This window comes from Brachybacterium sp. J144 (assembly GCF_036321705.1).
In the GTDB taxonomy this organism is placed as follows: Bacteria; Actinomycetota; Actinomycetes; order Actinomycetales; family Dermabacteraceae; genus Brachybacterium.
The window spans coordinates 1-56204 of sequence record NZ_JAZDCG010000017.1 but is presented as its reverse complement, the minus strand read 5'-3'; the positions used below and the strand labels follow the sequence as shown (position 1 = coordinate 56204).

At 73.3% G+C, this 56204-nt stretch carries 51 protein-coding genes (1 of these 51 running past the window's edge); 16 read left to right on the top strand and 35 right to left on the bottom strand.

Annotated features, from left to right (window positions below):
- The 4 genes from V1260_RS07210 to V1260_RS07195 form a co-directional block, all read right to left on the bottom strand.
- Positions 1-140 carry the 5' end (the start) of a Gfo/Idh/MocA family protein gene (locus V1260_RS07210; RefSeq protein ID WP_329746136.1) on the bottom strand. The gene continues 1219 nt to the left of window position 1, outside the view, so the window shows 140 of its 1359 coding nt (coding positions 1-140); its start codon is at positions 138-140; its stop codon lies off the left edge, out of view.
- Between the two features lie 196 nt (positions 141-336).
- The gene (locus V1260_RS07205; protein WP_329746135.1) at positions 337-1251 is read right to left on the bottom strand and encodes a carbohydrate ABC transporter permease; all 915 of its coding nucleotides are present in this window, start codon (positions 1249-1251) and stop codon (positions 337-339) included.
- A complete protein-coding gene (locus tag V1260_RS07200; RefSeq protein ID WP_329746134.1) occupies positions 1244-2182 on the bottom strand; it encodes a carbohydrate ABC transporter permease in 939 nt (312 codons plus the stop codon). The genes V1260_RS07205 and V1260_RS07200 overlap by 8 nt, the downstream gene beginning before the upstream one ends.
- A gap of 157 nt (positions 2183-2339) precedes the next feature.
- On the bottom strand, positions 2340-3656 hold the full coding sequence (locus V1260_RS07195; RefSeq protein ID WP_329746133.1) for an ABC transporter substrate-binding protein: 1317 nt from the start codon (positions 3654-3656) through the stop codon (positions 2340-2342).
- Positions 3657-4250: 594 nt separating this feature from the next.
- On the opposite strand from V1260_RS07195, the gene V1260_RS07190 reads away from it, so the two are divergent.
- Both V1260_RS07190 and V1260_RS07185 read left to right on the top strand, forming a co-directional pair.
- Entirely contained in the window at positions 4251-5036 is a 786-nt protein-coding gene (locus V1260_RS07190; protein ID WP_329746132.1) for a DedA family protein, read from the top strand.
- Complete coding sequence (locus V1260_RS07185) at positions 5033-6043, top strand: Sir2 family NAD-dependent protein deacetylase (protein WP_329746131.1); 1011 nt, start codon at positions 5033-5035, stop codon at positions 6041-6043. The genes V1260_RS07190 and V1260_RS07185 overlap by 4 nt, the downstream gene beginning before the upstream one ends.
- Before the next feature lie 4 nt (positions 6044-6047).
- Here the strand turns inward: V1260_RS07185 and V1260_RS07180 are convergent, their stop codons facing one another.
- Positions 6048-6971 (bottom strand): hypothetical protein, encoded by a 924-nt coding sequence (locus tag V1260_RS07180; protein WP_329746130.1) that lies wholly within the window; start codon positions 6969-6971, stop codon positions 6048-6050.
- 95 nt (positions 6972-7066) lie between these two features.
- On the opposite strand from V1260_RS07180, the gene V1260_RS07175 reads away from it, so the two are divergent.
- The 4 genes from V1260_RS07175 (at position 7067) to V1260_RS07160 (ending at position 11791) form a co-directional block, all read left to right on the top strand.
- Positions 7067-7831, top strand: coding sequence for a LamB/YcsF family protein (locus V1260_RS07175; RefSeq protein WP_329746129.1), 765 nt, complete (start codon positions 7067-7069; stop codon positions 7829-7831).
- Complete coding sequence (locus V1260_RS07170) at positions 7828-9828, top strand: carboxyltransferase domain-containing protein (protein WP_329746128.1); 2001 nt, start codon at positions 7828-7830, stop codon at positions 9826-9828. The genes V1260_RS07175 and V1260_RS07170 overlap by 4 nt, the downstream gene beginning before the upstream one ends.
- Before the next feature lie 13 nt (positions 9829-9841).
- Positions 9842-10324, top strand: a complete 483-nt coding sequence (locus V1260_RS07165; protein ID WP_329746127.1) for an NUDIX domain-containing protein — start codon at positions 9842-9844, stop codon at positions 10322-10324.
- 111 nt (positions 10325-10435) lie between these two features.
- On the top strand, positions 10436-11791 hold the full coding sequence (locus tag V1260_RS07160) for an MFS transporter (RefSeq protein WP_329746126.1): 1356 nt from the start codon (positions 10436-10438) through the stop codon (positions 11789-11791).
- Between the two features lie 201 nt (positions 11792-11992).
- Here V1260_RS07160 and V1260_RS07155 read toward each other — a convergent pair whose 3' ends face one another.
- The 6 genes from V1260_RS07155 to V1260_RS07130 all read right to left on the bottom strand — a co-directional run bounded on the left by V1260_RS07155 (position 11993) and on the right by V1260_RS07130 (position 19313).
- Positions 11993-12460, bottom strand: a complete 468-nt coding sequence (locus V1260_RS07155; protein ID WP_329746125.1) for a ribose-5-phosphate isomerase — start codon at positions 12458-12460, stop codon at positions 11993-11995.
- 359 nt (positions 12461-12819) lie between these two features.
- On the bottom strand, positions 12820-14556 hold the full coding sequence (locus tag V1260_RS07150) for a dihydroxyacetone kinase family protein (RefSeq protein WP_329746124.1): 1737 nt from the start codon (positions 14554-14556) through the stop codon (positions 12820-12822).
- Between the two features lie 75 nt (positions 14557-14631).
- Complete coding sequence (locus V1260_RS07145) at positions 14632-15411, bottom strand: SDR family oxidoreductase (protein ID WP_329746123.1); 780 nt, start codon at positions 15409-15411, stop codon at positions 14632-14634.
- Between the two features lie 40 nt (positions 15412-15451).
- Entirely contained in the window at positions 15452-16807 is a 1356-nt protein-coding gene (locus V1260_RS07140) for an RbtT/DalT/CsbX family MFS transporter (protein ID WP_329746122.1), read from the bottom strand.
- A 161-nt stretch (positions 16808-16968) separates the two neighbouring features.
- Positions 16969-18087 (bottom strand): zinc-binding dehydrogenase, encoded by a 1119-nt coding sequence (locus tag V1260_RS07135; RefSeq protein ID WP_329746121.1) that lies wholly within the window; start codon positions 18085-18087, stop codon positions 16969-16971.
- A 293-nt stretch (positions 18088-18380) separates the two neighbouring features.
- Positions 18381-19313: a sugar-binding transcriptional regulator gene (locus V1260_RS07130; RefSeq protein WP_329746120.1), complete on the bottom strand. Its 933-nt coding sequence runs from the start codon at positions 19311-19313 to the stop codon at positions 18381-18383.
- 253 nt (positions 19314-19566) lie between these two features.
- Between V1260_RS07130 and V1260_RS07125 the strand changes: the two genes are divergently transcribed.
- Both V1260_RS07125 and V1260_RS07120 read left to right on the top strand, forming a co-directional pair.
- On the top strand, positions 19567-21063 hold the full coding sequence (locus V1260_RS07125) for an FGGY-family carbohydrate kinase (RefSeq protein WP_329746119.1): 1497 nt from the start codon (positions 19567-19569) through the stop codon (positions 21061-21063).
- A gap of 386 nt (positions 21064-21449) precedes the next feature.
- Positions 21450-22301, top strand: coding sequence for an SMP-30/gluconolactonase/LRE family protein (locus V1260_RS07120; RefSeq protein ID WP_329746118.1), 852 nt, complete (start codon positions 21450-21452; stop codon positions 22299-22301).
- Between the two features lie 41 nt (positions 22302-22342).
- Here V1260_RS07120 and putP read toward each other — a convergent pair whose 3' ends face one another.
- From putP to V1260_RS07100, 4 genes are all read right to left on the bottom strand, one after another.
- Complete coding sequence (gene putP / locus V1260_RS07115) at positions 22343-23881, bottom strand: sodium/proline symporter PutP (protein ID WP_329746117.1); 1539 nt, start codon at positions 23879-23881, stop codon at positions 22343-22345.
- 349 nt (positions 23882-24230) lie between these two features.
- Complete coding sequence (gene glpK, locus V1260_RS07110; RefSeq protein WP_329746116.1) at positions 24231-25775, bottom strand: glycerol kinase GlpK; 1545 nt, start codon at positions 25773-25775, stop codon at positions 24231-24233.
- 86 nt (positions 25776-25861) lie between these two features.
- The gene (locus V1260_RS07105) at positions 25862-26581 is read right to left on the bottom strand and encodes an MIP/aquaporin family protein (RefSeq protein ID WP_329746115.1); all 720 of its coding nucleotides are present in this window, start codon (positions 26579-26581) and stop codon (positions 25862-25864) included.
- A gap of 177 nt (positions 26582-26758) precedes the next feature.
- Entirely contained in the window at positions 26759-28501 is a 1743-nt protein-coding gene (locus tag V1260_RS07100; protein ID WP_329746114.1) for a glycerol-3-phosphate dehydrogenase/oxidase, read from the bottom strand.
- Between the two features lie 143 nt (positions 28502-28644).
- On the opposite strand from V1260_RS07100, the gene V1260_RS07095 reads away from it, so the two are divergent.
- Positions 28645-29604: a sugar-binding transcriptional regulator gene (locus V1260_RS07095; RefSeq protein ID WP_329746113.1), complete on the top strand. Its 960-nt coding sequence runs from the start codon at positions 28645-28647 to the stop codon at positions 29602-29604.
- Between the two features lie 123 nt (positions 29605-29727).
- Here V1260_RS07095 and V1260_RS07090 read toward each other — a convergent pair whose 3' ends face one another.
- From V1260_RS07090 to V1260_RS07055, 8 genes are all read right to left on the bottom strand, one after another.
- Positions 29728-30810: a hypothetical protein gene (locus V1260_RS07090; RefSeq protein ID WP_329746112.1), complete on the bottom strand. Its 1083-nt coding sequence runs from the start codon at positions 30808-30810 to the stop codon at positions 29728-29730.
- A 265-nt stretch (positions 30811-31075) separates the two neighbouring features.
- The gene (gene fdhD / locus V1260_RS07085; protein WP_329746111.1) at positions 31076-31948 is read right to left on the bottom strand and encodes a formate dehydrogenase accessory sulfurtransferase FdhD; all 873 of its coding nucleotides are present in this window, start codon (positions 31946-31948) and stop codon (positions 31076-31078) included.
- A gap of 71 nt (positions 31949-32019) precedes the next feature.
- Positions 32020-32508 carry a polyketide cyclase gene (locus V1260_RS07080; protein ID WP_329746110.1) on the bottom strand — a complete coding sequence of 163 codons (489 nt, stop codon included), beginning with the start codon at positions 32506-32508 and terminating at the stop codon, positions 32020-32022.
- 213 nt (positions 32509-32721) lie between these two features.
- On the bottom strand, positions 32722-33561 hold the full coding sequence (locus V1260_RS07075) for an SDR family oxidoreductase (protein ID WP_329746109.1): 840 nt from the start codon (positions 33559-33561) through the stop codon (positions 32722-32724).
- Positions 33561-34523 carry an ABC transporter substrate-binding protein gene (locus V1260_RS07070; protein ID WP_329746108.1) on the bottom strand — a complete coding sequence of 321 codons (963 nt, stop codon included), beginning with the start codon at positions 34521-34523 and terminating at the stop codon, positions 33561-33563. Before V1260_RS07070 ends, V1260_RS07075 begins: the two co-directional genes overlap by 1 nt.
- 140 nt (positions 34524-34663) lie before the next feature.
- Positions 34664-35329: an ABC transporter permease gene (locus tag V1260_RS07065; RefSeq protein WP_329746107.1), complete on the bottom strand. Its 666-nt coding sequence runs from the start codon at positions 35327-35329 to the stop codon at positions 34664-34666.
- The gene (locus V1260_RS07060) at positions 35326-35994 is read right to left on the bottom strand and encodes an ABC transporter permease (protein WP_329746106.1); all 669 of its coding nucleotides are present in this window, start codon (positions 35992-35994) and stop codon (positions 35326-35328) included. The genes V1260_RS07065 and V1260_RS07060 overlap by 4 nt, the downstream gene beginning before the upstream one ends.
- On the bottom strand, positions 35991-36884 hold the full coding sequence (locus tag V1260_RS07055; RefSeq protein WP_329746105.1) for an ABC transporter ATP-binding protein: 894 nt from the start codon (positions 36882-36884) through the stop codon (positions 35991-35993). Before V1260_RS07055 ends, V1260_RS07060 begins: the two co-directional genes overlap by 4 nt.
- Before the next feature lie 212 nt (positions 36885-37096).
- Between V1260_RS07055 and V1260_RS07050 the strand changes: the two genes are divergently transcribed.
- Both V1260_RS07050 and V1260_RS07045 read left to right on the top strand, forming a co-directional pair.
- Positions 37097-37669, top strand: a complete 573-nt coding sequence (locus V1260_RS07050; RefSeq protein ID WP_329746104.1) for a PadR family transcriptional regulator — start codon at positions 37097-37099, stop codon at positions 37667-37669.
- Positions 37666-38754, top strand: coding sequence for a zinc-binding alcohol dehydrogenase family protein (locus V1260_RS07045; protein ID WP_329746103.1), 1089 nt, complete (start codon positions 37666-37668; stop codon positions 38752-38754). Before V1260_RS07050 ends, V1260_RS07045 begins: the two co-directional genes overlap by 4 nt.
- Positions 38755-38928: 174 nt before the next feature.
- Here the strand turns inward: V1260_RS07045 and V1260_RS07040 are convergent, their stop codons facing one another.
- The 6 genes from V1260_RS07040 to V1260_RS07015 all read right to left on the bottom strand — a co-directional run bounded on the left by V1260_RS07040 (position 38929) and on the right by V1260_RS07015 (position 44419).
- Positions 38929-39747: a class II glutamine amidotransferase gene (locus V1260_RS07040; RefSeq protein WP_329746102.1), complete on the bottom strand. Its 819-nt coding sequence runs from the start codon at positions 39745-39747 to the stop codon at positions 38929-38931.
- Positions 39748-39768: 21 nt separating this feature from the next.
- A complete protein-coding gene (locus V1260_RS07035) occupies positions 39769-40596 on the bottom strand; it encodes an amino acid ABC transporter permease (RefSeq protein ID WP_329746101.1) in 828 nt (275 codons plus the stop codon).
- On the bottom strand, positions 40593-41294 hold the full coding sequence (locus V1260_RS07030; protein ID WP_329746100.1) for an amino acid ABC transporter permease: 702 nt from the start codon (positions 41292-41294) through the stop codon (positions 40593-40595). Before V1260_RS07030 ends, V1260_RS07035 begins: the two co-directional genes overlap by 4 nt.
- A 69-nt stretch (positions 41295-41363) precedes the next feature.
- On the bottom strand, positions 41364-42362 hold the full coding sequence (locus V1260_RS07025) for a glutamate ABC transporter substrate-binding protein (protein ID WP_329746099.1): 999 nt from the start codon (positions 42360-42362) through the stop codon (positions 41364-41366).
- A gap of 111 nt (positions 42363-42473) precedes the next feature.
- A complete protein-coding gene (locus V1260_RS07020) occupies positions 42474-43271 on the bottom strand; it encodes an amino acid ABC transporter ATP-binding protein (protein ID WP_329746098.1) in 798 nt (265 codons plus the stop codon).
- Between the two features lie 347 nt (positions 43272-43618).
- Positions 43619-44419 (bottom strand): hydroxymethylpyrimidine/phosphomethylpyrimidine kinase, encoded by an 801-nt coding sequence (locus V1260_RS07015; protein ID WP_329746097.1) that lies wholly within the window; start codon positions 44417-44419, stop codon positions 43619-43621.
- A 215-nt stretch (positions 44420-44634) separates the two neighbouring features.
- Between V1260_RS07015 and V1260_RS07010 the strand changes: the two genes are divergently transcribed.
- Both V1260_RS07010 and V1260_RS07005 read left to right on the top strand, forming a co-directional pair.
- Positions 44635-45297: a GtrA family protein gene (locus V1260_RS07010; protein ID WP_329746096.1), complete on the top strand. Its 663-nt coding sequence runs from the start codon at positions 44635-44637 to the stop codon at positions 45295-45297.
- 69 nt (positions 45298-45366) lie between these two features.
- Complete coding sequence (locus V1260_RS07005; RefSeq protein WP_329746095.1) at positions 45367-46590, top strand: aminotransferase class I/II-fold pyridoxal phosphate-dependent enzyme; 1224 nt, start codon at positions 45367-45369, stop codon at positions 46588-46590.
- 46 nt (positions 46591-46636) lie between these two features.
- Here V1260_RS07005 and V1260_RS07000 read toward each other — a convergent pair whose 3' ends face one another.
- The 5 genes from V1260_RS07000 to V1260_RS06980 form a co-directional block, all read right to left on the bottom strand.
- Entirely contained in the window at positions 46637-47590 is a 954-nt protein-coding gene (locus V1260_RS07000) for a hypothetical protein (protein ID WP_329746094.1), read from the bottom strand.
- 180 nt (positions 47591-47770) lie between these two features.
- Positions 47771-49993, bottom strand: a complete 2223-nt coding sequence (locus V1260_RS06995) for a 3-hydroxyacyl-CoA dehydrogenase NAD-binding domain-containing protein (protein WP_329746093.1) — start codon at positions 49991-49993, stop codon at positions 47771-47773.
- Between the two features lie 141 nt (positions 49994-50134).
- Positions 50135-51166 carry a hypothetical protein gene (locus V1260_RS06990; RefSeq protein ID WP_329746092.1) on the bottom strand — a complete coding sequence of 344 codons (1032 nt, stop codon included), beginning with the start codon at positions 51164-51166 and terminating at the stop codon, positions 50135-50137.
- A 54-nt stretch (positions 51167-51220) separates the two neighbouring features.
- Positions 51221-52177, bottom strand: a complete 957-nt coding sequence (locus V1260_RS06985; RefSeq protein WP_329746091.1) for a hypothetical protein — start codon at positions 52175-52177, stop codon at positions 51221-51223.
- 272 nt (positions 52178-52449) lie between these two features.
- Entirely contained in the window at positions 52450-53379 is a 930-nt protein-coding gene (locus tag V1260_RS06980) for a hypothetical protein (RefSeq protein WP_329746090.1), read from the bottom strand.
- 286 nt (positions 53380-53665) lie between these two features.
- Here V1260_RS06980 and V1260_RS06975 point away from each other — a divergent pair, with 286 nt between their 5' ends.
- The gene (locus V1260_RS06975) at positions 53666-54148 is read left to right on the top strand and encodes an SRPBCC family protein (protein WP_329746089.1); all 483 of its coding nucleotides are present in this window, start codon (positions 53666-53668) and stop codon (positions 54146-54148) included.
- Positions 54149-54238: 90 nt separating this feature from the next.
- Here the strand turns inward: V1260_RS06975 and V1260_RS06970 are convergent, their stop codons facing one another.
- On the bottom strand, positions 54239-54898 hold the full coding sequence (locus V1260_RS06970) for a hypothetical protein (RefSeq protein WP_329746088.1): 660 nt from the start codon (positions 54896-54898) through the stop codon (positions 54239-54241).
- A 166-nt stretch (positions 54899-55064) separates the two neighbouring features.
- Here V1260_RS06970 and V1260_RS06965 point away from each other — a divergent pair, with 166 nt between their 5' ends.
- Both V1260_RS06965 and V1260_RS06960 read left to right on the top strand, forming a co-directional pair.
- On the top strand, positions 55065-55778 hold the full coding sequence (locus V1260_RS06965; RefSeq protein WP_329746087.1) for a GNAT family N-acetyltransferase: 714 nt from the start codon (positions 55065-55067) through the stop codon (positions 55776-55778).
- A gap of 167 nt (positions 55779-55945) precedes the next feature.
- Positions 55946-56113, top strand: coding sequence for a hypothetical protein (locus V1260_RS06960; RefSeq protein ID WP_329746086.1), 168 nt, complete (start codon positions 55946-55948; stop codon positions 56111-56113).
- Positions 56114-56204: the final 91 nt, after the last annotated feature.

Below are 56204 nucleotides of genomic sequence, written 5' to 3'. Positions count from 1 at the left end.
TCGCGATGGAACTCCCGACGGGCGGGGTTCACGTCGATCAGGGCGACGAGCTCGGCGACGTCGGCGTGGGGGCCGGCGATCGCGTCGAGGTACATCTGGGCCCGGTGGCCGGATCCGATCAGGGCGTAGCGGGTGCGCATGTCTCTCCTGGGTAGAGCGGTGTGGTGGCTGGGTGGCGGTGGGGGCGGGCGTGGGCGAGGGCGGCGGACGTGGCGCGGTGGGGCGCCTTCGCTCAGAACCCCCGCAGACTGGGGGGAATAGCCGCCGAATTCCCCCAAGTCTGTGGAGGTTCTGCCCGGAACGGGCGGGGCCGACGCGCGGCCCCGCCCGTCGGGATTACTTGATGCCGGTCGTCGCGAAGCCCTTGATCAGGAAGCGCTGACCGAAGAGGAACACGAAGAACAGCGGGATCAGGGACACCACCGACATCGCGAACATGGCGCCCCAGTCCGAGGACCCCTGCGTGTCGAGATAGGCGCGCAGGGCGAGCGGCACCGTGAAGTTGTCTGGCGTGGTCAGGTAGATCAGCGAGCCGAAGAAGTCGTTCCACGTCCACATGAAGGTGAAGATCGTGGTGGTCGCCAGCGCCGGCAGCATGAGCGGGAGGATCACGCGGAAGAAGATCCGGAAATGGCCGCAGCCGTCGATGCGTGCCGCCTCGTCGAGCTCCTTCGGGATGCCGCGGATGAACTGCACCATCAGGAAGATGAAGAACGCGTCCGTGGCCAGGAACTTCGGCAGGATCAGGGGCAGCATCGTGTTCACCCAGCCGGTCTGGGAGAACATAATGTACTGCGGCACGATCACGACGTGGATCGGCAGCATCAGCGTCATCAGCATGACCGCGAAGGCCACGTTCCGACCCCAGAACCGCAGCCGCGCGAACGCGTAGGCAGTCACGGTGCAGGCGAACAGATTGCCGATCACACAGCCGACGACCAGGATCGTCGAGTTCATCAGGTAATGCGAGAAGTCGAACGACTGCGCCGTCCAGCCCCGCACGTAGTTGTCGATGTCGAAGCTGACCGGGAACAGCGAGGGATTGCGGAAGATCTCGTCGTTCGGGCGGAGCGAGGACACGACCATCCACAGCAGCGGATAGATCATCGCCAGGCTCGCCACGATCATGAAGACGTGCTTCAGCGCGCGGCGCAGGAGATGCCGGTTGTGATGGCGCAGGGGGACGTCGCTCGCGGACGTCGTCGCGGGGCGGCCGGAGACATCCGGCGAGGTCACGGAGAGGTCAGTCATCGTAATGCACCCAGAACTTGGAGACGAAGAAGTTGATCGCGGTGAAGATCGCGACGATCACCAGCAGCAGCCAGGCCATCGCCGAGGCATAGCCCATGTCGAACTGCGTGAAGCCCTTCTGGTACAGGTACAGCGTGTAGAACATCGTCGAATCCGACGGGCCGCCGGTCCCTCCCGAGACCACGAACGCCTGCGTGAAGGTCTGGAACGCGTTGATCACCTGCAGCACCAGGTTGAAGAAGATGATCGGGGTCAGCAGCGGGATCGTGATCCGGAAGAACTGCGCCACCTTCGAGGCGCCGTCCACGCTCGCCGCCTCGTAGTACATCTGCGGGATCTGCCGCAGACCCGCGAGGAAGATGATCATCGGCGAGCCGAAGGTCCACACGTGCAGCAGGATGATCGTCCACAGCGCCGTATCCGGGTTCGAGACCCAGCCCGGCAGGTTCGTGAAGCCGAGCGCCCCCAGGAACTGATTGACCAGCCCGTTCGCGCCGAACATCTGCCGCCACAGGATCGAGATCGCGACCGATCCGCCGAGCAGCGAGGGCAGGTAGAACACCGAGCGGTAGAAGGACAGACCCTTCATGCCCTGGTTCAGCAGCACCGCGAGCAGCAGCGCCGCGATCAGCTGCAGCGGCGTCCCCACCAGCACATAGGTGAAGGTCACCACGAGCGAGTTGCGCAGCCGCGAGTCGCCCGCCATGTCGATGTAGTTCTCCAGACCCACCCACTCGGGGGCCGCGAGCATCGAGTAGTCCGTGAACGACAGGTACAGCGAGGCGACCATCGGGATGATGGTGATGCCCAGCAGACCCAGCAGCCACGGCGTCATGAACACCAGGCCGGCCCTGTTGTCCGGATGCTTCTCGCGGGGCCCGCCGCGCTTCGTGCGCGACAGGATCTGGCTGAGCTCTCCGACAGCGCTCATCCGTCGTCTCCCTTCGGTGGTGCCGGCCCGGTGCGGGGCCGACGGGGGGGGGCCCCCCTCCCACACCTTTTTGTGGGTTCTTCCTGGTTGGGGTCCTAATGGGCACCCCCCCCCTCCCCCCCCCCGGGACCGGCTGCGGTTCTCGTGCGGACGATGGTCAGGACAGCGCCGAGTTCAGCTCGTCGAGCACGCGCTGCCCGGCGTCGGCGGTGGAGATGTTGCCGAACAGCATGTCCTCCCCGGCACGGGTCAGGATCGACTCGAACTCGCCGCCGCCCTGCGGGGTGATCTCCGGCGGGGCGCCGAGCTCGGACTCGATGGCGTTGAGGTAGTCGACGGCCTTGGTGTTGGACGCGTCGAGGTCCGGGACGATCGCCTCCCGCACGGTGAGGTTGCCGGGCACGCCGCGCTCGACGGAGAGGATCTTCCCGGCCTCGGGGGTGTTCACGAGGAAGTCCACGAAGGCGACGGCGGCCTCGGGGTTCGCGGTCTTCGCGGAGACGGCCCAGTACATCGAGGCCTTATACCAGAGCTGCGCCTCGGCGGCGGAGCCGGCGACCGACGGCGGGCGCAGCACGACGAGCGATCCGTCGTGCATCGCGTCGTGGGCGACGACCTGGTTGGACCAGGCGACGGTCATGGCGATCTTGCCGGTGCCGAAGAGCGACTGGTCCATCGACTGGGAGGAGTCCTCGACGGAGACGCTCGCGTTCGGGCCCGCGCCGGAGTCCTGGATGCGCTTGGCCCACTCGAACCACTCGGTGGCGGTGGCGGCGTCGAAGCCGGCCGCGCCGTCCTTGTACTGGTCCTGGCCGGCCTGGCGCACCCACAGCTGGAAGAGGCCCTGGACGGTGCCCATCTGGGTCATGCCGTAGGTGCCGTCGGGGGTGGCCTCGGAGATCTGCGTGGCGAGCTCGATGAGGTCGTCCCAGGTCCAGGTGGTGTCGTCGGGGATCTCGACGCCGGCCTCCTCGAAGACCGCGGGGTTGGCGAGGACGGTGAAGGCGTTCAGGCCGGCGTTGATGGCGGCGAGGCCCACGTCGGGCAGCTCGCCCACCTCGACCGAGCCCTCGACGAACTCGGAGGTGTCCAGCCCGGCGGCGGCGAGGTCGAGCAGCGCGCCGCGCTGGCCGTACTCGGCGAGGTACTTCTCGTCCATCTGCACGATGTCGGGGAAGTCGCCGCCGGCGGTCTGGGTGGCGAGCTTGTCCCAGTAGCCGGACCACTCGCCGGGCTCGAGGGAGATGGTGACGTCGGGGGCGACCTCCTTGTAGGCCTCCACGACGTTCTCGGTGTTCTCGTTGCGGGTGGGGTTGCCCCACCAGGCCAGGCGCAGGCTGCCCGCGTCGGCGGAGCCGCCGTCGCTGCCGCCGCCTCCGCTGCCGCCGCCGGTGGCGTTGGGCCCGCAGGCGGCGAGGCCGACGAGGCCGGGGACGGTGATGCCCAGGGCGAGGGCGGAACGTCGAGTGAACATCAGATCTCCTTTGATCCAGCGGGGCGGCCGGGTGGCCGAGGTGTTCAGGGCGGGACGGTGGGGCGGGTGCTGCGCGTCGGGTGGCGGTGCCGGGGCGGAGGAGCGATCCGTCAGTGGATCGACCGGCCCGGTCGTCCCCGCCGGCGATGAAAGGTTTCATCTCGACGACCCTCGCCCGCCACCTCGGATGCGGGGGTGGGGGAGGGTCGTCCGTCGGGGAGCGTGACGCGACGTCCCCAAAGGAAAGCGCTTGTCCCGTCTCTTGTCAACACCGTGATCGGCAACACAGCAATCGTTGCATGATCGTTGCCGCGGCCGGTCCGCGGCGGGGCGGCGCGGCGCTCCCGGGGACCTTCCAGGCCCCGTCCCGGCCCGCTCCACGCCCCGTTCACCCTCCCGTCACGCCCGGCCCGTAGCCTCGCCGCCACGGGACCGGCCATCACCCACGCGGTCGCCGCGCTACACCACGTACCTCGCCCCGCCGCGTCCCGACCCGCGCCGCCAGCCCCGCTGACCCACTCGCGCCGCCAGCCCCAGCCCGCCACCCCGCCAGCCCGCCAGCCCGCCAGCCCGCCAGCCCCGGAGAGGAGACCCATGGACGTCACCGCCTGGGCGATCTCCCTGATGGAGCTCCTCGGCGGGCCGGGCATCGCGCTGGTGATCGCGGCCGAGGCCCTGTTCCCGCCGATCCCGGGCGAGATCCTGCTGCCCTTCGCCGGGGTGAGCGCCGCCGCGAACGGCCAGCACGTGCTGGTCCCGATCGCCTGGACCACGCTGGGCTCGGTGCTCGGCGGGCTCGGCGTGTACGCCGTCGGCCGGGCCCTGGGGCTCGCGCGCACCCTCGCGCTGGTGCGCCGCCTGCCCCTCCTCGAGGAGAAGGACGTGCACGTCGCGATGCGCTTCTTCGATCGCTGGGGCTTCCCGGCGGTGGCGATCGCCCGCTTCGTGCCGATGGTGCGCACCTTCATCTCGATCCCCGCGGGCATCGAACGGATGCCGGTCTGGCTCTTCGCGGCGGCGACCGGGCTCGGCTCCGCGCTCTGGAACGCCCTGTTCGTGATCGCCGGCTTCGCCTTCGGGGAGGCCGGCGGCACCGCGCTCGAGGCGTTCGTGCGGATCTACTCCTCGATCGTCGCCGGCATCGGGCTGGTCGCGGCGATCTGGTTCCTGATCCGGCGGGTACGCAGTCGCCGACGGAGGCCGACGGGGGAAGCGACGGAGCCGGAGGCGGGCCCAGAAGCGGAGACGGACGAGGTCCCGCACGCCGCGGACGTCGTCGCCGACGCCCGCCCCGACCCGTCTCCGACGGATCCCGACCCGTCGGATCCCGATCCGTCGCCCCCGGATCCCGGGCCGTCGCGGCCTACGCTGGAGCGATGATCCCCGAGGACCCCGCCCCCGTCGGCCCCGCGGCAGACTTCGTCCGCTGGTTCTCGACCGCCGCCCCGCCGGCCACCCGCCCCTCCCCCGCCCCGCGGGGCGCCCCGCGCGTGCCCGCCTGGGGCCCGCTCGACGGCGCCGCCTACGGTGCCCGCAGCAGCGTGGCGGAACTCGACGCGGGCCTCGCACTGCTCGCGGGACGACCCGTCGCGGTGCTGACCGGTGCGGGCATGTCCACCGGCTCGGGGCTCCCGGACTACCGCGGTCGGAACGCCGTGCCCCGCTCCCCCATGACGCTGCAGGAGTTCCGGGCGCACGACCTCTCGCGGCGCCGCTACTGGGCCCGCTCCACCGTCGGCTGGGAGCAGTTCCTGCGCGCCCGGCCGGGCGCCGCCCACCGGCTGCTCGCGGCGCTGGGCCCCGCCGCCTTCCCCGTAACAGCGGTGATCACGCAGAACGTCGACGGTCTGCACGCCGCGGCCGGTTCCGATCCCGTGATCGACCTGCACGGACGCCTCGACCGGGTGCGCTGTCTGCACTGCGGGGCGCTCTCGGCGCGCGCTGCCCTGCACGCGCGACTGCTCGCCCTGAACCCCGAGCTGGCCGCGCGTCTGCCGCAGCTCGCGGCCGATGCCGCCCAGGCCCCCGACGGCGACGCCGAGGTGGACCGCACCAGTTCCTTCCGCTATCCGCCGTGCCCGCTCTGCGGCGGGATCCTCAAGCCCGACGTGGTCTTCTTCGGCGAGTCCGCCCGGCCGGAGACGGTCGGCGCCGCCTTCGCGGCGCTCGCGGCCGCCGAGGTGCTGCTGGTGCTGGGCTCCTCGCTCACGGTGCAGTCGGGGCTGCGCTTCGTGCGCGCCGCCCGACGCGACGGCCGCGACGTGGTGATCGTCAACGACGGGCCGACGCGCGGGGACGCCGAGGCGACGCTTCGCCTGCACGGCCGGCTCGAGGAGGTGCTCGGGCACTGGGCGGAGCGTGTCGGGGTCGCAGCCGACGCGCGCTGAGCGATCAGCGGTCGTCCGCGGGGCCGCCGCCCACGAGCACCGCGGCGAGGGCGCGCAGATCGACGGCGTCGACGCGGCGGAACTCGAGGTGCGGATCGTCCGCGGCCGGGTCGAGCACCTCCATGACCAGCACTTCCTGACCGGTCGCGTAGAGGCTCGCCTGGTGCACGGCGTCCTCGGCCGCCGCGGCCACGGTCACGAGCGTCATGGCGCGGGTCGCGGCGAGCGCGGCCGCGAGCGGCGAGCTGTCGAGCGCCGAGATCCGCAGCACCACCGGGTCGCCCGTCGGCCCGGCGACGCCCTCGGGGTCCCACAGCCGCAGCAGACGGTCGGGCACCTGCTCGGTGCGGAGGATCGTGAAGCGGTGCATCCCCTCGGCCGTGACCTCCTCCTCGAGGACCCCGCCCGCATGGGCGTAGTGGTGGACGCGGTCCACCTCGACCCCGGCGGTGGTCTCGCGTGTGCGCTCGGCGGTGGTGAAGCGTGGGGCGGTGCGGCGCAGCACGAGGCAGGCGGCGAGCTGCGGCTCGGCCTGCCAGAGCACCCGCCCGGTGGCGTCCTCCCGGACCCGGCGCACGCGGCCGTCGGCGAGCAGCCCGCGCAGCGCGGACCCGGCGAGCAGGGTGCGCTGCTCGGAGTGCTCGCGGATCCAGGGGGTCGCGGTGTGCTGGCGACGGGCGTGGCCCTCGAGGGCCACGAGCTGCTCGTCGGTGAGCACGAGGACCGGCTCGGGCCGATCGTCGGTGCTGGTCAGCAGCTCCTCGGCGGCGAGCACGTCCTCGCGGGCGAAGGGCAGCGGGGCCTCGGGATCGCTCGCCTCGCCGAGCCCGGCCGGGAGGTCGGGAACCCGGCCGGGGATGATCGCGAGCGGCGGCTCGGCAGGGGCGGATCGGCTCGGGGCGGGCGGGTCGGCGGGGCGCGGCTCCATCCCGCGACACTATCGGCCCGGCGCGCGGGGACTGACAATGGTCGGGGAGGTCCGACGGCCTCCGGAACCACCCGCCGCCCAAGGAGCCGCCCCGCATGACCGCCGCCGTGCTCGACCTCAATGCCGATCTCGCCGAGGGCTTCGGCGCCTGGTCGATGGGCGATGACGCTGCGCTGCTCGAGGTCGTGACCACCGCGAACGTTGCCTGCGGTGGGCACGCCGGGGATCCGTCGACCATGCGCGCCGCCTGTCGGGCGGCGGTCGCGCACGGGGTCGCGCTCACGGCGCACGTCGCCTACCCGGATCTGCAGGGCTTCGGCCGACGCTTCCTCGACATCGCCCCCGACGAGCTCACCGATCTGGTGATCGCGCAGGTCGGGGCGCTCTCCGCGATCGCCCGCGCGGAGGGCACGAGCGTGCGCGGGGTGAAGCCCCACGGCGCCCTCTACAACGCCCTCGCCCATCACCCGGCGCAGGCCGCGGCGGTGGTGCGGGCCCTCGTCGAGCTCGGCGGCGAGCTGCCGCTGGTCGCCGCGCCGGGAGCGGTCGTCGCCGGGCTCGCCGAGGAGGCGGGGGTGGCCGTGGTGCTCGAGGGCTTCGCCGACCGCGCCTACCTCCCCGATGGCACGCTCGTGCCCCGGACGCAGCCGGGCGCGGTGCTCGCCGACGAGGACGCGGTGCTCGCGCAGGCGCTCTCGATCGCCGCGGAGCGACGGGTGCGGGCGGCCGACGGCTCCCTCCTCGACCTGCCCGTGCGCACCCTCTGCCTTCACGGGGACACCCCGGGGGCGGTGGCGCTCGCCCGCGCGGTGCGGGATCGGCTCACCGCGGCCGGCGTACGGCTCGAGGCAGCGCTGTGAAGTCGAGCCCCGAGGGGACGCTCGAGACCCGGTACCTGCCCGCCCCGCTGCGGGTGCACCGGGCCGGGGAGGCGGCGCTGCTGGCCGAGTACCCGGACACGGCCGCGGTGCTCGCCGCGGTCGCCGCCTGCCGTCGCCTCGACCCGCCCCTTCTCCGGGACCTCGTCCCCGCCGAGCGGACCGTGCTGCTGACCGGCGACGCCGCCCGGGACCTGCCCGCCCTCGAGGCGCTGCTGCGACACCTGCCCGTCGCCCGGCCCGACGAGACCGCGGGCGACGTGGTCGAGATCGGTGCGGTGTACGACGGCGAGGACCTGCCGGAGGTGGCGGAGCTGCTCGGCCTCAGCCCCGAGGCCTTGGTCGACGCGCACTCCGCGACCGAGTGGGTGGCGGCGTTCGGCGGCTTCGCGCCGGGATTCGCCTATCTGCTGCCGACGGCCGACCGGCAGTCGACGGCCGACGTGGGGCCGACGGCCGACCACCAGCAGATGGCCGACGCCGCGCGGCCGGACCCCGTCGGCCCGCCGTGGGAGGTGCCGCGCCGTACCGAGCCGCGCACCGCCGTACCCGCGGGCGCGATCGGCCTGGCCTCCCGCTACTGCGGCATCTACCCGCGCTCCTCTCCCGGCGGCTGGCAGCTGATCGGCCGCACCGAGACCGTGCTCTTCGACGCGGGCCGCACCCCGCCCGCACTGCTCGCGCCGGGCACCCGGGTGCGCTTCGTGCCACTGCGGAGCCGGCTGCTCGCGGGCGGCGCCCTGGCCGGCGGGGTGCTCGTCGGCGGCGTGCTCGGATCGGCCGGCGAGCGCGCGGTCTCCGGGGCGACCGGGGTCGGCGAGCAGGTCGCCGAGACCGTCGTCGAGACCGTCCATGCCGCCGGGGCGGTCGCCGATCAGCTCACCGACTCGCTCATCCGCTCCCGCGCCGGACAGGCACTGGCCCGAGCGCGCCAGGAGGCGTCGGCCGTGCCCGCGCGGATCCGGCACCGCACGCCGGGGACCGGAGCGTCGGGGACGGGCCGCTCCGGTCAACGACCCGCCGCCGTACCTCGCCCCCTGCTGCAGGTGCTCGACGCCGGACCCCTCACCCTGCTGCAGGACCTCGGCCGACCCCATCGCGCCGCCATCGGCGTCAGCCCTTCCGGCGCCTTCGACCGGGCGGCCCTCGCCGGCGCCAACCTCGCCGTCGGCAATCCCCCGCAGGCGGCAGCGCTGGAGATGCTCGTCGGCCCGCTGCGGCTGCGCGCCCTCGCCCCCGTCACCCTCGCGATCTCCGGGGCCGCCGCCCCGCTGGTGCTCGCCCACCGTCGGCAGGCGGTACGCGGCGAGTCGCTCGCGGCCGCCGATTCCCGCGAGCGCGCCGTGGCCCTCGAGGAGGGGGACGAGATCGAGATCGGCCCGGTGCTCTCCGGGCTGCGAGTCACGGTCGCGGTGCGCGGCGGGCTCGGCGGGGTGCGACGGGCCGACGGCGCCGTGACCGGCGCGGTGCTCGGCTCGCTCGCCGCCGACACCCTCTCCGGCCTCGGCCCCGGGGCCCTCGACCCCGGCGACGTGCTCCTGATCGGCACGGACCACGGTCTCGACGCGGTGCCGCGCGGCGCGACGGCGTCGGCCGAGGTGGCCACCGGGGCGGGCGAGACGGCGGGCGAGGCGCTCACCATCCCGCTGCGGCTCGGACCGCGTGACCGTCTGCTGGGTGCCGAGGCGGTGCGCGCGCTGCTCGAGAACCCCTGGCGGGTGCGGGCGGACTCCAACCGCGTCGGGGTGCGCCTCGACGGGACGCCGCTCCCCCTGCCGGAGGGGATCGGCGCGCTCCCGAGCGAGGCGATGATGCTCGGCGCGGTGCAGGTCCCGCCGTCGGGCCTGCCGGTCGTGTTCGGACCCGACCACCCCACCACCGGCGGCTACCCCGTGATCGGGGTCGCGGACCGGCGCGGGCTGGACGTGCTCGCGCAGGCGGTCCCCGGAACGCCTCTGCGGTTCACCGCCCTGCGGTGACACGATGGGCGCCATGGCCCGCCTCCTGCCCGACCCCGCCTACTTCGCCTCCCTCCCCAAGGTCATCACCTCCGGCGCCGTGATCCTGCGCGACGAGCACGACCGGGTGGTCATCGAGAAACCGAACTACCGCGACCACTGGCTGCTGCCCGGAGGAGGTGTCGACCCCGGCGAGGACGCCCGCGAGTGCGCCCGCCGCGAGGTGCGCGAGGAACTGGGGCTCGAGATCGAGGTGGGTCGCCTGCTCTCGGCCGACTGGATGCCATCGAGCGCCGTCCGCTCCGCCCCGATGGGCGTGCACTTCCTGTTCGACGGCGGGGTGGTCCCCGCGGCGCAGCTCGAGGCGGACATCGTGCCGCAGGCCGCCGAGCTCGACGGCTGGATGCTCGCCGAGGAGTCCGAGCTGCACCTGCTGAGCCCCTGGGGCGCGGCGCGGGCCCGGCGCGGTCTCGCCGTGCTGCGCGGCGAGGCGGTCGCGGACCTGACGGCGCACTGAGCGGGCGGTCGCGCGTTGGCCCGAGATTCCCCCGCGGGGGCGGGAGTGCGCCATGATGTGCCGGTCCCTCCCCCGAGATCGACCTCCTGACGCGTCCCCCTGGAGCTGCGCATGACCACCGCCCCCACCTCCCGTCGGCCCCTGACCCGCTCCGAGCGGCTGGACCGGCTGCCCTTCACCCGCAAGCACGGGAAGATGCTCGGCGCGTCCGGCATCGGCTGGGCGCTCGACGCGATGGACGTGGGGCTGGTCAGCTTCGTCATCGCCGCGCTCACCGTGCACTGGGAGATCGGCAAGGGCGAGAGCTCCCTGATCGCCTCGGCCGGGTTCGCAGGCATGGCGATCGGGGCCACGCTCGGCGGGCTGCTCGCCGACCGGATCGGCCGACGCTCCGTCTTCGCCCTCACCCTCCTGGTGTACGGCCTGGCCACGGGCGCCTCCGCCCTCGCCGGCGGGATCGCGGTGCTGATCGTGCTGCGCTTCGTGGTGGGGCTCGGGCTCGGCGCCGAGCTGCCCGTCGCCTCGACGCTGATGAGCGAGTTCGCGCCGAAGCGGATCCGCGGTCGCGTGATCGTGTGGCTCGAGGCGTTCTGGGCGCTGGGCTGGATCCTCGCCGCCGTGATCGGCACCTTCGTCGCCGCGTCCGGGCCGAGCGGCTGGCGGTGGGCGCTCGCGATCGGCATGGTCCCCGCGCTCTATTCGCTCGTGGTGCGGCTCGGCATGCCGGAGTCCGTGCGCTTCCTCGAGAAGCAGGGCCGCGTCGAGGAGGCCGAGCGGGTGGTCCGCGAGTTCGAGGCCTCCGCGGGGGTCGAGCCGGGCGGGGCGGTGGCGGGGGCCGACGGTCCCAGCGGAGCGGTCGGCGGCACCGCGGCGGAGCCCGTCGGCGGGATCTGGTCCCGTGCCCTGCGGGCGCGGACCGCCGGGCTGTGGGTGGTGTGGTTCTGCATCAACCTGTCGTACTACGGGGCGTTCATCTGGATCCCGACGCTGCTGGTCGAGCGCGGATTCGACCTCACGAAGTCGTTCACCTTCACGCTCATCATCACGATCGCCCAGATCCCCGGGTACGCGGCCGCGGCATGGCTGATCGAGAAGCTCGGCCGACGCTGGACCCTCACGATCTTCCTCGCCGGCTCGGCGCTCTCCGCCATCGCCTACGGCCTCGCCGACTCCGAGCCGATGATCATCGCCGCCGGCTGCGCACTGAGCTTCTTCAACCTCGGCGCGTGGGGCGCCCTGTATGCGATCGGCCCGGAGCTGTACCCGACCTCGGTGCGCGGCACCGGCACGGGCGCCGCGGCGGGCTTCGGCCGCATCGCCTCGCTGATCGCGCCGTTCATGGTGCCGGTGCTGATCGTCGGCGGCGGCCAGCTGCTCGCCTTCGCCGTGTTCGCCGCCGCCTTCGCCCTCGCCGCCGCCGCGGCCTTCACCCTCCCGGAGCAACGGGGGAAGGCACTGGTCGAGTAGGGGGTCGGCGGGCTGGGGTCGACTGGGGTGCCTGGGCCGAGGTGACCGTGGTTGCACGGGCTGGATGGCCGGCGGGGCCGGTGACCGGGAGGAGCCCGGTGCGGCCGTGTCCGTCAACGGGACGTGAGCGGCAGCTGGCCTGCTATATGCAGGTCTGGTGCCGCTCACGTCCCGTTCGTGGACAGGCCAGGCCGGCCGAGGTCACTTCTCCAGCGACCCGTCGTAGGCGCAGATGGCGTCGACCTTCTCAGCGGAGCTGCTGGTCGGGTCGAACTCGAGGTCGAGCCACACCTTGACGAGCTCCTTGGCGAGTTCGAGCCCGATGACCCGCTCACCCATGCACAGGACTTGCGCGTTGTTGGACAGCACGGAGCGCTGCACGGAGTAGAGGTCGTGGGCGGTGACGGCGCGGATGCCGGAGACCTTGTTCGCGGCGATGGCGACGCCCAGGCCGGTGCCGCAGATCAGCAGGGCCCGGTCGGCTTCCCCGGCGGCGACCTTCTCCGCGGCGGCGACGGCGACGTTGGGGTAGAGCTCCTGGTCCTCCCGGGAGAGGACGCCCACGTCGATGACCTTCTCGACGCGGGGGTCCTGCTCGAGGAGTGCCGTGAGGGCGGTCTTGTGGCCGTGGCCGGCGTTGTCGGATCCGGTGACGATGGTGAGAGCCATGAGTGTCTCCTTCGAGAGAGGTGGGCAGTGAGGTCGGCGTGAGGTCGACCGGCGACTGTGGCCTGTTTCTGAACCACTATCGGGCCGAAAGTGGTTTGGGAACAGGTCACAACGATCGGCAAGAAGAGGGTATTGTTTGCTTTCTCAGAAACCATGGGGGGGAGAAGGGGGAAAAAAAAACACCCCACAGCGCTCGGCAGGACGAGGTTGGGCGGTAGGAAGGCGGGCGGGGCGAGGGAGGGCGGCTCGGGGGCGGCCAGCAGGACGAGGACAGGCGGCGGGACGAGGCGGGTGCGCAGTGGGGCGGGGCCAGACGGGCCGGCCGACCCCGGCCGACGCCGCCCAAGCCCCCATCCTCCTCACCCGCCGAGCTTCTCCCCCAGCAGCGTGACGATCTTCGAGAAGGAGACCGCGCCGGGGTCGGGAGTGCCCACGGACTTGTCGCCGTGGTTTCGGGCGCGGCCCTTGGTCGCGGCGATGTCGGCGGTGGCCTCGGCTCCCTCGACGGCACGGACGGCCGCGGTCGCGAGGGTGCGGGAGACGGAGGCGGCCGGGCCGTCCCCGCCCTCGGCGCCCCCGGCCTGGGCCAGCGAGATCGCCTCGCGGAAGGGCGCCGCCGCGTCGACCATGGTCTTGTCGCCGGGGGTCGCGCCGCCGAGCCGCTCGATCGCCTCGACGGCCTGGACGAGCCCGCCGAGCAGCTGCGCCCCGGTGACGGCGGCGTCGTCGGCGAGAGCGGAGCCGAGGCTGGTCAGCGCCGCGCCCCAGAGCGCGCCGGAGGTGCCGCCGGCCTCGGCCGACCACGCGGCGCCGGCCTGGACCAGCACCGTGCGCGCACCGCCGTCGGCCGCGACGACCCGATCGGCCGCCGCCCGCGCGGCCTGCGCGCCGAGCACCATGCCCTGGCCGTGGTCGCCGTCGCCGGCGACCTGGTCCATCCGGCCGAGCTCGGGCTCGAGCTCGACGAGCAGCGCCTCGACGTCGGCGAGGATCCCGGCGATCCGCGCCGCGGACTCCCGGGACTCGGCGGACGCCTCGGGGATCGGGTCCTCGCCGGGCGTGTACAGCTCGCCGCGCTCCACCCCGAGGTCGCCTCCGACGGTGCCGCCGCGTCGGAAGGCGGGGGCGTCGGCGGCGGCGAGCCAGTGCTGCTCGAGCTCCTCGTCCAGGCGCATCACGGTCAGGGACAGCCCCGCCATGTCGAGGCTGGTCACGTGCTCGCCGACCTCGGGGCGCACGATCGTCAGACCCGCCTCCCCGAGCAGCGCGGCGACGTGCTTCCACACCACGAACATCTCCTCGTACTTCACGGTGCCGAGGCCGTTCAGCACCGCGGCGACCCGCGGCGAGTCGAGCTCCGGGGTCTCCGCGAGCACCCCGTCGACCAGGATCCTCGCGAGCTCCTTCGCGCTCGGCATGTCCTGCTCGTCGATGCCGGGCTCGCCGTGGATGCCCAGGCCGATCGCCATCCGCCCCTCGGGGACGTGGAAGAGAGCGTCCTCGGCGCCGGGGAGGGTGCAGCCGTCGAAGGCGACGCCGAGGGAGCGGGTCGCGTCGTTGGCCTTCCAGGCGAGGCGCTCGGCCTCGTCGAGGTCGGCGCCGCCCTGGATCGCGGCCCCGGCGACCTTGAAGACGGGCAGGTCGCCGGCGATGCCGCGGCGGTCGCGGTGCTCGCCCTCGCGGCCGGAGGCCACGTCGTCGCTGACCGCGACGATGCGCACGTCGATGCCCTCGGCGCGCAGCATCGACGCGGCGACGCCGAAGTGGAGCACGTCCCCGGCGTAGTGGCCGAAGCCGAGGATCACGCCGCCGCCGTTCTCGGCGTTCCTCGCAACCGAGTAGACCTGGTCGGAGGACGGCGAGGAGAAGATGTTCCCGCAAGGCGCGCCGTGGGCGAAGCCGGGCCCGACCCAGCCGGCGAAGGCCGGGTAGTGGCCGGAGCCGCCACCGACGACGAGGGCGGGCTGCCCGGCGGGCGTCCGCCTCGTCCGCACCACGCCGCCGTGCACGCGCACGAGCTCCTCGGGGTGGGCGGCGACGAGGCCCTCGACGGCGTCGGCGGGGAAGGTCTGGGGGTCATCGAACAGGTAGGTCATCGAGGTCTCCGGATCGGCGGGGTCGGGCGCGGGCAGGCCGGCCGACGGGGCGGACCCCGTCGGCCGACCGGGGGCTCAGGCGGCGGTGTACCCGCCGTCGATCGACAGGATCGAGCCGGTCACGAAGCTCGACGCGTCGGAGGCGAGGTACACCGCGGCGCCCGCGAGCTCCTCGGGCTCGCCGGGGCGGGACATCGGGGTCATCGCGTTCCAGATGTCGATCTGCTCGCCGCCCTTCTCGTAGAAGCCGCGGGTCAGCTCGGTGCGCATGTAGCCGGGGGCGATCGCGTTGACGCGCACGCCGCGGGAGGCCCATTCGAGCGCGGCGGAGCGGGTGAGGTTGTGGACCGCGGCCTTCGAGGCGTTGTACGAGGCCTGGGTCTGGGGGACGTTGGCGATGATGCCGCTCATGGAGCCGGTGTTGATGATGCTGCCGCGGCCTCGCTCGAGCATGCGCCGGCCCACGGCGGAGAGCACGTGGTAGACGCCGTCGAGGTTGAGGGTCATCACGGCGCGCCACTTCTCGCCGTCACCGTCCTCGAGCGGGTGGTGGATGGTGCGCCCGGCGTTGTTGAGCAGGATCTCGATCCCTCCCACCTCGGCGTCGAGCGCGGCGACGACCTCCTCGACCATGGCCTGGTCGGTGACGTCGAGGTGTCGATAGGTGACGCTGACGCCGGTCTCGGCGGCGAGGTCCTGCGCGGCCTGCTCGCCGGTGGCGTCGTCGATGTCGGCGAGCACGATCGGGGCGCCGTGCTGGGCGAGGCCGCGCGCCATGGCGAGGCCGAGGCCCTTGGCGCCGCCGGTGACGAGGGCGGTGCGGCCGGTGAGGTCGAACAGTGTCGAGGTGGTCATGTCGGACTCCTTCGGGTGGGTCGGTCAGGGGGCGGCGGGATCAGGCCGCGGCGGCGGGGATGTCCTTCTTGCCGACGCGGGGCTGCTCGACCTTCAGGGCGAAGGTCATGAGGAAGGCCAGCGCGTACAGGGCGACGAACGCCCAGACCACGCCCACGTCGCCGCCCCAGGGACGGACGATCGCGACGACGGCCGAGCCGAGGAAGGTCGCGCCGCCCGCGGCGGTCGTGTACATCGCCATCGCGGCACCCTTGTGGTCGGGGGCGAGCGCGGGCATGATCGCGCCGAGCGGCACGAAGCCGGCCAGCAGGATGCCGAAGACGGTGCCCGCGGTGACGGCGACGGCGAAGCCCCAGTCGGAGCCGGCCGGCACCCAGTGCGGCACGTACCACCACAGCAGCAGGCCGATGGCGGAGCCGACGATCCCGAACCAGCGCACCGTGGTGGTCCAGCCGATGCGGTCGCCGAGGGCGCCGAAGGCGGCGTTGAACAGGATGTTGCCCGCGAAGATCACCGAGGTCATGAGCAGCCAGCGGCTCTGCCCCCAGCCGAGGGTCTCGGCGATCACGGTGGGCAGGATGATGAACATGCCGAACTGCGGGGCGGTGTTGATCAGGCGGGTCAGGAAGCCCATGAGCACGCGCCTGTTGGTCGCGGCGAGGCGCACCCCGGAGAGGATGACCTGCTGGGCGGACTCGCCGGCCGGGGCCAGGCGACGGTCTCCGTGCTCCTCGCGCACCCCGAAGCGGGCGATGAGGAAGCCGGCCACGACGATCGCGGTCGAGGCGATCATGGCCCAGCGCTCGCCGAACAGGCCGCCGCCGAAGGCGGGGATCAGGCCGATCGCGACGAGCGAGCCGATCGTCGGCATGCCGCCGGTGAACATCACGTAGAACCAGCCGACGGCGGCGCCGTTGCGCTCCTTCGGCACCACGGCGTTGATCCACACCAGGAAGGCGAAGGCGAACAGCGGGAAGCCGAAGCCCCGCAGCGCGTAGGCGCCGAAGATCAGCGGCACCGACTCGGTCGCGAGGGCGCCGACGAAGGCGGCCTGGAAGACGACCCACACGACGACGCCGAGCAGCATCACCCGCCGCGGACCCCACAGGTCCGAGAGGGCTCCGGCGAGGTAGGAGCCGATCAGCGCGGCGAGCGAGTAGCAGGTGATGACGGTGGCGGCGAGGTTGATCATCGCGTCGCCGCCGCCGAAGACGTTCGCCATGTGCGGGGAGACGAAGTTGGTCTCGACGCCGTTGCCGGTCATGAAAACCAGCACGCCGAGGAAGCCCCAGCGGAGGGCGTGGGGGATGCCGAGACGGTCGAGGACGGTCTCCTGGGCGGAGCCGGCCGCGGGGACGGCGGCTCCGGCGTGGGCGGTGGACGGGGCGGCGCTCATGGGTGCACTCCTGTGTGCGAGGGGGAGAGACGCGGGACGGGCGACGGCGCGCGGTGGTGCGTCGCCCGTCCCGGTTGTGCGGATCGCGGATCGCGGCCGACGGGGGTCGGGACGATCGGGGGCCGACGGGGGTCGGCGGGTCGTGGTCCGCTCGTCGCGGCTCAGCGACCGGGGAGGATGGAGACCTTCACCGAGGAGCCGGCGGAGTCCGCGACCTTGTCGAGGGCCTGCTGGAAGTCGGCGAGGCCGAACTGGTGGGTGCAGATCTCGTCGAGGGGCAGCACGCCGGACTCGATGATCTTGATGGCGGCGGGCCAGGTGTGCGGACCGAGGTGGGCGCCGCGCACGTCGAGCTCCTTGTCGTCGGAGATGATCGACCAGTCCACGGAGACGTTCTCCTTGAACACGGAGTACTCGACGAAGCGGCCGAGCTTGCGCAGCAGGTTCAGGCCCTGCCCCACGGCGCTCGGGTGGCCCGTGCACTCGATGTAGACGTCGGCGCCGTAACCGCCGGTCAGGGCCCGGATCTCCTCGTAGATGTCGACCTTCGAGGGGTTCAGGGTGAGGTCGGCGCCGCACTTCTTCGCGAGGGCCAGCTTGTCGTCGTCGAAGTCGAGGGCGATGACGAGCTTGGGGCTCTTGTGGCTCGCGCCGATGATCGCGCCGAGGCCGATGGGGCCGGCGCCCGCGATGACGACCACGTCGTCGAACTGGATCTCGGCGCGCTCGACGGCGTGCAGCGAGCAGGACAACGGCTCCGCGTAGGCGGCGTGCTGCGGCGCGATGTCCGCCGAGATCCGGTGGGCCCGCGCGAGCTGGGGGACGATCATGAACTCGGCCATGCCGCCGTGGTAGTGCTTGAAGCCGAACATGTCGTGCGGCGCGCACATCCAGTACCAGCCGCGCCGGCAGTACATGCACTCGCCACAGGGGACGATCTGCTCGACGACGATGCGGTCGCCGACGGAGACGCCGTGGTGGCCGAGCGCCTCCTCGGAGCCATCGACGACCGTGCCGGTGATCTCGTGACCGGGGATGATGCCGGGCTCGACCCAGCGGTCGCGGTTCTCGTCGCCCCAGAACTTGGCGGCGCCGGCGTAGGCCTTGAGGTCGCTCGCGCAGACGCCGACGGCCTCGACGCGGATCAGCAGCTCGTCGGCGGCGGGCACCGGCACGGGGCGCTCCTCGAGGCGGTAGTCCTCGGGGGCGTGCATGACGACGGCCTTCATGGACCGGGAGGTCTCGGTCTGCGGGTTCTCGGCCTTCAGGGTCTCGCTCATCGGCGACACATCTCCTTCGATACGTTCCGGCGGCTGCGCCGCCTGCCTCGGTCGAGCGACGGCCGACGGGTCCGCGGCGCGTCGGGATCGACCCTACGGAGCAGTGAGAACATTCGTCAAGCACAAATGTTCCTGTGGTGGGCGCGCGGCATCTGCCGGAGCGCGGGCTCCCGAGGCCCGCCGCGAGGCGGCCCGGGTCGACGCCGCCGACTCCCGCGCGCCGTCGGCCGGTCGCACCGTCGGCCGGTCGCGCCGTCGGCCGGTCGCGCCGTCGGCCGGTCGCGCCGTCGGGCTCAGTCGGCGAGGATGGCCTCGGCGGTGGGCACGTCCGTGATCAGCGTCGAGAACATCCCCGTGCGCGCGCCGGCCACGATCGACGGGGCCTTCTCCCGGCCGGCCGCGAGCGCCAGCCGCTCGGGGATCCCGCGCAGCACCTCGAGCGAGGGCCGCACGAGGCGGTCCGACCCCGGGTACGGCACCTGCTCCCCGTCGACGTCGAAGAAGTACAGGCACACGTCCCCCACCGCGCTCCGCAACCCCGGGTCCTCCCGCGGCACCACCGAGGTGAGCGACTCCCGCCGCAGGTAGGGGGCGCCGATGCCGGTGATCACGACGCGGGCCCGCGCCCACAGATCGGTGATCTCGACGAAGCTGGGGTCGGCCTGCAGCTCCCGCCACAGGCTCGGGCTCGGCAGCGCCGGGGCGAAGATGAAGCGGGGCTCGGCCCGGGTGCCCGAGGCGAGCTCCCGCACGATCTCGTTGGTCTGGAAGGCCGGGTCGCGCTCCTGCTGACCGCCGATGGTCGGCGTGACCAGCACTCCCGGGAGGGCGGGCAGTCCGCGCATCCGGGCGACCGCATGGGTGGTCTTGCCCGAGGACACCAGCAGCACCTCGCCCGGGGTCAGGTCGAGGCGCACGAGCTCCTCGGCGAGCAGGTCGCCGATACCGCGGAACTCCCGCTGCACCTGGTCGCCGGGGGCGATCCGCACCCGCTCCACGCCGAGGTGCTCACGCAGCCTCGTCTCGAGGTCGGCCAGGTCGGGTCCGGCGATGTCGAGCACCTCGAAGCGGACCATGCCGATGCGGCGCGCCTCGGTGAGCAGCTTGGAGACCGTCGGCCGCGAGACCCCGAGCTTCTCGGCGACCTCCGCCTGCCGCAGGTCGTCGAGGTAGTACGCCGACGCCGCCCGATGCAGCAGCTGCAGGTCCATGTGGGTCTCGAGCACGTCCGCCCCTCTCCGGTCGCTCGACGGGCGTCCCCGTCCGGACCTCGACAGGATGCCATGCCCGCGTCGCCGCGGAGCGGGCGGCGGTCCGCGGAGTGCCAGGCGCACCGCTCGGCACCCCCGGCCGACAGCGCCGCGCCTCCAGGCGCTCCGCTCGGCGCCCCTCTCCCGGGCCTGGCAGGATGAGGGCGCGACGGAGCGGGACGGACGGCCCGCCGCCCGGGGACGGGACGACGGAGGGAAGGGCTGGTCGATGGCGGATCGCGACGGCGCGGTGCTCGGACTCGACATCGGCACCTCCAGCAGCAAGGCCGTCCTCGTCGGCCCCGACGGACAGGTGCTGCGCAGCGCCGCCCGCGACCACGCGGTCCAGCGCCCGGCCCCCGGCCACGTCGAGCTCTCGGCCGACGTCTGGTGGGAGGAGGCCGTCGCGTTGATCGGCGAGCTGACCGCCCCGGGGGACGTGCGCATCGAGGCGATCGGCGTCTCCGGGATGGGTCCGTGCGTGCTGCTCGCCGCGGTCGACGGCACGCCCGTGCGGCCCACGATCCTCTACGGGGTCGACACGCGCGCCGAGGCGCAGATCCGGCGGATCACCGCGGAGCTCGGCGAGGAGGAGATCCTGCGTCGCGCCGGCTGCGTGCTCTCGAGTCAGGCCGCCGGTCCGAAGATCGCCTGGGTCGCCGAGCACGAGCCGGAGGCCTACGCCCGGGCGTCGCGGCTGTTCATGCCCAGCTCGCACCTGACCTTCCGCCTCACGGGCGAGTACGTCATGGACCGGGTGAGCGCGAGCCTGGTCGCGCCGCTGTACGACCCGACGACCGCGGACTGGCACCGGCCCTGGGCCGAGCGCATCGCCCCCGGGATCGAGCTGCCGACCCTGCGCTGGGCGGGCGAGCGCGCGGGCGCCGTGCTCCCCGCGGTCGCGGCGCGCCTGCCGGGGATCGAGGCGGGCACACCCGTCATCACCGGCACCCTCGACGCCTGGTCGGAGGCGCTCAGCGTCGGCGCGACCGCGCCGGGCGACGTCATGCTCATGTACGGGACCACGACCTTCCTCGTCGCGCTGACGACGGAGCCGCGGCCGAGCCGCACGCTGTGGCCCACCGCCGGGCTCGCCGCGGGCACCCACACCCTGTGCGGCGGGATGGCGTCGTCGGGCGCGATCACCGGCTGGCTGCGCGAGCTGACCGGCGGAGCCGACGTCCCGACCCTCCTCGCCGAGGCGCAGGAGAGCGGCCCGGGGGCTCGCGGCCTGCTGATGCTCCCGTACTTCGCCGGGGAGCGCTCCCCCATGCACGATCCGTCCGCCCGCGGGGTCCTCGCCGGGCTGACCCTGTCCCACACCCGCGGCGACCTGTACCGGGCGGCGCTCGAGGCGGCGGCCTTCGGGGTGCGCCACCACGTCGAGGAGCTCGCCGCGGCGGGGGTGCCCGTGCGGGAGATGACCGTGGCGGGCGGCGGGGCGCGGGACCCCCTGTGGCCGCAGATCGTCAGCGACGTGACCGGGGTGCCGCAGCGGATCCCGCGCGACACCGTCGGCGCCTCCTACGGCTCGGCCCGGCTCGCCGCCGCGGGCGTGCTGGGCCTGGACACCTCGGGCTGGAACCCGACGGTCGCCCGCCTCGACCCCGACCCGGCGCTCGGCCCGCTCTACGAGGAGCTGTACGGGCAGTTCCGCGACCTCTACCCCGCGACGCTCCCGGTCGCCCACGCCCTCGCGCGGCTGCAGGAGGATGCGGGGCGGTAGATGCGGGGAAGGAGCGCGGGAGGAAAGCTGGACACAGGAGGAGCGCGGGAGGCCGCCGGGGACGCGGACGCCGCGGCCGTGCTCGCCCGCGGCCTGCTGCGGGCGGCGGGTCGCACCGTCCCCCGCTCCGGTGCGGGCGTGTCACCGGTGCGGGAGCGGGACGTCGGTGATGCGAGCTGCGCATATCTGCAGCTCGCATCACCCGCGTCCTGCCGCTCGACGCCCCGGGCCCGCGCCAACCCGACCGTTCTCCCCTCCCCCTGTCCGCGCCCCGCCAGCCGGCCCGCCCGTCCTCCTCGCCCCCGTCCGCCACGTGCCAGCCCGCGCCGCGCTCCCCGTCGGCCCCGTACCGTGGACCCCGCCCGTCCCCGCGCGAAGGAGCCGCCATGCATGCCGACCGCCTCACCGACCCGATCTGCTACCACGCCGAGGGCCCCTACTGGTCCGAGGACTGGGGCGGCCTGCGCTGGGTGGACATGCTGGCCGGGGACGTGATGCACCTCGACGCCGGCGGCACCGTCCACCGTCGGCCGACCCCGAGCCGGGTCGTCGCCTGCGTGCGCCCCGCGACCAGCGGCGGAGCCGTGCTCGCGCTCGAGAAGGGCTTCGGCCTGGAGGATGCGGACGGCACCGTCACCGCGCTGCCCCCGCTGTGGGACGGCCCGATCCGGATGAACGAGGGAGCGGTCGCCCCGGACGGCTCGTTCCTGTGCGGCTCGATGGGCTATGACCAGGCGCGTGGCGCGGCGGCGATGTGGCGGCTGCTGCCCGACGGCACCACCACCCGCCTCTTCGGGGGGCTCACCATCTCGAACGGCCTCGCCTTCACCGAGGACGGCGCGCACGCCTACTACGTCGACACCCCGAGCGGACGCGTGGACGTCTTCGACTGGGACGACGAGGCCGGTCTCGTGGAGCGCCGCCCCTTCGCCGACCTCGTGACCCAGGAGGGCCACCCCGACGGCCTCACCCTCGACGCCGAGGGCAACGTGTGGGTCGCCATGTTCGGCGGTTCGCAGGTGCTGGGCCTCGAGGCGAGCGGTGCGGTGGCCGAGCGGATCGAGGTCGGGGCGCGCCAGGTAACGGCCTGCACCTTCGGCGGCGCGGACCGCTCGACGCTGTTCATCACGACGAGCCGCGAGGGGCTGTCGGCCGACGACGACCCGCAGGCGGGCTCGCTGTTCACCGCCGCCCCGGGCGTCCGGGGCGGCGCGTCGGAGACCATCTTCGGCGGCTGAGGGACGACCGCCGGGCCGCCGACCGGCGACCCGCCGTCGGATCAGACGGCGTCGGCCGTCTTCTCCTCCGCGATCTCGCCGGTCGCGAGCGACGCCTCCATCGCGTCGAACTCGCGCATCGCCTGGGCCGAGGGCCGGGGCGTCACGAGACTGACCACGACCGCGAGGATCAGGCACACCGCGAAGCCGGGCACGATCTCATAGAGGTGATCGCCGCCGAAGAGGTTCCAGTCGACGTCGGGCCGGAACTGCCCCCAGACGAAGGCCACCACGGCACCGACGATCATGCCGACGCCCGCCCCGGCGGCCGTGAGCCGGCGCCAGAACAGGGCCAGCAGCACGATCGGGCCGAAGGCCGCGCCGAAGCCCGCCCAGGCGAAGGCGACCAAGGCCAGCACCGAGCTCTCGGGGTTCAGGGCCAGGATCAGCGCGATGATCGACACGGCGAGCACGCCGATCCGTCCGCCCCAGAGCTTCCCCGTCGCGGACAGCCGCATCCCGATCCCGCCGAGGAAGTCCTCGACCAGGGCCGAGCTGGTGACGATGAGCTGCGAGGAGATGGTGGACATGATCGCGGCGAGCACCGCGGCCAGCAGCACGCCCGCGATCAGCGGGTGGAACAGCATCTGCGAGAGGTCCAGGAAGACGGACTCGCCGTTCTTCTGATCGGTCAGCAGCTCGGGACCGTTCTGCTGGAAGTAGGCGAGGCCCGCGAGCGCCGTGAAGATGGCGCCGAGAACGCACAGGACCATCCAGCTCATGCCCACGACGAGGCCGTACTTCGCATCGCGCGAGGACCGCAGCGCCATGAAGCGGACGATGATGTGCGGCTGGCCGAAGTAGCCGAGGCCCCAGGCGAGCGAGGAGATGACGCCCACCGCCGTGGCGCCCGCGGTCATCGAGCCGAAGTCCGCGTTGACCTGCCGCACGGACTCGAACATGGCGCCCGGGCCGCCCACCACGAACATCGCGGTGACCGGGACGATGATCAGCGAGACGAGCATGATCAGTCCCTGGACGACGTCGGTGTAGCTCGCGCCGAGGAACCCGCCGAAGAGGGTGTACAGGATGGTCACGCCCGCCACCAGGAGCATTCCGGTGAGATACGGGCCGCCGAACATCGACTGGAAGAACACGCCGCCGGCGACCATGCCGGAGGAGACGTAGAAGGTGAAGAACACCAGGATGATCACGCCGGCCGCGATCCGCAGGATGTTCGTGCGGTCATGGAGGCGGTTGCCGAAGAAGCTCGGCACGGTGATCGAGTTGCTCGCGATCTGCGTGTACTGGCGCAGGCGCGGGGCGACGAAGAACCAGTTCAGTCCGGCGCCGACGGTGAGTCCCACCGCGATCCACGCCTCGACCAGGCCGTTCATGTAGAGCGCGCCGGGCAGACCCATGAGCAGCCAGCCGGACATGTCCGAGGCGCCCGCGGAGAGCGCGGCGGTGAAGGGGTGGAGTTGGCGGCCGCCGAGCATGTAGTCCTCGCCGTCCGTCGTCTTGCGGAAGGCGTACAGTCCGATGCCGAGCATCGCTCCGAAGTAGATCGCCAGGGCGATGAGCTTGAAGACGAGATCCATGAGGGGGCTCCGATCTCCGGGGAGGGGGCGCACGGACTCGCCGCTCACGGCGACGAGCGGGCCCGGGGACAGGGAAAGGGTTCTCGAGGTAGGGAGCAGGGGGCAGGGGCCCTCGAGGGTACGCCCTCCTCGGCGCTGGCGCGGCCTCTCCCCCGGCGCGACCTTCCGCTGCGCCCTCACCGCGCCACCCGCCGCGCCCCCTGCCGCGCCCCCGCTGCGCACCCGCCGCGTCGTCGTCGGCGAACAGGCGGGCCCACGCTGTCCTACGTGTCGGTGAGACGAGTGTCACCGACACGTAGGACAGCGTGGGCCCGGGGTCAGGCGGGGCGGGGCCTGGGATGAAGCGGGGTCAGCCGAACAGCGCGTCGGTGTCGTCGTCGACCCAGTCCAGGGTGCGCTCGACGGCCTTGCGCCACAGCCGCATGTAGCGGTCGCGGGTCTCCTCGTCCATCTGGGGCTCCCAGCGCTTGTCCTCGGCCCAGTTGTCGATGACGTCCTGCTCGCCCTCCCAGTAGCCGACGGCGATGCCGGCCGCGTAGGCGGCGCCCAGCGCCGTGGTCTCGATGACCTTCGGGCGCACCACGGGCACGCCGAGGATGTCGGCCTGGAACTGCATCAGCGTCTCGTTCATGACCATGCCGCCGTCGACCTTGAGCTCGGTCAGCTCGACGCCCTCGGAGGCCGCGTCGGCGATCGCCGCGTCCAGCACCTCGCGGGACTGGAAGGCCGTGGCCTCCAGCACCGCGCGGGCGATGTGGTTCTTGTTGTGGAAGCGGGTCATGCCCACCATCACGCCACGGGCGTCGGAGCGCCAGTGCGGGGCGAACAGGCCCGAGAACGCCGGGACCACGAACAGGCCGCCGTTGTCGTCGACCTGCTTGGCGAGCTCCTCGATCTCCGGGGCGCTCTTGATCAGGCCCAGGTTGTCGCGGATCCACTGCACGAGCGAGCCGGTCACCGCGACCGAGCCCTCGAGGGCGTAGACGGGCTTGTTGTCGCCGATCTTGTACGCGACGGTGGTGAGCAGACCGTTCTCGCTGCGCACGAGGTCCTCACCGGTGTTGACCAGCATGAAGTTGCCGGTGCCGTAGGTGTTCTTGCCCATGCCGATCTCGAAGCAGGCCTGGCCGAAGGTCGCGGCCTGCTGGTCGCCGAGGATGCCGGCGATCGGGGTGTCGATGAGCAGCCCGTTCTTGCGCCCGTGGCCGTAGACCTCGGAGGAGGACTTGATCTCGGGGAGCATGGAGAGCGGGATCCCCATGTCGCCGGCGATGTCCTCGTTCCAGTCGAGGGTGTCGATGTTCATGAGCATGGTGCGCGAGGCGTTGGTGACGTCGGTGACGTGGACGCCGCCGTCGGTGCCGCCGGTCATGTTCCACACCAGCCAGGAGTCGGTGTTGCCGAAGAGCAGGTCCCCGGCCTCGGCCTTCTCGCGGGCGCCGTCGACGTTCTCGAGGATCCAGGCGACCTTGGGGCCGGAGAAGTAGGTCGCGAGCGGCAGACCCACGCGCTCCTTGTACTTGTCGGCGCCCTCGTCGCCCGCGAGGCGGTCGCAGATCTTCTGAGTGCGGGTGTCCTGCCAGACGATCGCGTTGTAGACGGGCTCCCCGGTGTTCTTGTCCCACACCACCGCGGTCTCGCGCTGGTTGGTGATGCCGACGGCGGCGAGCTGGTGCCGGTTGATCTCGGCGTTCACGAGCGCCTGCCCCACGACGTCGCGGGTGTTCTTCCAGATCTCCTTCGGGTCGTGCTCGACCCAGCCGGACTTGGGGAAGATCTGCTCGTGCTCCTTCTGCCCGGTGGCGACGATCTGCCCGGCATGGTCGAAGACGATCGCACGGGTCGAGGTGGTGCCCTGGTCGATCGAGAGGATGTACTGCGGAGAGTCGGTCATCGGAACTCCTTCGTCGGGATGAACGGGTGATGGGTTCATAGTGCCGGACAGCCCTGGCCCGGGGGCGGGCGCTGTCCGAACGGGGGTCAGAGGGCGAGGCTCGCGAGACCGGCGAGCACGCCGCCGATGATCGGGCCGACGATCGGCACCCACGCGTAGCCCCAGTCGCTGCCGCCCTTGTGCGGGATCGGGAGGATCGCGTGGGCGATGCGGGGACCGAGGTCACGGGCGGGGTTGATGGCGTAGCCGGTGGGTCCGCCGAGGGAGGCGCCGATGCCGACGACCAGCAGCGCGACGGCCAGCGGGCCGAGCCCGCTCGGCGTGGCGCCGAACATGATGATCACGAGCACGAGCACGAAAGTCGCGATGATCTCGGTGACCAGGTTCCAGCCGTAGGAACGGATCTCCGGGCCGGTGGAGAAGGTGCCGAGGATGGTGCCGGCGTCCTGCTCCTGGTCGTAGTGGGTCTTGTAGGCGAGCCAGCAGACGACCGCGCCGAGGAAGGCGCCGATCACCTCCGCCAGCAGGTACGCGATCGTGCTGCCGACGCCGACGGCGATGCCGGGCCCGTACTCCTCGGCACCGCTGGCCAGCAGGCCCAGGGTCACCGCGGGGTTCAGATGCGCGCCGGACTTGTAGGCGACGTAGACGCCGGCGAAGACCGCGAGGCCCCAGCCGAAGTTGATCAGCAGCCAGCCGCCGCCGTTGCCCTTGGTCTTGCCCAGGATCGCGTTGGCGACGACGCCGCCGCCGAGCAGGGTGAGCATCGCCGTGCCGGCGATCTCGTACAGAAAGATGGTTGCCATGGGGCCTCCTCGTCGAGCGGCCCCGCTGCGCTGCGGGACCGGTGGCATCCAGTGGGGGGAGAGGGCGGGAGCGTGCCCGCCCGTGGTCCGACGGCGGGATCGCCGACGGGTGGTCCGAAGGCGGAATCGCCGTCGGACGGACCTCCCGGCCTGATGACGGCCGGGAGGAGCTCAGGGTCAGCGGCGGCCGGGGACCTCCGCGGCGGTCGCGATGCGGGCCGCGGCCTCGTCGTCGCTGCGGGTCGTCTCGCCGGCGAGCCGCGCGGCGATGTACTCGCGGTAGGTGCTCACCTCGCCCTCGCGCGTCGCCTCGTCCCAGCCGAGCTCGGCGCCGACCAGCGCGGCGATCTCGTCGGCCGCCGCGACGCCGCGGTCGCGCACCTCGTAGTCGAGACGGGTGCGGCGCTCGAGCACGTCGGCGAGGTGCCGGGCACCCTCGGCACGCACCGCGTACACGACCTCGGCACGCAGGTAGCGGGGGGCGTGCTCGAGCGGGGTCGCGAGCGAGGGGTCCGCGTCGATCAGGGAGAGGACGTCGGAGAGCAGGCTGCCGTAGCGGAACAGGAGCCGGTCGACGCGGACGTCGTCGAAGCCGTGGCGTCGGCCGATCTCCGCCTTGTCGCGCACGAGCGCGCCGTAGCCCTGGGCCCCGATGACGGGGATCGAGCGGGTCAGGCTCGGGCGCTCCGGCTCGAGGTCGCGGAGCGCGAAGTCGACGACGTCCTCCGCCATGACACGGTAGGTCGTGTACTTGCCGCCGGCGATCGCGCTGAGCCCCGGCTCGACCTCCATGACGGTGTGCTCGCGGGAGACCTTGGTCGAGCCCTTGTCCCCGCCCTTCTTCACCGGCTGCAGCAGGGGCCGCAGGCCGGAGTAGACGCCGATGACGTCCTCGCGGGTGAGGTCGTCCTTCAGCACGGCATTGGCGTGCTCGAGCACATAGTCGATGTCGTCCGAGGTCGCGCCCACGGCGCGGGGGTCCTGGGTCCAGGGGGTGTCGGTGGTGCCGATGACCCAGTACTCGTCCCACGGGATGATGAACAGGACCGACTTCTCGGTCTGGGTGATGATGCCGGTGTCGGGGACGGCGGGGATCCGGTCGCGGGCGACGGAGATGTGGATGCCCTTGGAGGCGAGCACCTCGAGGCCGGCCCCGGCCCCGGCGAGCTCCTGCTGCTCCTGGGTCCAGACGCCGCCGGCGAGGATGGTGGTGCGGGCGTGGACGTCGAACTCCTCGCCGCTCTCCTCATCCCGCACCCGGGCGCCGATGACGCGCTCGCCCTCGTGGAGGTAGTCGATGACGGTGGTGTAGTTGGCGACGGCGGCGTCGTGCTGCGCGGCGGAGCGCACCAGCATCATGACGAAGCGGGCGTCGTCCATCTGCGCGTCGTAGTACTCGAGTGCGCCGACGGCCTTCTCGCCGTCGAGAGCCGGGAAGACCTCGAGCATCTTCTGGTGCAGGAGGTGGCGGTGGAAGGGGACGGCGCGCTTGCGGCCCACGGACTGCATGGCGTCGTAGAGCATCACGCCGGAGCCGATGAAGCCGCGGTCGATGACCTTCTTGAAAAAGGGGAAGACGAACTTGATGGGCCTGACCAGGTGCGGGGCGGTGTGCTCGAGCAGCAGGTCGCGCTCGCGCAGCGCCTCGGCGACGAGCTTGAAGTCGAGCATCTGCAGGTAGCGCAGGCCGCCGTGCATGAGCTTCGAGGAGCGGGAGGAGGTGCCGGAGGCCCAGTCGTGGGACTCGACGAGGCCGACGGAGAGGCCGCGGGTCGCGGCGTCGAAGGCGGCGCCCGCCCCGTTCACGCCGCCGCCGACCACGAGCACGTCGAGGGGGCTGTCCGCGGTCGCGCCGCGGAGGCGGTCGAGATGGGTCGCGCGGCCCTCGGGGGTGAGGGCGGATCGCTGCTGATCGGGCACGGGCTGCTCCTTCGCATCGGCTCCTGACGTCCCCGCTGGCGGGCGGGGACCCGTCGCGCGCTTCACGGCGGGGTCGGGGCACATCCTGGGACGGGCGTGCAGTGCGACGCAAGCTGGCTGCACGAACGTGCAACACTGGCGCCATGTCGCGCGATTCCCGGCTCGAGGAGCTCTTCACCGCTGCACGGATGTACTACGACCACGGCCGCACGATGGAGTCGATCGCCGGGGAGCTCGAGGTCTCGCGCTCGACGGTCTCGCGCATGCTGCGCGACGCCCGCGCGGAGGGGCTCGTGGACATCACGCTGCGCCCGCCGGAGGCCCACCGGGTCGGCGAGCTCGCCCGGCGCATCACCCGCCAGCACGGGGTACGGGTCCACGTGGTGCCCGGGCCGCCCGACGGCGACCAGCGCGACCGCCTCGCCTCCGTCGTCGGCACCGCCGCGGAACTGCTCGACGACATGCTCGAGCCGGGCGGCACCCTCGGCGTCGCCTGGGGCACCACCGTCGCGGCGCTGCTCGGGGCGGTGCGCCCGCGGCCGGTGCCCGGGCTGCGGGTGGTCCAGCTCAACGGCGCGATCAACGTCGAGGGGACGGGCCTGACCTACATCTCCACGGTCCTCGCCCGCGCCGCCGAGCGCTGGGACGCCACCGTGCACCAGTTCCCCGTCCCGGCCTTCTTCGACTACCCCGCGACCCGGGAGGCGATGTGGCGAGAGCGCTCCGTGCAGCGCGTGCTCGAGACGCAGGCGCAGGCCACGGTCGCAGTGTTCAGCGTGGGCGCCTTCGACGCCGAGGTCCCCAGTCACGTCTACACCCACAACTACCTCACCGACGCCGACCTCCGCTCCCTGCGGGCGGACGGTGCGGTGGGCGACGCCTGCACCGTCTTCCTGCGGGCAGACGGCACCTTCCGGGACATCGCCATGAACGCCCGCGGCTCCGGCACCGCGCCGGACCGCCTCGCCCGCATCCCACGCCGGCTGCTCATCGCCTCCGGCTCCCGCAAGGCCCCGCCGCTGCGTGCCGCCCTGCGCGCAGGCGTGGCCACGAACCTCGTCCTCGACGAGGTCACGGCCACGGCGCTCCTCGCACTCGGCTGACCCGGCGGGCGCCGCGGCCCGCTCACCCATTCGGGCCAGCTTCTGAACCATTTTTGGGCCCGAAGTGGTTCAGAACTTGGCCCTACTCGCCGGGGAGTCGAGCGCGCACGTGCCGCTGCGGGATCACCACTGGCGGCGGGCGATGCGGGTCGTGAGCCCGAGCTCGCCGACCTCCGCGACCACCCGCCGGATCTCGGTCTCGTCGGGAACCTGAACGCCGCGCTCCGACAGCGTGCGCCGCAGCCGGAGCAGGATTCGCGTCGGCCGGAAGAGATCGCCGCCGTTGGCCCGACTGAGGGTCCACCCCTGTGAGGCGAGCTCGTCGCGGCGCTGCTCGTCAGCGCGCCACGCACCCTTGGCGAGGCGATGCCCGTCCCCGTCGTACTCGAGCCCGAGCCCGATCTCCTCCCAGGCCAGATCGATCTCACGCCTCCGCCCCGTCAGGGGATCGAGCACCGGCAGATTGATGGCAGGCTCAGGAAGTCCGGCTCTGACCAGCAGCAGTCGGAAAATCGTCTCACCCGGGGACCGCACTCCGCGCCGGGCGAGACGGAGAGCCTCCAGCGCCCTGGGAGTGCCATGCAGGCCCTTCACCTCGGTCAGCGCGGCCGCCAGCGTGGCAGGCGTCTCGCCCAGATGCTTCAGCTCGGGCCCGAGCACGCCGTCCACGGCGGCGACCAGGTCCCAGAGCGGGATCATCGTCGCGATCTCGCGCAGCACCTCCGACGGTGCCGAGAGCGTGAGCTCTCCACGGGTCACCGTCGGTCCGGGCTGCATGCGGTGCACGACCGCTCCCCGCGACACGCCCGATGTCCCGCCTCGCTCGACCCGAGCGTGCAGGAGCGGCAGTCGAGCACCGTCGTCGAGCGAGGCCCCGGGGAGCAGCGAGGGGATCCGCTCCAGCCCATCGGGGCCGACGTGTGCGCCGGCGCGCAGAGCATCCACTCCGTCGTCGAGCGCCAGGGGCATCGGGACGCCCAGGAGCAGCGCCGCGGTCGAATGGCTGAGCACCGACCCGGGGATCACCTGGTTCTGCAGCACCCACCCCATGGCGTTGACGAGCGCCGGATCCTCCGCGGGAGTGAGGTAGCCAGGAAACACCGTGGTGAAGCGCGAGGACGCCAGATCCCGCGAGTGGAATCCGAGGGCTAACCACCTGCTGCGGTGGAGAAGCAGGCGGGCGAACCTCTCGAGCGGCTTCGTCATGGCGCCGACCGTAGGGAACGGCGACGCACGAGGCGTGCCCCAGGGCGCCGCTGTGGATGACCTGCGATGGGGAGGAAGCATCGCGACGCCTGGCCCGGCTCGACTGGCCCAGCCCAGCCCAGCCCAGCCCAGCCGAGCCGAGCCGAGCCGAGCCGAGCCGAGCCGAGCCGAGCCGAGCCGTGCCGACTACGGTCAGGTTCCGAACCACTATCGCGGCAGAAGTGGTTCAGAATCTGACCCGGAACTGACGTGGGGCCCGGCCCGGTCAGCCCTCCGCGGCCGCGAGGTCGAGGCGGTGCTCGCCGGTGTAGACGTTCATCCGGCCGTCGCCGTCCTCACCGGCGCGGGTGAAGCCCACCAAGGTCATGCCGACCTCGGCCGCGGTGTCGACGGCGAGGGAGCTCGCGGCGGAGACGCAGGCCAGGAGCGGGATCCCGGCCATGTAAGCCTTCTGCGCGATCTCGAAGCTGGCGCGCGAGGAGACGAGCAGGAACACGTCCCGCAACGGCAGGCGGTCCTCGAGCAGCGCCCAGCCGATCACCTTGTCGACGGCGTTGTGCCGGCCCACGTCCTCGCGGACCACCAGCAGGTTCCCCTCGAGGTCCACGAGCGCCGCGGCATGCACCCCGCCGGTGCGGGCGAAGACGGCCTGCTGGTCATCGAGGGAGCGGGCGGCGGCGAGGATCGTGCGCGGGTCGACCTGCCACTCGTCGGACAGCTCGAAGCGACCCTTCCGGCGCACCGCCTGGATGCTCTCCGCCCCGCACACCCCGCACGCGGACGTGGTCGTGAAGTTCTTCGTGACCAGCGGCAGGAGCTGCGGCCGGGTCGTGGTGAAGTCCATGACGTTGTAGGTGTTCTGCGCGAACCCGCTCGCGTCGTCGACCACGGCACCGTCGCAGTAGCGCGCCTCGGCCACGTCCTCGCGGGAGCGGATCAGGCCCTCGGCGTGCAGGAAGCCGTGGATCAGCTCGACGTCGTGGCCGGGGGTGCGCATGGTCAGCGACAGCTGCTGCCCGTTGAGCCGGATGTCCAGTGGCTCCTCGACGGCGACGTGGTCGCCCTTGCGCCCGGCGTACAGCCTGCCGTCGCGCACCCGGACGGTGCGGATCCGCGCGGTATCGGTGACCCTGCCCATGGTTCGAGGGTAGTCGGCCGACGGCGCTAGTACCGCGCGCTACGGCGCTGCTACCGCGCGCTGCGCCGCCGCTACCGCCCGCCCTCGGCGAGCCGCTTGGCGAGGTCGAGCTCCTCCTGCCAGCCGCTCAGGTTCTCCTCGTAGTTCCGCCGGCGCAGCGCCTCGTCCACGCCGAGCGCCGCGAACCCGCGCTCGCGCACGGTGAGCACCACCCCCTCGGCCCCCGGGCCCGGCGCCGGGGCGATGCGGAACTCGACAGTGTTGTGCGGGGCGTCGGCCAGCTCGCCGAGACCCCCGCCGAGCCAGCGGAAGACCACGCGGTCCGGCGGCTCGAGCGCGTCGATCGCGATCTGGAAGACGCCGTGGACGGGGTCGACGACGCGCACCACGTCCCGGTCCCCGCTGATCTCATGCTCCCGGTACTCGCCGTCGTTGATGAACCAGCCGGGTTCGCGCACGATGCCGTACACCGTCTCGGCGCTCGCCCGGATGGGGACGCTGTGCACGATCTCGTCGGGCACCGGGGCGTCGGCGGGGAGGGTGGGCTGTTCGGAGGTCATGGCGCTCCTCGGGTCACGGCGGCCTCGTCGCCGCCTGGTGGGAAGCCTGGCAGAGATCAGCGTCGGGCGCGAGCGCTTCGGCCGGCGCGCGTGCCTCGGCCGACGGCGACACGTCCGCCGACGCCGGTTCGCCCGCCGACGCCGGGTCCCCCCACCGGCGCGGGTGACCCACCCGCGGGCGGACCCCGCTCGTCGGCCGCGCACGGACCGCCCCTACAGCGGGTCCGCGACCGCCTCGGTGATCGGGCGCGGCGCGCGGCCGAGCACCTCGCGCACGCCGTCGCCGACCGCGTCGAGCTCTCCGTCGCGGATCGCCGTATAGGTGCTGATCCACGCCTCGACCTGCCAGTCCGGCGCGCCGTACGGGGCGCGGGAGGCACGGGCCTCCGCCATCGTCTCGTCGACGTACTCGTACTCCTCGCCGCGGGCGCGCGTGAGGAGCAGGGCAGCCTCGCCGAGGCTCACGGCCGTCGGCCCCGTCAGGTCCAGCACCCGCCCGGCCCAGGGGTCGGGGTCGCGGAGGATCGCGGCGGCGACCTCGGCGACGTCCCGTCTCGCGACGAAGGCGCAGCGCCCGGTGCCGCCCGGACCGCGGATCACCCGCTCCTCGCCGCCGAAGTCCAGCAGGACGTCGGCGTAGAAGCTGTCGCGCAGGAACGTCCAGGTCAGGCCAGAGTCCCGCAGCATCTGCTCGGTCGCGCCATGGTCGCGGGCGAGCGTGAAGCCGGCCGACTCCGACGCGCCGAGGAAGGACGTGTACACCACGTGCCGCACCCCGGCGGCGACGGCCGCGTCGATCGCGGTGCGGTGCTGGTCCAGACGGTCCGCGGCCTCTCCGGCGGAGACGAGCAGCAGCGCGTCGGCCCCGGCGAAGGCGGCGCGGCAGGCCTCGGGATCGGCGAAGGAGGCGAGGGCCCGCTCGGCCCCGGCGAGCTCCGGCAGCCGGCGCATGGTCCGGCCGACGAGGCGCAGCTCGACCCCGGGCACCCCGTGCAGCAGGCGGGCGACCTCGCCGCCCACCTTCCCGCTCGCGCCGGTGACGACGATCCGCATCAGACCAGGCCCTTCTCAGCGAGCCAGTCCCCGGCGATGGTGGCCGAGTCCAGCTGCTCGTCGACGCTGCGGGTGTTCAGCGCGATGAGCTCCTCGGTGGTCAGCGCCGCGGTGACGGGGGCGAGGGCCGCCGCGGCGGTCTCGTCGATCTTCGCCGAGACGAGCGGGGCGACGTTCTGCGGGAGGATCATCGCCTCCGGATCCTCGAGCGTGACCAGGTCGTTCGCGGCGATCGCGGGGTCGGCGGTGTAGATGTCGGCGAGCTGGGTGGTGCCGTCGAGCAGGGCCTGGAGGGTGAGCGGGCCGCCCGAGTCGGAGACGGGCAGCACCGTGACGGTCACGCCGTAGATCTCCTGCGCGCCGGCGGGGCCGTAGGGCCGGTCCTCGAACTCGGGGTTCGCGGCGATCTGCAGGCCGTCGATCCCGGCGAGGTCCGCGATCGAGGCCAGCGAGTTCTCGGAGGCGTAGGCGGCGGTGGTGGTGTAGGAGTCCTGGTCGGTCGCCTCGGCGTGCTCGAGGACCCGTAGCCCCTCGGGCAGGGCGTCGCCGAGCGCGGTGGAGAGCTCGTCGGCGGTACCTCCGGCAGCCTCGGGGTCGACGTACTGGAGCAGGTTGCCGAGGTACTCGGGCAGCAGGTCGATCGCGCCGGACTCGAGCTCAGGCATGTACACCTCGCGCGGGCCGATCTGGTACTGCCGGTCGACGGTGAGCCCGGCGGCCTCGAGGACCTGCGCGTACAGCTCGGCGATGATCTCGTTCGAGTAGTACTGCTGGGAGCCGACGACGATGGTCCCGCCCGCACCGCCGCCGTCGGAGGCGCCGCCCGCGGGGGCGTCGCTGTCCTCGGCGAGGGGGTCGGCGTTCGAGCAGGCGGCGGCGGTCACGGCGAGCAGGCCGGTGCCGGCGAGGGCGACGGCGCTGCGGCGGCCGACGACGGGGGTACGGGGGCGGCGTGCGGTCATGGTGTCCTCCTGGGATGGGCTCGGTGCGAGGTTGTGGATGGTGCGGCGGGAGGTGGTCTAGGGGTCCGGCGGTTAATCGGCGGGCTGGCTAGGGAGCTGAGGGCGGGGCGGCGGGCGGATCCTGAGGTGCGGCGCCGTCCTCAGGCGCGGGCGGCGCCGCGCGGGGCGGTGAGCCGTTCGACGAGGCGGAGCGTGAGGTCCAGGACCAGGGCGAGGGCGACGACGAGCAGGCTCCCGGCGAGCATCTGCGGGTAGTCGCGCAGGTTCAGGCCGAGGAAGATGAAGCGCCCCAGCCCGCCGTTGCCGATGTAGGAGGCGAGCATGACGGTCGCGACGACCTGCACCGCGGCGAGGCGCACCCCGCCGATGAGGAGCGGCAGCCCGATCGGCACCTCGACCCGGGTGAGGATCTGCCACTCGGTCATGCCCTGGGCGCGGGCGGCGTCGACGGTGCGGGGGTCGACCGCCTCGCAGGCCGAGTAGGCGCCTGCGAGCAGGGACGGGATCGCGAGGATCACGAAGGCGAGCATCGGCGCGGTGAGCCCCACCCCGAGCCACAGCCCGAAGAGGGTGACGAGACCGAGGGTGGGCAGGGCGCGGGCGGCGCCGCTGAGCGCCACGGCGAGGCCGCGGCCGCGGCGGGTGTGCCCCACGTACAGGCCGATGGGGAGAGCGATGAGCGCGGCGATGCCGACGCCCAGCAGCGTGTAGAGCAGGTGCTCGCCGAGCCGGGCGAGGATGCCGGAGGGTCCGGGCCAGCGCGCGGGGTCGGCGATCCAGGCGAGCGCCTCGAGGAGCTGGGTCATGCGGCGGCCCCCGTCGTGCGGCGGCGCGCGGGCCGCTGATGCGCCCAGGGCAGCGCGATCCGGGCGAGGACCACGATGAGCGCGTCGAGCAGCAGGGCGAGGGCGGCGGTGAGCACCACCCCGGCGAGGATCTCGGCGATGATGCCGCGCTGGAACCCGTCGATGAACAGCATGCCGAGGCTGGGCACGCCGAGCACGCCGCCGACGGTCACGAGGGAGACGGTGCTGACCGCGACCACCCGCAGCCCGGCGACGAGGGCGGGGCCGGCGAGGGGGAGCTCGACCGTCAGGAAGCGGGCGAGCGGCGCGTACCCCTGTGCGGTCGCGGAGCGGAGGGTCTCCCCCGGCACGGCGCGCAGGGCCTCGGAGGCGCTCGGCACCATGAGGGCGAGGCCGTAGATCGTCAGCGCGACGACCACGTTCCCCGGGCTGCGGATCGAGGTGCCGAGCACGAGCGGCAGCACGATGAACAGCGGCAGCGAGGGGACCGCGTAGAGCAGCCCCGCCCCCGCGGTGAGCGGGGTGCGCAGCCAGCCACGGACCGCGATGAGCTTCGCGATCGGCACCGCGAGCAGGAACGACAGCACGATCGCGGGGAGCGCCTGGGCGAGGTGCGCGAGCAGGTGGGAGCCGATGAGGTCGAGGTTCGCCCCGATCCAGCTCATGTGCGGGGCTCCGCTCCGCGTCGGCCGACGTCGGCCCGGTCGCCCATGGAATCCGGCCCGACGGCGGCAGCCGGACCATCGGCCGTGAGCACCCCGGCGGCCCGCCCGTCGGCGTCCACCACGATCCGCCGCCCGCCGACCTCCTCGACATGGAGGGTGCGCGCCCCGCGGTCGGCGCCGACGAAGCTGCGCACGAAATCGTCGGCCGGGGCGGCGAGGATCTCCTGCGGCGTGCCCACCTGGGCGATGACCCCGCCGGGGCGGAGGATCACAACGCGGTCGCCGAGCAGGAAGGCCTCGTCGATGTCATGGGTGACGAAGACGGTGGTCTTGCGCAGGTCCTGCTGCAGGCGGCGCATCTCGTGCTGCAGCTCGGCGCGCACGATCGGGTCGACGGCGCCGAAGGGCTCGTCCATCAGCAGGATGTTCGGGTCCGCCGCGAGCGCCCGGGCGACGCCGACGCGCTGCTGCTGCCCGCCGGAGAGCTGCGAGGGGTAGCGGGAGGCGAGCGCGGGGTCGAGGCCGACGGTCGCCATCAGCTCGAGCGCGCGCGGCCGGGCGGCGCGGCGGCTGGACCCGGTGAGGACGGGGACCGTGGTGATGTTGTCGAGCACGCTGCGGTGCGGGAGCAGCCCGCTGGCCTGCATGACATACCCAATGGAGCGGCGCAGGCGCACGGGGTCGAGGCCCGCGACGTCGTCCCCGTCGATCGTGACGCGGCCGCTCGTGGGGTCGACCATGCGGTTGACCATGCGCAACAGCGTCGTCTTGCCGGAGCCGGATGTGCCCACCAGCACGACCGTCTCGTGAGAGGCGATCTCGAGGCTGAACTCCTCGACAGCGGCGGTGCCGTCGGGGTACGTCTTGCCGACCTTCTCGAAGGCGATCACGGGGCCTCCCCACGCGGGATTCGTCGTACAGGTGTTCGAGAGCGTGTCCGGTCGACACTACTGCATGCACGGGGCCGGCGGGGAGATCGCGACCGGTCAGACGCCACGATCGGAGCCCGCTCGTCGAACAGTCCGGGAGATCCGGGCCGCCCCACACACTACATCGTTCCGAGGTATATCGAAACGAGGTATCACCGGGCTACGATGCTCCCGTGCTCGACCTGATGATCCTCGGCTTCCTCGCCGACTCCCCGCTCCACGGCTACGAGTTGCGCCAGAAGATGGCGCAGCTCAACGGTCACGCGCGGACGGTGAGCGACGGCGCGCTGTATCCGGCGATCCGCCGGTTGCGCGAGGCCGGGCACGTGACCAGCACCGAGGAGAAGGGTCGGGCCGCCGCCGCCCGCCGCACCCTCCGCCTCACCGACGGCGGCCGTGCCCGACTGCTCGAGCTGCTCCGGGGCGCCGACGGCGCGGACGTCACCGACCAGTCGCGGTTCTTCGTGGTCCTCGCCTTCCTCTCGCACCTGCCGGAGGCCGACGCCCGGGACGCGGTGCTGCGCCGGCGCCTGCGCTTCCTCGAGGGCGCGCGCAGCTTCTTCACGGCCGACGGGGAGCCGCTGCGGGCCGCCCGCCTCACCGACCCCTACCGCGTCGGGATGATGACCATCGCCCACGCCACCAGCCGCGCCGAGATGGCCTGGCTGCGCGAGCAGCTGGGCAAACGGCGCGACGAGGAGCAGTCCCAGGATCCGGGCCCGGCCCGAGAGAGCGAGTCCCGATGAGACGCGACCCCGCCGGCACTGGCTCCCCCGTCGGCAGCACCGGCTCCCCCGCACGCAGCGGCTCCCCCGTCGGCAGCACCGGCTCCCCCGGGAGCCTCCCCGTCCCCCGCACCATGCGCGCCGTCGTCCTCGACGGGCCCGGCCCGCTCGAGGCGCTGCAGCTGCGCGATCTCCCGCTGCCCGAGCCGCCCCGGGGCTGGGTGCGGATCCGGGTGCGCGCCGCCGGGCTGAACCGCTCCGAGCTGCACACGCGCCTCGGCCTCGCCGAGGGCGTCGTCTTCCCCCGCGTCCCGGGGATCGAGGCGACCGGCGTCGTGGACCTCGACCCCTCGGGCGCTCTCGGCCCGGGGCAGCAGGTCATGACCATGATGGGCGGGATGGGCCGGACCGTCGACGGCGGATATGCCGAGTACACCTGCGTGCCCCGTGGCCAGGTCATCCCCTTCACCGCGGACCTGCCGTGGGAGGTGCTCGGCGCGATCCCCGAGATGCTGCAGACGGCGCACGGATCGCTGACCCTCGGGATGGACGTCAGCCCCGGCGACACGGTGCTGATCCGCGGCGGCACGTCGTCGGTCGGTCGCGCTGCGGCGATCCTCGCGAAGCGGCTCGGCGCCGCACGGGTCCTCGCCACCACCCGGTCGCTCGCGCGGGCCGACGAGCTGACCGCCCTGGGCGTCGACCACGTCGTGCTCGACTCCGGGGAGATCGCCGCCGCGGTCCGGGAGCTGGTGCCGGACGGCGTGGACTCGGCCCTCGAGCTGGTGGGCGCGCCGACTCTGCGCGACACCCTCGCCTGCGTGCGGGAGCACGGTGTCGCCTGCTTCACCGGGATGCTCTCGAACGAGTGGGTGATCCCGGACTTCTACCCGATCGGATTCCTACCCCGTGGCGTGCGGCTCTCGGCCTACAGCGGCGAGGCGTCGGATCTCCCGGCCGATGTGCTGCAGGCCTTCCTCGACGACGTCGCCGCGGGGCGGGCGCAGGTGCCGCTCGGACAGGTCCTGCCGCTCGAGCGGATCCGCGACGCGCACGACCTGATGGAACGCGGCGGCGCGACCGGCAAGCTGGTCGTCCTGCCCTGACGGCGCGGCTCTCGGCTCAGCCCGATCCCCGCTCCACCGGCCCCCGGCGTCCCGAGTGCTGCGTTCGGACCGCTGCGGGGCACCCGTAGCGGTCCAGATGCAGCACTCGACGGCGAGGCGGCCCGGGATCGCGAACGGGTCCCGGTCTGACCCGCCCCGCCCACGGCCGACGGGTCAGCCCGCGAGCGGCGGATGCTCCTCGACCCGCAGCGTGCCGCGGTGCACGGTGAGCGCCGCCCCCGGGGCGAGGGTCGTGAAACCGGGCTGCGGGTATCCGGTCGAGGAGATCAGCACCCGGTCGCGATCGGCCCGCCAGCGCAGGTCGTACACCTCGGTCGGCTGGTCCGTCGGCGCCTGCGCGGGATCGTGCTGGGCGAAGGCGACGAGGGTGCCGGGCGTGGTGAGCAGGCAGTTCAGCGACTCCGGCGGCCGGCCGAACAGCTCCGTCGTCAGCGCCGTGAGCTCCCGCGCGGCGTGCTGGAGCGCGAGCGCCCAGTCGGGCCGACCGTCCCGCTGCGGCAGCTCCGCGGCCCAGGCCGTGATCAGCGAGAAGAACAGCTCGGAATCGGTGGTGCCCTGCGGCGCCCGTCCCCCGCGCCCGAGGATCCCCTCGCGCAGCTCCCCGGAGAGGTCGAACTGCCCGTTGTGGCAGAAGCTCACCTCCCCCTCGACGAAGGGGTGCGTGTTGGCGAGCTCGAGGGTGAGGCCCACGCTCGCCCGCCGCAGATGGGCGACGATCACCTCGCCGTGCGCGGCCTGCACGGCGTCCCCGTAGCCGGTGGACTCCCGCGCGGTGTCGGTGCCGCGACGCACCACGGGCCGCAGCGGCGCGGGATCGTCGGCCCCGTCGGCCCCCGCTCCCCCGGCGTACCAGGCCACGCCCCAGCCGTCCTTGTGCCGCTCGGACAGCGCCGTGAACAGCGGCAGCTCCTCCGGGACTACCTCGTGGAGACTCCGCCCGCCGTGGGCGACGACGCCGAGCAGTCGGCACATGACGCTCTCCTCCCCGACGGCTCAGGACGCCGCCGCGCGGGCCTTCATCCGGGCATCCAGCAGCAGGGCGATCCGGGTGAGGACGAAGTTGATGACGATGTAGATCGCGGAGACCACCACGTAGGTCTGCACCAGGTAGCGGGTGATGGAGACCATGGTCTTGCCCTGGAACTGCAGCTCGTTGACGGAGACGACGTACCCGAGCGTGGAGTCCTTGAGCAGGGAGACGAGGGCCAGGATGAGGCTGGGCAGCACAAGGCGCACCGCCTGCGGCAGCACCACGGACCGCATCGCCTGCCCGTGGTCGAGGCCGATCGCGGCGGCCGCCTCGTGCTGGCCGCGGTCCACGGCCTGGATGCCGGCGCGGAACACCTCGGCGGTGCTCGCGGAGGACACCAGGATCATCGGGATGACCAGCATCCAGAAGCGCGGGAAGGTCACCCCGAAGGCGGGCAGCGCGAGCAGGAAGGCGTAGACCACGAGCAGCATCGGGATGCCGCGGAAGAACTCGATCCACGCCGTCGCGGCCCCGCTCAGCAGCCGGCTCCGGGAGAGCCGCGCGAGGGCGAGCAGCAGCCCCAGCGGGAAGGCGACCACGGCGCCGACGGCGGTGGCCTGCAGCGTGCCGACGAGTCCGCGTCCGAGGAAGGCCAGGTAGTCGACGCGCAGGTAGACGATCCACTTGCCCGGGTCGAGCTCGCCGTTGCGCTGGAACTGCCACAGACCCAGCCCGATCAGGGTCGCGAAGACGGCGATGCTGAGGATCGACAGCAGCAGGATGCGGCGGCGGCCGCGGGGACCGGGGGCGTCGAAGAGGACCCTGGTCGAGGCGGCGGTGCCGGCGCTCATGCCTGCGCTCCCGCGGTCACGTCGAGGGTGCGCCGGGCCCGGTCGGTACGCCCCCGGCCACCGGGGGCGACCGCACGCTGCAGCGCCCCGCCGAGCGCCGCGCCGCCGAGCGACATGCCGAGGTACACGGCACCCGCCACGAGGAACATGACGACCGCCTGGCCGGAGCGGATGTTGAGGGTCTGGGTGACCCAGGTGATCTCCTGGACCGCGATCGCCGAGCACAGCGCCGAGCCGATCACGGTGCCGATGAACACGTTGACCAGCGGCTGGATCATGGCGCGGAAGGCCTGCGGCAGCACCACGAAGCGGAGGGTGCCGAAGAAGCCGAGGCCGATCGAGCGGGCCGCTTCGGCGTGGCCGACGGGCACCGTGTTGATCCCGGAGCGGACGTTCTCGGCGACGAACGCCGCGGAGGAGAGGGTCAGCCCCAGCACGCCGCACCAGAAATACGGCAGGCGGAGCCCGACGTCGGGCAGGCCGAAGGCGATCAGGATCAGCAGGCTCAGCAGCGGGATGTTGCGGAAGATCTCGACGTACACCGCCCCGGCCCAGCGCAGCGGCGGCACGGGGCTGACCCGGCACACGGCCACGACCGTGCCGAGCACGAGCGCGAAGGCGTACCCGAGCAGGGTCAGGGCGATGGTGAACCCCACGCCCTGCAGCAGCAGGGGCAGGTTCTCGAGGATCACTCTCATCGGCGGGGGCCTCTCGCGGGGACGGGACGGCCGACGGGACACCGCGCAGGGCGCCCCGTCGGCGGCGGATCAGGCGGGGAGATCGCCGGGGGTGGGCGGCTCGGGAGCCTCGCCGTCGATGACCTGGCCGACCGTCGCGGTCCACAGCTGCTCCCACACGCCGGCGTCGATGATCTCCTGCAGGAAGCCGTTGACGAGGTCGAGCGCGCCCTCGGCGTCCTGGGCGAGGCCGATGCCGTAGGGGTCGTCGACGAAGGGCTCGCCCACCACGGTGACCTCGGGGTCGGCGGCGGAGTTGCCGAGCAGCACGCCCTGGTCGAGCACGTAGGCGTCGGAGCGGCCCTGCTTGAGCGCCGCGACGCAGGACTCGTTGTCGGGGAGGGTCTGCACCTCGCCCGGATCGGTCACGAACTCCTCGATGGCCTGCACGCCGGTGGAGTTGGACTGGGTGACCAGGTTCAGGCCGGTGAGGTCCTCCGGGCCGGAGATGGTCTCGGCGTCCTCGGTGCGGACCTGGATCGCGGTGCCGGAGAGGTAGTAGGGGCCGGCGAAGTCGATGACCTCGAGGCGCTCCGGGGTGATGGAGTAGGTCGCGACCACGCAGTCGACGGTGCCGTTCTGCACCATGGTCTCGCGGGTCTCGACCGTGGTGTCGAGGTACTCGACCTTCTCCTCGCCGCCCTCGCCGAGGAGGTAACGGGCCAGGAGCTGGGTCACCCCGGCGTCGAAGCCGGTGGGCTGGCCGCCCGTGGTGCTGGCGAGGGAGAAGACCTGGTTGGCGAGGGTGCCGCCGCGGATCAGCTGGCCCCGCTCGCGGATGGCGGTGGCCCAGGGGCTCGCGGCGATCACGTCGTCGGAGGCGACGGGGCCGGAGGCGATCACGTCGGCGAAGGCGTCGCCGCCCGCGCCGCCGCCATCGGAGGAGTCGGATCCGCCGCCCTCCGCGCCTCCGCCGAGGGAGGGGCCGTCGCCGGTGTCCGTGCTGCAGGCGGCGAGGCCGAGGAGGGGCAGGGCGGCCGCGGCGGCGACCACGGAGCGGCGGCCGGGTCGGAAGCTGGTGCTGGTCATGGATCTCTCCGGTCTGTCGGGTCGGCCCGGGCGGGTCGACAGTGGGGTGGCTGGGTCGGGACTCTGGCTGGGGCTTCGGCTCGGAGGGATCGGGCGTCGCGGGAGGGGATCTCAGTGGGCGAGGATCTTGGATAGGAAGGCCTTCGCCCGGTCGGTGCGCGGGGCGGTGAAGAACTCCTCCGGGTCGCCCTCCTCCACGATCTCGCCCTGGTCCATGTAGACCACGCGATCGCAGACGTGCCGGGCGAAGCCCATCTCGTGGGTGACCACGAGCATGGTCATCCCCGCCTCGGCGAGCTCGGTCATCACGTCGAGGACCTCGTTGATCACCTCCGGATCGAGAGCCGAGGTGGGCTCGTCGAAGAGCATCGCCTTGGGCTTCATGGCCAGGGCGCGGGCGATCGCGACGCGCTGCTGCTGGCCACCGGAGAGCGCCGTGGGCAGGGAGTGCGCCTTGTCGGCGAGGCCCACCCGCTCGAGCAGCTCGAGCGCCTGGGCGTCCGCCTCCGCCTTGGGCACGCCGCGCACCTTGCGCGGGCCCAGGGTCACGTTGTCGATCGCCTTGAGGTGGGGGAAGAGGTTGAAGCTCTGGAACACCATGCCGACGTCAGCGCGCAGGCGCGTGAGCTCCCGCCCCTCCTCGGGCAGCAGCTCGCCGTCGATGCGGATCTCGCCCGCGGAGATGGTCTCGAGCCGGTTCAGGCAGCGGCAGAGCGTGGACTTCCCGGAGCCGGAGGCCCCGATCAGGGCGACCACCTCTCCGCGGTGGATGTCCAGGTCGATGCCCTTCAGCGCCTGGAAGTCGCCGAAGAGCTTGTCGACGCCGCGCACGGAGATCAGGGGGTCGGCGGACGACGCGGCGGAGAGCGCCGAGGAGTGCGCGGAGGCATCGGGGCGGGCGGGGTCCATATCCCGATCCTTCGGGGTTCCCGGCCTCCTGTCCACTTCCGTGACGGCGTTGTCGCGATTCGGGACGGTTCCGTGACCTGCGGCCGGCGTTGCGAGGCGGGGCGGGGGACGGCTGGCGGGGCGGCTGGCGCTGCGGGGCCAGCCGAAACCGGGGCCAGCCCGGCCGCGACCACCGAGTGCTGCATTCAGACCGCCACCGGGCCTCCATAACGGTCCAGACGCAGCACTCGGCGCCGGCCCGCGGGGTGAGGGCGGCCGACGGGGCGGCAAGGCCGGCCCGCGGGGTGAGGGCGGCGGCGGCCCCCGCCAGCCGGCTCCCGCCGGCCGACAGGCCGAATCCGGCCGGCTCAGCCCTGGTACGCGCCCTGGTAGACGGCCTCGAAGGGCGCATGACCGCCCTGGCGGTGCTCGATCGAGCTGGTGACGACGTCCTTCGCGATGCGGGCGGCCTCGAGCTCGGTGGCACCCTTGGCGAGCTCCGCGGTGACCGCGGCGGCGAGGGTGCAGCCGGCGCCGGAAACCCGCTCCTGGCCGATCTTGGGGCTGCGCAGCTCGACGACCTGCTCGCCGTCGTAGAAGACGTCCACGGCGTCCTCGCCCGCGAGCACCACGCCGCCCTTGGCCAGCACGGTCACGTCGTAGGTGTCGTGGATGCGCTTCGCGGCCTCGGTGAGCTCCGCGACGGTCTCGATCGACTCCATGCCGGACAGCGAGAGGGTCTCGAAGTGGTTGGGGGTCACGAAGGTCGCGAGGGGGAGGATCTTCTCCTTGAGCGCGTTGTCGGTGTCGAGGGCGGCACCGGGCTCCTGGCCCTTGCAGATCAGCACCGGGTCGAGGACGACGTGCCGGAACTCGCGCTCGGAGACGGAGGCGGCGACCGCGTCGATCGTCGCGGGGGTGCCGAGCATGCCGATCTTGACCGTGTCGATGTCGTGGACGGCGGTGGTCGCCTCGATCTGGTCGCGGATCACCTGCGGGTCCACCGGCACGAAGCGGTGCGCCCAGTCGTTCTGCGGATCGAAGGAGACGATGCAGGTCAGCGCCGCGGTGCCGAAGGTGCCGAGCTGGTGGAACGTCTTCAGATCGGTCTGGGCACCGGCTCCGCCGGTGGTCTCGGAGCCGGCGATGGCGAGGGCGACGTGGGTCATGGGGGCCTTCCTGGGGTCGTTCGGGCGGGGCCGCGCAGGGCGGCCGACGGGGGCGGCCGCGCGCTCCCAGGGTCGACATGCACCGTCGGACCCGTCGCAGCGGCCCGGCCGTGCGCTCCCAGGGCCCGGATCCCGCCGGGGCACGGGGTGCCCTGCGTGACCGGCCCGTCACAACGGCCGAGGATCCAGGGTAGACCCTCCGGTACAGTGCCTGCGTGCTGACCCCTGACCGCCCCGCCGAGCGCACCCTCGCGCGCGTGCGGGCGGGCGGGCCCGCTGATGCCCCGTCGGAAGGCGCTTTGCCCGCCGGCGCCCGGTCCGCCGGCACCCCGTCGGCCGACTCCGCATCCGCTGACGCCCCGTCGACTGACTCCCCGTCGGCCCACGCCGCGTCGGCCCCCGAGGGCTCCGCCGCCCCGCCCCGCGGCCGCCTCGCCGCTCTCCTCGACGGGCACCTCACCTCGACGATGCGCTTCCTGCTGGTGGGCGGGGTGGTGTTCCTGCTGGACGCCGCGATGTACAACCTGCTGGTGTTCTGGAGCCCCTCCGAGGGCTGGGGCCACGGGATCATGCACGGCAGCCCGCTCCTGGCGAAGGTGCTCACGATCGCCGCCGCCTCCTGCCTCACCTATCTCGGCAACCGGCTGTGGACCTTCGGGGACCGCCCGCGCCCGGACACGGCCCGCTCGATCCTGCTGTTCGTGCTGATCAACCTGATCGCGAGCGGACTGCAGCTCTCCTGCCTGGGCATCTCCCGCTACGTGCTCGGCCTGGACTCCCCGCTCGCGGACAACATCTCCGGCACCTTCATCGGGCAGATCGTCTCCACCTCCTTCCGCTACGTCACCTACGGCCGGTACGTCTTCCCGCGCCACTGACCGTTCCCGCGCGGGCACTGCCGAGGACGCCCCGGGACCTCCCCGCCCGTCTCTGACAGACTTCCGGCCATGGACTTCTCCGGCCCCTGGACCCGTGCCTCCTCCGCCGCCGGCCTGCTCGTGGACGGTCAGGCGCGCCCCACCGTGTTCGCCCGCATGTCGGCCCGTGCCGCCGAGCTCGGTGCGCTGAACCTCGGGCAGGGCTTCCCCGACGACCAGCCCCCGCAGGTGGTCGCCGAGGCGGCGGTCTCCGCGATCCGCGCGGGCCGCAACCAGTACCCGCCCGGTGCGGGCGAGGCCGAGCTGCGCGAGGCGATCACCCGTCACCAGGCCGACTGGTACGGCCTGCACTGGGACCCCACGCACGAGGTGCTCGTGACCACCGGCGCGACCGAGGCGCTCGCCGCGACGCTGCTGGCGCTGGTCCGCCCGGGCGACGAGGTCATCACTCTCGAGCCCTTCTACGACCAGTACGCGGCCCTGATCGCGCTGGCCGGCGGCGTGCATCGCACGGTCCCCGTCACCTCCCGCACCGACGATCGGGGCGATCTGGTCCTCGTCGTCGACGAGGCGGAGCTGCGCGGTGCCTTCTCCGAGCGCACCCGGATGGTGCTCGTGAACTCCCCGCACAACCCCACCGGGCTCATGCTGTGGGTGGGCGCGCTGCAGGCCATCCTCGAGGAGGCGGAGCGGCACGACGCGCTCATCGTCACCGACGAGGTGTACGAGCACCTCACCTTCGGCCCCGCGCACCTGCCGATCGCGACGCTGCCCGGGGCGCAGGAGCGCACCGTGTCGATCTCCTCGGCGGGCAAGACCTTCTCCGTCACCGGTTGGAAGATCGGCTGGATCACCGCGCGCCGCGAGCTGATCACGGCGATCACCGGGGCGAAGCAGTGGCTCACCTACACCTCCGGCGCTCCCTTCCAGCCCGCCGTCGCCGCGGGCCTCGCCCTGCCCCCCTCGGCCTTCCACGACATCGCTTCGGACCTCCGCGAGCGCCGTGACCTGCTCACGAAGGGACTGCGCGAGATCGGGTTCCGGGTGAGCGTGCCCGAGGCCGGGTACTTCGCGGTCGCCGATGCGGCGCCCTTCGGGGAGGCCGACGCGGCGGCGCTCTGCGAGCGGCTGCCCGAGGAGGCGGGCGTTGTGGCGATCCCGCTGTCCGCTTTCTACCGGGGCGGGCGCGCGGGCGACGCCGCCTCCTACCTACGGCTCGCGTTCTGCAAGAGCCGGGACACGATCGAGCAGTCCCTCGAGCGCCTCGAGGCCTGGGCGGCGCCGCGGCGCTGACGGCCGCGCCGGGCGGTCAGACGGCTCTGACAGCCCCGCCGTGCGGTCAGACGGCGCTGACTGTCGCGGGCTCGGCGAGGAAGTCGGCGAAGGTCACGAAGGTGAACTGGCCCGAGTTGGCGTCGGCGTCGGGGATCTCGAAGACGACCTCGAAGGAGACAGTGTCACCGTCGTTGACGGTGGCGATGTAGCCCTCGTAGTCGGGCGCGATCGCGGTGGCGGTCTGGATCTCCGCGCCGCCACCGGTGACGTAGCTGGGGAGCACCAGCAGGCCGCCGATCGTCTCCTCGGCGCCGTGATAGGTCAGGGTCAGCGGCACGGTGATGTACCGGTTGCCCGCGGCGGGCTCGGGGTTCTCCATGTAGGGCACGGCGACGACCGCCTCGGTCGCGTCCCAGTTCACCTCGCCGACGGTGACGTCGACCGTGGTGCCGTCGCTGCCGATGGTGAAGGTCTCGCCGATCGCGTACTGCCCGCCGGAGGACGCCGCGGAGGTCGCCTCCTCGGTCGTCGCTTCCTCGGAGGTGGCCTCCTCCGTCGTCGGCTCCTCCTCGGTGACCGGGTCCTCGGCGGTCTCCTCCTGGGTGGTCTCCTCGGCGCTCGTCTCCTCCGCGGAGGTGGTCTCCGCGGCCTCGTCATCGCCCCGGCCGGAGAACCAGAAGATGCCGCCGCCGACGACCACCAGCAGCAGCGCGAGCACCGCGCAGCCGGCGCAGACGAAGATCGCGATCCTGCCGCCACCCCCGGACTTCTGGGGCGCCGGGGCCGCGGCCGTCTGACCGGCGCCGAAGGCGGGGGCGAAGGAGGGGCTCTGCCCGAAGGAACCGTCGGCGGCCGAGCCGCCCGGCTGCTGGCCGTAGCCGCCCTGCTGCCCGAACGAGCTCTGCTGGTCGGATCCCGACTGCTGGCCGTACCCGCTCTGCGGGTCATACGCACCCTGCTGGCCGTAGGGATCGTTGCCGGAGGGCTGGCCCCATCCGTTCTGCGGCGGCTGTGACATCTCTCGTCCGGCGCTCGGTGCGCGCCGACCCCTCTCTCCCGGACACCCCGTTGGTCGCCGGTCCACGGTGAGCCGACGCACACATCGTACGGTGCCGGGGGCGGCATCCCGCCCCAGGCACCGTCCCGATCAGGTCACGCCGTCAGCGCGGCTCACCGTCCGGTGCGCGCCTCCGCGGCCTCACTCGGCCGTGCGCGCGAACCGCTCGCCGTGGAAGCTGCCTCCTGCGGCCCGACGGGAGGCACCGCTCGCATCGAGGTACGGGGTGATGCCGCCGCGATGGCGGGGGAAGCCCGCGCCGAGGATCAGCGCCAGGTCGATCTGCTCGGGTCGCTCGGCCACGCCCTCCTCGAGCATCAGCCCGATCTCCTCGGCGAGGCCGTCGCGGACCCGCTCGAGCAGCGCCGCCCCGACCAGCGGCTCGTCGGCCGACCTGCTCTCCGCGGAGGTCTGCCCGAAGACCTCGGCGACCGTGGGCGAGACGGGCGGATGGACCTGGGTGCGGCTGCGTTCGGTGAAGTGTGCGCCGCCCTGGGCCATGAGGCTCAGTCCCGCCGAGGCGTGGAAGCGGTCGCCGAGCTGCTCGCGGAGCACCTGGCCGACGTGGTCCGCGACGCCGAGGCCCACGAGGTCCAGCAGGGCGAAGGGTCGCATCGGCAGGCCCAGCGGGTCGAGGGAGGCGTCGACCTCGGCCGGGTCGGCGCCCGCGTCGAGCGAGGCGAGCACCCCGCCGAGCACCCGGAACAGGAGCCGGTTGACGATGAACCCGGGGGCGTCGGCGCTGCGCACCGCGAACTTCCGCAGCCGGCGCACCACCTCGAGCCCGGTGGCGAGGGTCGTGGCGTCGGTGGCCTCGGTGTGGATCACCTCGACCAGCGGCATCTTCGCGACGGGGTTGAAGAAGTGCAGGCCCACCACGCGCTCCGGATGGGCGAGGCCCTCGGCCATCGCCGCGACGGAGAGCGAGGAGGTGTTGGTGACCAGCAGGGCGTCCGGGGCGAGCACGCCCTCGAGCTCGGCGAAGACGGAGCGCTTGATCGCGAGCACCTCGGGCACCGCCTCGAGCACGAGGTCGCAGCCGGCGAGCTCCTGCAGGTCGGTGGTGGCCGAGAGCCCGGCGGCGACGGCCTCGGCGGTCGCCGCATCGATCCGGCCGTGCGCGGCGGTCTGCGCGACGACGTCACGGGCGGCGGCGAGACCCTTCTCCGCGATCGCCTCGTCGAGGTCGCGCATCACGACCGGGACTTGCAGGCCGAGGGCGAGCTGGGCGGCAATCTGGGAGGCCATCAGGCCCGCCCCGGCCACGCCCACGCGGCGCAGCTCGCGGGCGCCCTCGACGGGGGTGCGGCCGGGCTTCCCGCGGCGCAGCAGCTCGGCGGCGTAGAGCGAGGCGGAGGCGGCGTCGGAGCGGACCAGCTCGGCGAGCGCCTCGGCCTCGCGGTCGAGCGCCTCGCGGAGTGTGCTGCCGGGCAGGGCCTGGAGGAGGGTGAGGGCACGGCCGACGGCGGGGGCTCCCTGCGCCTCGAGCCGAGCGGCCCGGGCGCGGCGCGTCTCGACCGGCGAGTGCGGGGCGTCGAGGGCGTCGAGCAGGGCCTCGGCCTCGGGGCTGCCCGAAGCGGGCAGCGGCGCCGAGCGACCGGGCCAGGGGGACCCGGCGGCGCTCGCCGAGCCGACGGCGGCGGCACCCTCCGAGACGTCGGCGGCGGGCCCCGCCCCGTCGGCGGTCTCCTCGTCCCGGTGGGCGGCGGCGAGGGCGGCGAACTGCTCGAGCGCCTCGTCGAGGTCGGCGGCGATCGCGTCGACCAGGCCGATCTCGAGGGCAGCCTGCGCGCTCAGCTGCAGGTCACGGGCGGGATCCTCGAGGATCATGCGCACCGCGGTCTCGGGCTCCACGACGCTCTGCAGGAGGGTCGTGCCGCCCCAGCCGGGCAGGATCCCGAGGCCCGTCTCGGGCAGGCCGAGGGCGCGTACGCCGGGGGCGGCGGTGCGCACGTCGGCCATCAGCGCGACCTCGAGGCCGCCGCCGAGCGCGGTGCCGTTGAGGTGCGCGAGGATCGGGACGGGGCTCCGGCGCACCCGGATCTGCAGGTCGTGCGCGGCGCGGGTCATGGCCGCGACGTTCTCGGCCGCGGTGGGGTCCGCGAACATCGAGAGGTCGGCTCCGGCGAGGAAGGTGCGGCCGGTGCCGGTGAGGGCGATCGCGGCGATCTCCCCGGCCTCCGCGCGGTCCAGCGCCTCGGAGATCGCGCCGGTGACGGCCTCGATCGAGCGGGGGCCGAGGGTCGCGGGTCGCGACTCCTCCCCCTCCGGCGGGGCGATGGTGAGGACGGCGACGGTGCCCAGCCCGGGATGGTCGCGGACCTCGCGCAGGACGCGGGTGACGTGCTCGGTGTAGCTGCTCATTCGGGGGGCCTTTCGCGGACTCGTCGTCGAGATCTCGGGCCTCGCGGGGAGTGTCTGGTACCGCGAGTTGCAGATAGATCATGCCTCAGCCCCGGGCGGGGTGTCCACCGGGCGCGGGGCGCCGCGGGCCGCGGTCCCGGCTCAGCGGACGGCGTAGTAGAGCATCTCGCCGTCGAAGGTCTGGGCGCCGAGGCGGACGCCCTCGAGCTCGTCCTCCGCGACGATGAACAGGCTGGTGAAGCGGGCGCTCTCGCCGTCGCGCAGCTTGGGCGCGGAGCGCATCGGATCCGCCACGAGTCCGACCGCGACGTCCTGGTAGTAGGTGCGGTCGGTCTCGGCGGTGAGCCACAGCTCCTCGACCGGGGCGAAGGTGCCCGGCCCCTCGTAGCGCGCCTCGTAGGTGACCGAGACGAGGCGGTACCCCTCCTGGATCACGTCCTCGCCGGCGGCCGCCGGGAGGGTCGCCTCGGGGTCCACCGCGAGCGCGGTCACGGAGAGCGTGCCGTCGGTCCAAGTGGGCCAGCTGAAGGTGTGCACGCCGACCTCGCCCGGGGAGTCGTAGGCACCGGTGCCGTCGGCGAGCTCGCGCTCCTGCGCATCCGTCACGGTCCCCGGGTCCGAGGGTCCGGTCGCGCCCGTGGGGGCGGCGGGGGTGGTGCGGGGTGCGGCGGGGCCCGTCGGCGCGGCGCCCGGATCCGCGGCGCCCGGGGCGGGTTCCGGTCCCACCAGGTCCATCGCCCCGCGCAGGGCGAGGCCGCCGATGATCAGCACGGCAGCGGCCTGCAGGGCGACGATCCCGATCAGCACCGCGCGGCGGGAGCGGCGGGCTCGGCGCTCAGGGTCCTCCGCCGGATCGTCCGGCTCGTCCCAGCCGAAGAGCGGGGCGCCATGGGGCCCGCTCGGCAGCTCGCGCGGCAGCGCGTCGGGGTCGGGGCGGCCGAGGGCGGCCGGGTCGAAGCCCTCCTCGGTCCCCGAGCGGGCCGACGCCGGAGGCGCCAGCGGATCGACCGGGTCGGGACCCGGGACGGGCGCCCACGGCGCGGGGTCCGACGGGGTGGTGATCGGGACCGGGCCCTCGGCGCGCCGGTCCGGGAGCGTGATCGGCGCGGGGTCCGACGGGGTCGCGGACTCGGCCCAGTCGTACCCGGAGGATCTGTCCCGCGGCGATGACATGGTCACGAGGATAGGGGGCGGCGGTGAGCACCGCCGCCCCCCATCCCGCGCGGGTCACTGGTCCGGGAAGCGGGAGAAGAGGTACCAGCGACCGTCATAGGCGTCGCTCGAGGGACCCGGCTGCGCGGTCGCGTACCAGAAGCCCTCGACGCCGCCGCCCTCGATGCCGCCCGTGATCTCGCACAGGGCGTGCAGGCCCTCGTCGACGACCTCGCACTCCACGGCGGTGTCCTCCGGGAGGTCGACGGGGTCGATGCCGACCTCGAGGACGCCCTCGCGGAGCGCCCCCTCCACGTCCTCGGCGGTGACCTCCTCGAGGAGGTAGGGCTCGACCCGTCCGAGGCCGAGCGTGGTCTCCGGGGCGATCGGCAGCTCGGTCAGCCCCTCCGCGTCGACGCTGGTGAGGATCGAGGGATTGCCGTAGGGGCCGTGGACGAGCCGCACCTCGGCCGGGGCCGTGGGATCCCCGGTGCTCCCGGCGATGGGATCGGCGACGAGGGTGCACGAGGCCGCCCGCCCGTCGAGGACCGCGGAGCCCTCGCAGCTGCCCTGCTGCGCGTGGAAGAACTCGGAGCCCTCGATCTCCTCGGCGGTGATCTCGGTGAGGTCGTACGTCTCGTACAGCGGGGTCAGGACGAGATAGGCGATGCCTCCGGAGGGCTCGAGCGGCTCCGAGGAGATGGTCCCCGACCAGCTCGCCGGGAGGCGGGCGGGCCAGCGGACGCCGTCGCCGGTCCCCTCGCCGTCGGCGTCGGTGCCGCCCCCGTCCTCGGCGCCGCCGTCCCCGTCCTCGGCGGTCGCGGTGGCGGTCCCCTCCTCGCCGCCGCCGTCGGAGGCGGAGGTCGGGTCGTCCCCGCCGCCGTCGCTGACCGTCCCGGAGGCGGTGGGGACGCCGTCCTCGGCGCTGTCGGGCGCGCCGCCGCAGGCGGCGAGCAGGGAGGCCGCGGCGAGGGCGGCCAGGAGGGTCGTGCCGCGGCGTCGGCCGCGGGAGGTCAGGAGGTGGGTGGTCATGGCGGTCATCCCTTCAACGTCATCGTCACGTCGGGGCCACTGCTGGTCACTGCTGGCCACGTCCGGTCGCTGCTGTCGCGATCGCTGCGGGGGAGGGGGGGGGGGGGGGGGGGGGGGGGGGGGGGGGGGGGCATATCTATCGGATACCTGCTCCCCACAACCTCCGGGGCCGACGGATCCCCCTGATCCGTCGGCCCCGGCCCCAGGTCGCTCTCGTACCGCACCCTCACGGGCGGAGTCCTGGCGCCGCCCGGAGGGGCGGCGGGGCCGGCTCAGGCGGCCGGCAACTCCGTCACCAGGTAGCCGAGGGATCCCGGCTCGCCGGCGTAGCGGTTCTGCGAGGTCAGCAGGTAGGTGCCGTCCCCCGCGCCGTCGGGCGTGCCGGTCACCTCGCAGATCGCGTGCTCCCCGCCGTCGAGGAGCTCGCAGTCGGCGGAGACGTCGGCCGGGAGCGGGCCCTCCGGCGACGAGGCGAGCAGGACGCCGTTGATCGCAGCACCCTCGACCTCCTCCGCGGTGACCTCGTCGAGGCTCCGGGACCCGGTGCCCGAGAAACCGATGACGGCCCCCTCGGGGACGACGAGCTCGTGGCGCTCTCCGTCGGAGGCGAGGATCAGCAGCCCGGTGCCGTCGAAGGGGGTCCGCACGATGCGTGCCTCCGCGGTCCAGTCCCGGCCGTCCTCGGTGAAGGTGCAGCTCGCCGCCGACCCGTCGAGCACCGCGGTGCCCTCGCAGTCCGCACCGAGGGACCCGAAGAACTCCTGGCCCATGATCTCCGCCGCGGTCATCTCGGTCGCCCCGGCGTCGTCCAGATAGAAGTTCTGCAGCGCGAGGTAGTGGGTGTCGCCGTCCTCGGGCAGGCGCTCGGCGAGGAGCGTGCCCTCCCAGGCGGCGGGGACGGGGACCGTCGACGCGTCGTCACCGGACCCGTCGCCCTCCCCCTGATCGTCCTGGTCGCCCTGGCCCCCCTGGCCCTGGTCGCCCTCCCCCTGATCGCCCTGGTCGCCCTGCTCCCCCGCATCGTGCGCGGTCCGGGCGCCCTGGGCGTCGGCGGGCGCGGCCGCCTCGCGCCCCTCGGCGGGCGCTCCCGCATCGGTCGTGGGTGCGGTCCCGGCGCATCCGGAGGCCAGCAGCACCAGGGCCGCGGCCCCGAGGCCCAGTCGTCTCAGCGCGGTCGCTCGTCGTGTGGTGGTCGTGGTCATCTCTCCCCCTCAGAAGATCCCTCCGACGCAGTGCCGGCGGGTGGCGGCCGACGCGTCCGGCGTCGGCCACGGAGACGACTTTACGATCCCTTGACCTTTCTTGCCAGTCCCTTTACAGCTCCGCCACATCTCGCGCTCCCCGGAGCATCACCCCAGGTCAGCGGGCTGTCGGCCGTCACTCCGGAGCTCGGTTCGGCGGTCCGCACCGGAGTAGCGTGAGCCCACCGACCCGGCGGACGGCGCGACCTCAGCGGCCGTCCCGAGGTCCCGAGGAAGGAGCCCCGCCATGCCCGTCACCGACATCTCCCACGACCTCGAGGCCGGCACGATCACCATCACGGCCGAGTTCGCCGCCCCCGCCCAGGCCGTCTTCGACCTCTATGCCGACCCGCGCTCGCTCGAGCGGATCTGGGGCCCGCCGGAGTTCCCCGCGACCGTGGTCGACCACTCGCTCACCCCGGGCGGGAAGGTCACGTACTTCATGACCGGCCCCGAGGGCGAGAAGTTCTACGGCTACTGGGAGGTGCTCGAGGTCGACGCGCCGCGGTCGTTCACCTATCGCGACGGCTTCGCCGACGCCGACTTCACCCCCGACACCTCCCTGCCGGCCGCCGACACCACGGCCGTGCTCACCGAGCAGGACGGGCGCACGCACGCGGTCTACACCACGGTCTACCCGACCGCGGAGGGGCTGCAGCAGGTGCTCAACATGGGCGTCGAGGAGGGCGCGCGGTCCTCGATCGACCAGATCGACGACGTGCTCGGCTGAGCCGCATCGGGCCCGGCCCGCCCGCGCGGACCGGGCGGGCCGCGCCGGCCGCGAGCCGCCGATCAGGCGAAGCCGATCAGGCGCCGCCCCTCAGGCGGCCTCGACCCACTGGCCGTCCTCGAGCTCGGGGGCGAAGTTCGAGAGGACGAAGTGACCGCCCTCGGCGGCGTCCTCCGGCACGAGGTACGCCCACTGCCACTGGAGGCTGCCGCCCGCCGGGACATCGTCGGTGTCCTCGTAGACCGGGACCACCACGGCCTCGTAGTCGTGCACGGTGCCGTCCTCCTCGACGTACTGCACCGAGATCCCCCCGGCGATGCCGAAGTCCACGTCGGCATGGTTCTCCAGGGTGGCCGTGACCATGATGTACCGACTGCCCGCGGGGGCCGGGTCGTTGTAGGTGTTGGCCTCGGCGATCTCGCCCCCGGCCTGCCAGTCCATCGCGTCCAGCGTCACCACGACCTCGCCCGTGAAGTCACGCGGCGTGAACAGCAGCGGGGTGCCGAAGGGCTGGGCCTCGTCCTTCCCGAAGGTCTGGACCGGGCTCGTGGGCGCCTCGCTCGTCTCCTCGCCGTCCCGCGGGTCGCCGCGGGACATCAGGGCCCCGATGCCGAAGTACCCGCCGAGCCCCACGACCAGGATGATCGCGAGCATCAGGCAGCCGAGGGCGGCGAGGCGACCGGCGCTCCCCCCGGGGCTCGGGGAGCCGCCGGGGGCGGCGGGGGCGGTGGACGGGACGGGGTGGATCATGGGCGGTGGCGGCGCGGGGCCGGCTCCCTTCGCAGCGGCGGAGGCGTCGACCAACGGAGTGCGGGCGACACGACGCCCCCCATCCCATCACACGCCCGCGCCCGCGGCGGGCGCGCGGGAGTAGGTTGCCCGTCGGCCCACATCGCACGCACCCCGGGAGCAGACCATGACCGACCCCTCCGCCCCGTTCGTCGACCCGCCCGGTGCCGCGGTGCTCGACTCCCCCGCCTGGTCCTCCCTGACCGGGGCGCATGCGCACCTCGCGGAGGGCAACGAGCTGGTGCTGCGGTACCCGGAGGACGTCTCCCCGATGGTGGGCGTGCAGGACTGGGAGCACCCGGACGTCTGGGACGCGCTGATCGAGGTGTTCGGCCACGACGCGCAGGTGATGGTCTCCCATGCCGACCCGCTGCTGCCGACGGGCTGGCTGCCCGTGTTCTCGATCCCCGGCGTGCAGCTGGTGGAGACCGACGCGCTGGCCACCCGCCCCTTCGAGGAGGCGGTCGAGCTCGGCGCGGAGGATGCCGAGGAGATGCTCGCGCTGGTGCGGCGGACCGAGCCGGGTCCCTTCCTGCCGCGCACCCACGAGATGGGCCGCTACCTCGGGGTGCGGCGCGAGGGACGGCTCGTGGCGATGGCCGGCGAGCGCCTCCACCCGGCGGGCTGGACCGAGATCAGCGCCGTCGCGGTGGACGCCGAGCACCGCCGCCAGGGGCTCGCCTCGCGGCTCGTGCTCGATGTCGCGCACGGCATCCGGGCTCGCGGGGACCGGGCGATGCTGCACGCGGCGGCGTCGAACACGGGGGCGATCGCCGCGTACCGGCAGCTGGGCTTCGCGCTGCGCCGGACCCTCTCCTTCGGGGCCGTCCGCACGCCCTGACCTGGGCGCCTCCCGGACACCCCGCCGGCTGGCGCCGCGCCGGGACCCAGGGCCGGAGACAGCAGGGACCGCAGACGGCGGCCCCGGGGCCGCGAGCCCTGCGGCGAAGGAGTCCCCTGACCCCGCCCCCGGCCTTCACGGACGACAGCAGGATCGACCACCTGGGCGTGTTCAACATGGCCAACGCCCTCCCGCAGTCCCTCGCCCCGGGCGTCGGCGGCTTCCTGCTGGCCTCGCTGGGTGGTGGCACGGACTTCACGGCCCTGCTCGTGGTCGCCCTCGTGGCGGCCGTGCTGGGCGCGGTGCTCACGATGTTCATCCGCGGCGTGAAATAGTGGGTCCACATCATTGACGCGAAGCCGGGTCGACCCCACGGTCGGACCAGAGTCGCCGCAAAGCCAGGGGAGAGGAAGACCCAACGAAAAA

Coding starts and splice junctions, on each gene's coding strand:
- V1260_RS07205 (WP_329746135.1), bottom strand. CDS start 1,251: ATGACTGACCTCTCCGTGACCTCGCCGGATGTCTCCGGCCGCCCCGCG.
- V1260_RS07200 (WP_329746134.1), bottom strand. CDS start 2,182: ATGAGCGCTGTCGGAGAGCTCAGCCAGATCCTGTCGCGCACGAAGCGC.
- V1260_RS07195 (WP_329746133.1), bottom strand. CDS start 3,656: ATGTTCACTCGACGTTCCGCCCTCGCCCTGGGCATCACCGTCCCCGGC.
- V1260_RS07190 (WP_329746132.1), top strand. CDS start 4,251: ATGGACGTCACCGCCTGGGCGATCTCCCTGATGGAGCTCCTCGGCGGG.
- V1260_RS07185 (WP_329746131.1), top strand. CDS start 5,033: ATGATCCCCGAGGACCCCGCCCCCGTCGGCCCCGCGGCAGACTTCGTC.
- V1260_RS07180 (WP_329746130.1), bottom strand. CDS start 6,971: ATGGAGCCGCGCCCCGCCGACCCGCCCGCCCCGAGCCGATCCGCCCCT.
- V1260_RS07175 (WP_329746129.1), top strand. CDS start 7,067: ATGACCGCCGCCGTGCTCGACCTCAATGCCGATCTCGCCGAGGGCTTC.
- V1260_RS07165 (WP_329746127.1), top strand. CDS start 9,842: ATGGCCCGCCTCCTGCCCGACCCCGCCTACTTCGCCTCCCTCCCCAAG.
- V1260_RS07160 (WP_329746126.1), top strand. CDS start 10,436: ATGACCACCGCCCCCACCTCCCGTCGGCCCCTGACCCGCTCCGAGCGG.
- V1260_RS07155 (WP_329746125.1), bottom strand. CDS start 12,460: ATGGCTCTCACCATCGTCACCGGATCCGACAACGCCGGCCACGGCCAC.
- V1260_RS07150 (WP_329746124.1), bottom strand. CDS start 14,556: ATGACCTACCTGTTCGATGACCCCCAGACCTTCCCCGCCGACGCCGTC.
- V1260_RS07145 (WP_329746123.1), bottom strand. CDS start 15,411: ATGACCACCTCGACACTGTTCGACCTCACCGGCCGCACCGCCCTCGTC.
- V1260_RS07140 (WP_329746122.1), bottom strand. CDS start 16,807: ATGAGCGCCGCCCCGTCCACCGCCCACGCCGGAGCCGCCGTCCCCGCG.
- V1260_RS07135 (WP_329746121.1), bottom strand. CDS start 18,087: ATGAGCGAGACCCTGAAGGCCGAGAACCCGCAGACCGAGACCTCCCGG.
- V1260_RS07125 (WP_329746119.1), top strand. CDS start 19,567: ATGGCGGATCGCGACGGCGCGGTGCTCGGACTCGACATCGGCACCTCC.
- V1260_RS07120 (WP_329746118.1), top strand. CDS start 21,450: ATGCATGCCGACCGCCTCACCGACCCGATCTGCTACCACGCCGAGGGC.
- putP (WP_329746117.1), bottom strand. CDS start 23,881: ATGGATCTCGTCTTCAAGCTCATCGCCCTGGCGATCTACTTCGGAGCG.
- glpK (WP_329746116.1), bottom strand. CDS start 25,775: ATGACCGACTCTCCGCAGTACATCCTCTCGATCGACCAGGGCACCACC.
- V1260_RS07105 (WP_329746115.1), bottom strand. CDS start 26,581: ATGGCAACCATCTTTCTGTACGAGATCGCCGGCACGGCGATGCTCACC.
- V1260_RS07095 (WP_329746113.1), top strand. CDS start 28,645: ATGTCGCGCGATTCCCGGCTCGAGGAGCTCTTCACCGCTGCACGGATG.
- V1260_RS07090 (WP_329746112.1), bottom strand. CDS start 30,810: ATGACGAAGCCGCTCGAGAGGTTCGCCCGCCTGCTTCTCCACCGCAGC.
- fdhD (WP_329746111.1), bottom strand. CDS start 31,948: ATGGGCAGGGTCACCGATACCGCGCGGATCCGCACCGTCCGGGTGCGC.
- V1260_RS07080 (WP_329746110.1), bottom strand. CDS start 32,508: ATGACCTCCGAACAGCCCACCCTCCCCGCCGACGCCCCGGTGCCCGAC.
- V1260_RS07075 (WP_329746109.1), bottom strand. CDS start 33,561: ATGCGGATCGTCGTCACCGGCGCGAGCGGGAAGGTGGGCGGCGAGGTC.
- V1260_RS07070 (WP_329746108.1), bottom strand. CDS start 34,523: ATGACCGCACGCCGCCCCCGTACCCCCGTCGTCGGCCGCCGCAGCGCC.
- V1260_RS07065 (WP_329746107.1), bottom strand. CDS start 35,329: ATGACCCAGCTCCTCGAGGCGCTCGCCTGGATCGCCGACCCCGCGCGC.
- V1260_RS07060 (WP_329746106.1), bottom strand. CDS start 35,994: ATGAGCTGGATCGGGGCGAACCTCGACCTCATCGGCTCCCACCTGCTC.
- V1260_RS07045 (WP_329746103.1), top strand. CDS start 37,666: ATGAGACGCGACCCCGCCGGCACTGGCTCCCCCGTCGGCAGCACCGGC.
- V1260_RS07040 (WP_329746102.1), bottom strand. CDS start 39,747: ATGTGCCGACTGCTCGGCGTCGTCGCCCACGGCGGGCGGAGTCTCCAC.
- V1260_RS07035 (WP_329746101.1), bottom strand. CDS start 40,596: ATGAGCGCCGGCACCGCCGCCTCGACCAGGGTCCTCTTCGACGCCCCC.
- V1260_RS07030 (WP_329746100.1), bottom strand. CDS start 41,294: ATGAGAGTGATCCTCGAGAACCTGCCCCTGCTGCTGCAGGGCGTGGGG.
- V1260_RS07025 (WP_329746099.1), bottom strand. CDS start 42,362: ATGACCAGCACCAGCTTCCGACCCGGCCGCCGCTCCGTGGTCGCCGCC.
- V1260_RS07020 (WP_329746098.1), bottom strand. CDS start 43,271: ATGGACCCCGCCCGCCCCGATGCCTCCGCGCACTCCTCGGCGCTCTCC.
- V1260_RS07015 (WP_329746097.1), bottom strand. CDS start 44,419: ATGACCCACGTCGCCCTCGCCATCGCCGGCTCCGAGACCACCGGCGGA.
- V1260_RS07005 (WP_329746095.1), top strand. CDS start 45,367: ATGGACTTCTCCGGCCCCTGGACCCGTGCCTCCTCCGCCGCCGGCCTG.
- V1260_RS07000 (WP_329746094.1), bottom strand. CDS start 47,590: ATGTCACAGCCGCCGCAGAACGGATGGGGCCAGCCCTCCGGCAACGAT.
- V1260_RS06995 (WP_329746093.1), bottom strand. CDS start 49,993: ATGAGCAGCTACACCGAGCACGTCACCCGCGTCCTGCGCGAGGTCCGC.
- V1260_RS06990 (WP_329746092.1), bottom strand. CDS start 51,166: ATGTCATCGCCGCGGGACAGATCCTCCGGGTACGACTGGGCCGAGTCC.
- V1260_RS06985 (WP_329746091.1), bottom strand. CDS start 52,177: ATGACCACCCACCTCCTGACCTCCCGCGGCCGACGCCGCGGCACGACC.
- V1260_RS06980 (WP_329746090.1), bottom strand. CDS start 53,379: ATGACCACGACCACCACACGACGAGCGACCGCGCTGAGACGACTGGGC.
- V1260_RS06975 (WP_329746089.1), top strand. CDS start 53,666: ATGCCCGTCACCGACATCTCCCACGACCTCGAGGCCGGCACGATCACC.
- V1260_RS06970 (WP_329746088.1), bottom strand. CDS start 54,898: ATGATCCACCCCGTCCCGTCCACCGCCCCCGCCGCCCCCGGCGGCTCC.
- V1260_RS06965 (WP_329746087.1), top strand. CDS start 55,065: ATGACCGACCCCTCCGCCCCGTTCGTCGACCCGCCCGGTGCCGCGGTG.